General features: G+C 44.5%; 33 protein-coding genes, 2 tRNA genes and 7 pseudogenes (1 of these 42 running past the window's edge). 22 read left to right on the top strand and 20 right to left on the bottom strand.

The window, feature by feature from the left end; translation table 11 throughout:
* Both pyrG and eno read left to right on the top strand, forming a co-directional pair.
* On the top strand, window positions 1-779 hold the 3' portion of the coding sequence (pyrG, locus tag A4A68_RS00655; protein ID WP_067565410.1) for a glutamine hydrolyzing CTP synthase. 859 nt of this gene lie to the left of the window's left edge; the window shows 779 of its 1,638 coding nt (coding positions 860-1,638); its start codon lies beyond the left edge, outside the window; it ends in the stop codon at window positions 777-779.
* A 78-nt stretch (window positions 780-857) separates the two neighbouring features.
* Window positions 858-2,177, top strand: a complete 1,320-nt coding sequence (gene eno, locus A4A68_RS00660) for a phosphopyruvate hydratase (protein ID WP_067565413.1) — start codon at window positions 858-860, stop codon at window positions 2,175-2,177.
* A 776-nt stretch (window positions 2,178-2,953) separates the two neighbouring features.
* On the opposite strand, the gene pmbA is transcribed toward eno, so the two are convergent.
* A complete protein-coding gene (pmbA, locus tag A4A68_RS00665; protein WP_067565415.1) occupies window positions 2,954-4,294 on the bottom strand; it encodes a metalloprotease PmbA in 1,341 nt (446 codons plus the stop codon).
* A gap of 1,101 nt (window positions 4,295-5,395) precedes the next feature.
* Between pmbA and A4A68_RS00670 the strand changes: the two genes are divergently transcribed.
* The 5 genes from A4A68_RS00670 (at window position 5,396) to secF (ending at window position 11,889) form a co-directional block, all read left to right on the top strand.
* Window positions 5,396-6,793: a sugar porter family MFS transporter gene (locus tag A4A68_RS00670; protein ID WP_067565418.1), complete on the top strand. Its 1,398-nt coding sequence runs from the start codon at window positions 5,396-5,398 to the stop codon at window positions 6,791-6,793.
* Between the two features lie 780 nt (window positions 6,794-7,573).
* Window positions 7,574-8,698, top strand: coding sequence for a tRNA guanosine(34) transglycosylase Tgt (gene tgt, locus A4A68_RS00675; protein WP_067565421.1), 1,125 nt, complete (start codon window positions 7,574-7,576; stop codon window positions 8,696-8,698).
* 25 nt (window positions 8,699-8,723) lie between these two features.
* Complete coding sequence (gene yajC, locus A4A68_RS00680) at window positions 8,724-9,056, top strand: preprotein translocase subunit YajC (protein ID WP_067565424.1); 333 nt, start codon at window positions 8,724-8,726, stop codon at window positions 9,054-9,056.
* A 25-nt stretch (window positions 9,057-9,081) separates the two neighbouring features.
* A complete protein-coding gene (gene secD, locus A4A68_RS00685; protein WP_082800139.1) occupies window positions 9,082-10,929 on the top strand; it encodes a protein translocase subunit SecD in 1,848 nt (615 codons plus the stop codon).
* 69 nt (window positions 10,930-10,998) lie between these two features.
* On the top strand, window positions 10,999-11,889 hold the full coding sequence (secF, locus tag A4A68_RS00690; RefSeq protein WP_082800161.1) for a protein translocase subunit SecF: 891 nt from the start codon (window positions 10,999-11,001) through the stop codon (window positions 11,887-11,889).
* Window positions 11,890-12,147: 258 nt separating this feature from the next.
* Here secF and rpmE read toward each other — a convergent pair whose 3' ends face one another.
* Window positions 12,148-12,363 (bottom strand): 50S ribosomal protein L31, encoded by a 216-nt coding sequence (rpmE, locus tag A4A68_RS00695; RefSeq protein WP_067565430.1) that lies wholly within the window; start codon window positions 12,361-12,363, stop codon window positions 12,148-12,150.
* 131 nt (window positions 12,364-12,494) lie between these two features.
* On the opposite strand from rpmE, the gene priA reads away from it, so the two are divergent.
* Window positions 12,495-14,690, top strand: coding sequence for a primosomal protein N' (gene priA / locus A4A68_RS00700; protein ID WP_067565433.1), 2,196 nt, complete (start codon window positions 12,495-12,497; stop codon window positions 14,688-14,690).
* Between the two features lie 339 nt (window positions 14,691-15,029).
* On the opposite strand, the gene rsmA is transcribed toward priA, so the two are convergent.
* The 4 genes and pseudogenes from rsmA to lptD form a co-directional block, all read right to left on the bottom strand.
* The gene (gene rsmA / locus A4A68_RS00705) at window positions 15,030-15,848 is read right to left on the bottom strand and encodes a 16S rRNA (adenine(1518)-N(6)/adenine(1519)-N(6))-dimethyltransferase RsmA (RefSeq protein WP_067565436.1); all 819 of its coding nucleotides are present in this window, start codon (window positions 15,846-15,848) and stop codon (window positions 15,030-15,032) included.
* Window positions 15,841-16,810, bottom strand: a pseudogene (gene pdxA, locus A4A68_RS00710) (4-hydroxythreonine-4-phosphate dehydrogenase PdxA). Before pdxA ends, rsmA begins: the two are co-directional and overlap by 8 nt.
* Before the next feature lie 8 nt (window positions 16,811-16,818).
* Complete coding sequence (surA, locus tag A4A68_RS00715) at window positions 16,819-18,114, bottom strand: peptidylprolyl isomerase SurA (protein WP_067565440.1); 1,296 nt, start codon at window positions 18,112-18,114, stop codon at window positions 16,819-16,821.
* 65 nt (window positions 18,115-18,179) lie between these two features.
* Window positions 18,180-20,528 (bottom strand): LPS assembly protein LptD, encoded by a 2,349-nt coding sequence (gene lptD, locus A4A68_RS00720; protein ID WP_408605379.1) that lies wholly within the window; start codon window positions 20,526-20,528, stop codon window positions 18,180-18,182.
* 153 nt (window positions 20,529-20,681) lie between these two features.
* Here lptD and djlA point away from each other — a divergent pair.
* Together djlA and glyA are read left to right on the top strand one after the other, a co-directional pair.
* Window positions 20,682-21,487, top strand: a pseudogene (gene djlA / locus A4A68_RS00725) (co-chaperone DjlA).
* A 400-nt stretch (window positions 21,488-21,887) separates the two neighbouring features.
* Window positions 21,888-23,141, top strand: a complete 1,254-nt coding sequence (gene glyA / locus A4A68_RS00730; protein WP_067565445.1) for a serine hydroxymethyltransferase — start codon at window positions 21,888-21,890, stop codon at window positions 23,139-23,141.
* Window positions 23,142-25,506: 2,365 nt separating this feature from the next.
* Here the strand turns inward: glyA and A4A68_RS00735 are convergent.
* The 4 genes and pseudogenes from A4A68_RS00735 to def form a co-directional block, all read right to left on the bottom strand.
* Window positions 25,507-26,664: an IscS subfamily cysteine desulfurase gene (locus tag A4A68_RS00735; protein ID WP_067565449.1), complete on the bottom strand. Its 1,158-nt coding sequence runs from the start codon at window positions 26,662-26,664 to the stop codon at window positions 25,507-25,509.
* Between the two features lie 185 nt (window positions 26,665-26,849).
* Window positions 26,850-27,083: pseudogene (locus A4A68_RS03140) on the bottom strand (Rrf2 family transcriptional regulator); the annotation flags it as partial.
* A gap of 533 nt (window positions 27,084-27,616) precedes the next feature.
* Entirely contained in the window at window positions 27,617-28,567 is a 951-nt protein-coding gene (gene fmt, locus A4A68_RS00745) for a methionyl-tRNA formyltransferase (RefSeq protein WP_067566510.1), read from the bottom strand.
* A 22-nt stretch (window positions 28,568-28,589) separates the two neighbouring features.
* Window positions 28,590-29,105 (bottom strand): peptide deformylase, encoded by a 516-nt coding sequence (def, locus tag A4A68_RS00750; protein WP_067565452.1) that lies wholly within the window; start codon window positions 29,103-29,105, stop codon window positions 28,590-28,592.
* Window positions 29,106-29,922: 817 nt separating this feature from the next.
* Between def and greA the strand changes: the two genes are divergently transcribed.
* The gene (greA, locus tag A4A68_RS00755) at window positions 29,923-30,399 is read left to right on the top strand and encodes a transcription elongation factor GreA (protein WP_067565454.1); all 477 of its coding nucleotides are present in this window, start codon (window positions 29,923-29,925) and stop codon (window positions 30,397-30,399) included.
* A 182-nt stretch (window positions 30,400-30,581) separates the two neighbouring features.
* Here greA and A4A68_RS03650 read toward each other — a convergent pair.
* Window positions 30,582-30,710, bottom strand: a pseudogene (locus A4A68_RS03650) (YhbY family RNA-binding protein); the annotation flags it as partial.
* A gap of 174 nt (window positions 30,711-30,884) precedes the next feature.
* Here A4A68_RS03650 and rlmE point away from each other — a divergent pair.
* The 9 genes and pseudogenes from rlmE to A4A68_RS00795 all read left to right on the top strand — a co-directional run.
* Window positions 30,885-31,529 (top strand): 23S rRNA (uridine(2552)-2'-O)-methyltransferase RlmE, encoded by a 645-nt coding sequence (gene rlmE / locus A4A68_RS00760; RefSeq protein WP_067565457.1) that lies wholly within the window; start codon window positions 30,885-30,887, stop codon window positions 31,527-31,529.
* Window positions 31,530-31,564: 35 nt separating this feature from the next.
* On the top strand, window positions 31,565-33,481 hold the full coding sequence (ftsH, locus tag A4A68_RS00765) for an ATP-dependent zinc metalloprotease FtsH (RefSeq protein ID WP_067565459.1): 1,917 nt from the start codon (window positions 31,565-31,567) through the stop codon (window positions 33,479-33,481).
* A 131-nt stretch (window positions 33,482-33,612) separates the two neighbouring features.
* Window positions 33,613-34,333 (top strand): annotated as a pseudogene (locus A4A68_RS03835) (dihydropteroate synthase).
* A gap of 178 nt (window positions 34,334-34,511) precedes the next feature.
* Window positions 34,512-34,744: pseudogene (gene glmM, locus A4A68_RS03840) on the top strand (phosphoglucosamine mutase); the annotation flags it as partial.
* A gap of 1,510 nt (window positions 34,745-36,254) precedes the next feature.
* Window positions 36,255-36,707 carry a type II 3-dehydroquinate dehydratase gene (gene aroQ / locus A4A68_RS00775; RefSeq protein WP_067565465.1) on the top strand — a complete coding sequence of 151 codons (453 nt, stop codon included), beginning with the start codon at window positions 36,255-36,257 and terminating at the stop codon, window positions 36,705-36,707.
* 20 nt (window positions 36,708-36,727) lie between these two features.
* The gene (gene accB, locus A4A68_RS00780) at window positions 36,728-37,186 is read left to right on the top strand and encodes an acetyl-CoA carboxylase biotin carboxyl carrier protein (protein ID WP_067565468.1); all 459 of its coding nucleotides are present in this window, start codon (window positions 36,728-36,730) and stop codon (window positions 37,184-37,186) included.
* A 478-nt stretch (window positions 37,187-37,664) separates the two neighbouring features.
* Window positions 37,665-38,288, top strand: coding sequence for a guanylate kinase (gene gmk, locus A4A68_RS00785; RefSeq protein ID WP_067565471.1), 624 nt, complete (start codon window positions 37,665-37,667; stop codon window positions 38,286-38,288).
* Window positions 38,289-38,336: 48 nt separating this feature from the next.
* Window positions 38,337-38,612 (top strand): DNA-directed RNA polymerase subunit omega, encoded by a 276-nt coding sequence (gene rpoZ / locus A4A68_RS00790; protein WP_067565474.1) that lies wholly within the window; start codon window positions 38,337-38,339, stop codon window positions 38,610-38,612.
* Between the two features lie 20 nt (window positions 38,613-38,632).
* Window positions 38,633-39,993: pseudogene (locus A4A68_RS00795) on the top strand (RelA/SpoT family protein); the annotation flags it as partial.
* A gap of 686 nt (window positions 39,994-40,679) precedes the next feature.
* On the opposite strand, the gene A4A68_RS00800 reads toward A4A68_RS00795, so the two are convergent.
* From A4A68_RS00800 to A4A68_RS03435, 8 genes are all read right to left on the bottom strand, one after another.
* Window positions 40,680-40,753: transfer RNA gene (locus A4A68_RS00800), tRNA-Arg, on the bottom strand.
* 11 nt (window positions 40,754-40,764) lie between these two features.
* Window positions 40,765-40,853: transfer RNA gene (locus A4A68_RS00805), tRNA-Ser, on the bottom strand.
* 226 nt (window positions 40,854-41,079) lie between these two features.
* Window positions 41,080-41,214, bottom strand: a complete 135-nt coding sequence (locus A4A68_RS03155) for a carbon storage regulator (protein WP_082800142.1) — start codon at window positions 41,212-41,214, stop codon at window positions 41,080-41,082.
* Between the two features lie 201 nt (window positions 41,215-41,415).
* On the bottom strand, window positions 41,416-44,052 hold the full coding sequence (alaS, locus tag A4A68_RS00810; RefSeq protein WP_067565476.1) for an alanine--tRNA ligase: 2,637 nt from the start codon (window positions 44,050-44,052) through the stop codon (window positions 41,416-41,418).
* Window positions 44,053-44,469: 417 nt separating this feature from the next.
* Window positions 44,470-45,990, bottom strand: coding sequence for a lysine--tRNA ligase (gene lysS / locus A4A68_RS00815; protein WP_067566513.1), 1,521 nt, complete (start codon window positions 45,988-45,990; stop codon window positions 44,470-44,472).
* Complete coding sequence (prfB, locus tag A4A68_RS00820) at window positions 45,990-47,087, bottom strand: peptide chain release factor 2 (RefSeq protein ID WP_067565479.1); 1,098 nt, start codon at window positions 47,085-47,087, stop codon at window positions 45,990-45,992. Before prfB ends, lysS begins: the two co-directional genes overlap by 1 nt.
* Window positions 47,088-47,204: 117 nt before the next feature.
* The gene (gene recJ, locus A4A68_RS00825) at window positions 47,205-48,947 is read right to left on the bottom strand and encodes a single-stranded-DNA-specific exonuclease RecJ (RefSeq protein ID WP_067565482.1); all 1,743 of its coding nucleotides are present in this window, start codon (window positions 48,945-48,947) and stop codon (window positions 47,205-47,207) included.
* 555 nt (window positions 48,948-49,502) lie between these two features.
* A complete protein-coding gene (locus A4A68_RS03435; RefSeq protein WP_158648168.1) occupies window positions 49,503-49,646 on the bottom strand; it encodes a hypothetical protein in 144 nt (47 codons plus the stop codon).
* Between the two features lie 950 nt (window positions 49,647-50,596).
* Between A4A68_RS03435 and fldA the strand changes: the two genes are divergently transcribed.
* A complete protein-coding gene (gene fldA / locus A4A68_RS00830; RefSeq protein ID WP_067565485.1) occupies window positions 50,597-51,112 on the top strand; it encodes a flavodoxin FldA in 516 nt (171 codons plus the stop codon).
* 208 nt (window positions 51,113-51,320) lie between these two features.
* The gene (gene sppA, locus A4A68_RS00835; RefSeq protein WP_067566516.1) at window positions 51,321-53,174 is read left to right on the top strand and encodes a signal peptide peptidase SppA; all 1,854 of its coding nucleotides are present in this window, start codon (window positions 51,321-51,323) and stop codon (window positions 53,172-53,174) included.
* Window positions 53,175-54,512: 1,338 nt separating this feature from the next.
* Here the strand turns inward: sppA and tkt are convergent.
* On the bottom strand, window positions 54,513-56,507 hold the full coding sequence (gene tkt, locus A4A68_RS00840) for a transketolase (protein WP_067565488.1): 1,995 nt from the start codon (window positions 56,505-56,507) through the stop codon (window positions 54,513-54,515).
* Between the last annotated feature and the right edge of the window lie 1,164 nt (window positions 56,508-57,671).

A 57,671-nucleotide genomic window follows, 5' to 3' on the forward strand; every position in this document is an offset into this window, starting at 1 on the left:
TCGGCGAAGTGACTATCGGCATGGTCGGAAAATATACTACTTCACCAGACGCCTATAAGTCGATCATTGAAGCCCTAAAACACGCCGGTTTAAAACATCGTTTAACGATAAAGATCCGTTTGATTGATTCTCAGGATGTTGAAACCCGTGGCGTCGAAATACTGAAAGATTCAGACGCTATCTTGATTCCCGGTGGCTTCGGCTATCGCGGCGTGGAAGGTAAAATCCTCACTGCGCAATGCGCGCGTGAGCAGAAAATCCCCTATTTGGGTATTTGTTTAGGGATGCAGGTAGCGTTAATCGAATTCGCCCGTCACGTGGCTGGGTTACAAGATAGCAACTCTACTGAATTTGCGCCAGATTGCAAATATCCGGTGGTAGCGCTTATCACCGAATGGCGCGATGAAGACGGCAATGTAAAAATGCGTAGCGAGAAAAGCGATCTAGGCAGCACTATGCGCCTTGGCAGCCAAACCTGCTATTTAGCAGACGATAGCTTAGCTCGGTCGCTGTATGGCGAGTCCACTATTTTAGAACGCCACCGTCATCGCTATGAAGTCAATAATATGCTGCTGAAGCACTTAGAATTCGCCGGCCTACGAGTTTCAGGTTGGTCAGGAGACAACAAGTTGGTAGAAATTATTGAATACCCAAACCATCCATGGTTCGTCGCCAGTCAGTTCCACCCGGAGTTCACCTCAACGCCACGCGATGGTCATCCGTTATTTGGTGGATTTGTTAAAGCCGCAGGTGATTATCAAAAACGGGCGCAAAGATAAAAACACGGGAAACTAGAGCACAAGCGACGTCTGAAGCCTGTTAAAAACAGTATTTAAACTTATACTGAGGAAATACAAATGTCCAAAATTGTAAAAATCATTGGCCGTGAAATCATTGATTCCCGCGGAAACCCAACTGTAGAAGCAGAAGTACATCTGCAAGGTGGTTTCGTTGGTCTAGCTGCTGTACCGTCGGGCGCTTCAACCGGTTCGCGTGAAGCGCTGGAGCTGAGAGACGGCGATAAATCCCGTTTTTTGGGCAAAGGCGTCACTAAAGCGGTTAATGCGGTAAATAATCCTATCGCTCAGATCTTGATCGGTAAAGACGCCAAAGATCAGGCCGCTCTAGATAAAACAATGATCGATTTAGACGGCACTGAAAAAAAATCTAAATTCGGCGCTAACGCTATTTTGGCCGTTTCCCTGGCTGCCGCTAAAGCCGCTGCTGCTTCAAAAGGTATGCCGCTGTATGAATACGTTGCTGAGATAAACGGTACGGCGGGTAAATTTTCTATGCCGCTGCCGATGATGAACATCCTTAACGGAGGTGAACACGCTGACAATAATATCGATATTCAAGAATTCATGATTCAGCCGGTCGGCGCGAAAAGCTTTAAAGAAGCAATTCGCATGGGTTCTGAAGTCTTCCATAATCTAGCGAAAGTGCTAAAAAGCAAAGGCATGAGCACTGCCGTGGGCGACGAAGGCGGCTATGCGCCAAATCTAGAATCTAATGCTGCGGCGTTAACCGCTATCAAGGAAGCGGTCGAGAAAACTGATTATATGTTGGGTAAAGATATTACCATTGCCATTGACTGCGCGGCCTCAAAATTTTTTGAAGAAGCTACCGGCAACTACAACCTAGAAGGCGAAGGCAGGATCTTCAATTTTCAAGAATTTACCCATTACCTGGAAGATCTGAGCAAACAGTATCCGATCGCGTCTATCGAAGACGGCCTGAATGAATTTGACTGGGACGGTTTTGCTTATCAGACCAAAGTGCTGGGCGATAAAATCCAATTAGTTGGTGATGATTTATTTGTCACTAACACAAAAATTCTAAAAGAAGGTATCGAGAAAGGTATTGCCAATTCCATTCTCATAAAATTCAACCAGATCGGTTCGTTAACTGAAACGTTGTCAGCCATTAAAATGGCTAAAGATGCGGGCTATGGTACCATTATTTCGCACCGCTCCGGAGAAACCGAGGACGCTACTATTGCCGATCTGGCGGTAGGCACTTCTGCAGGCCAGATTAAGACTGGCTCCATGAGCCGTTCCGATCGCGTAGCAAAATATAACCAGCTTCTTCGTATTGAAGAAGCGCTGGGAAACCGCGCGCCATTTAACGGTCTTCGTGAAGTGAAAGGCTATAAATATAACAACAGCTCTGTTTAGTGGCTAGATTTTTTCTCTATGGCTTTTCCCGAAACCGGAAAATAAGTTGTCAGAAGGTGATTGTTCTTTGAGGTAATAAGGCCGATAAGATGGATAGGACAAATCACTTGTAAGTGATGATAACCGGAAGTGAGCCTCTAGTTTGTATGAACTGTACCCTTAATTCATACGCTGGAGTAGCAAGAGTCAATAAAATTAGCTAAATCCAGGAAATACATTGCATACCATAAGTAAGAAGCTTAGCATTTAAATTATTGATAAAATTTACTTAGAACCGTACTAACATGATGAATAATGTCGTCAAAACTTTGTCTGTTTCAGACTTGTGACGATAACCTTTAACGCAAAGGCATACTTTACTGTGAAGTAGACGCTTAATGTTTTGTGTAAGCAATAAGGATAATCTTAACTAACCTATTTTATGTTTATATTACAAAATCTGAGTTACAACCTAATATACTGTTAACCAGTGTTTGATGTCGGCGCATTAAGCGAGAGTTAATCCCGATAATAAGATAAATTAAAATCATTAAATTAATAAAAGATTTGTGTTAGGCATGATTGCGATGCGGAAGAAGTAGATTGCCGCTATGGATACTCTGACCATTGCAGATGCAGACCACCGCTTTATGGAAAGCGGGAAATGGATACTGCTTCACAAGCCTGTGGCATCGTCTGCCTAATACGCGACACCACTGACCGAGTCTACCTAGGCAAAACGGACAAAAGCGGCAGCAGCACGACATATCGGTGGCGAAGTATTCGCAACATCTGTGTTATTGACCAGCGATTTGCATTGATGACAGAAGCACTGAACCGCATTGGATATTGCTGCGAGTCTCGGTATCGCAGCCAATGCTGACAATATTACGCCACATTTCTTTCAGGTTGCCGGAGATAGTTATCTCGCTAACTGGATATTGAATTTCGCCGTTTTCCACCCAAAAACCAGCGGCGCCGCGGGAGTAGTCGCCTGTCATGGCGTTGACGCCTTGACCCATTAGCTCCGTCACGACTAATCCGCGCCACATCTTTTGCAACAGGCCGGCGAAATCGATTGCGTGATGTGATATCCGCCAATTGTATATTCCGCCGGCGTGTCCCGTACTCTTCATGCCAAGCCTGCGCGCCGAATAACTGCCGAGCAACCAGGTATTGAGTACGCCGTCTTTCACAATGGTGCGATTACTAGTTTTTACCCCTTCACTGTCAAACGGTGACGAAGCCAAGCCTTTACGCAAATGAGGGTGCTCTTGAATAGAGAGCCAATCTGGAAAAATGGCCGTACCAAGCGAATCGAGCAGGAATGTTGACTTGCGATACACATTATTACCGCTAATAGCCTCGACGAGATGGTCAAACAATCCGATAGCAACTTCGGAAGCAAACAGCACTGGAGCCTCTATAGTCGATAGTTTACATGAATTCAGGTGCGCTAATACGCGTCGAGCGCACTCTTCGCCCACCCACTGTGGCGAACGCAAATCACTAAATGCACGGCCAAGAGTATAGCCATAATTACACTCCATATCACCGCCGCTTTCGGCGATAACGCTACAAGAAAGAGAATACCGGCTACCGCTATAGCTTTGAAGCATGCCGTGACTATTACCAAACACGCGAGTGCTAACATGACTATTAAATCTACCCCCTTCGGTATAAATAATGCGCTTATCGCTTTTAAGAGCCGTCTGTTCGGCCTCAGCTGCCAGGGCAATCCCGCGTTCGGCATCCAGCTCGGTGGGATAAAATAAATCCAGATCCTGCGCCTTAAACGCCAATAGCGCTTTTTCAGCTATCCCAGAAGCCGGATCGGGTGAAGTGTAACGGGCAATGTCTAGCGCAGCTGAAACAGTGTGGAAAATAGCATCCCGACTAAGATTAGTGGAAGAAGCGCTACCTTTGCGCTGCTGATAATAAACGGTAATTCCAAGAGCACCATCGCTATGGCATTCGACTTTCTCTAGTTCACCATAGCGAGTACTAATGCTAAGACCGGTTGTTTTAGTTACTTTCACTTCCGCTTCATCTGAACCAACGCATGCTAACTTAAGAGCCTGAGCGACCACATTTTCTAAATGTATACGTTGCTGAGTAATCTGAGTGACTAAATTCATAATTTTGCTATTTCATAAAGCGTTATTCGCTAGAGAAGATTTCGCCGAAAGCCCGGCAAAGTTAAATTATGTAATCAAGTAATCTGATACCGCTTACATAATGCTTTCAGTCTAACACTCCGTAACGCATTTGCTGTACGCACGAAAAAAGAACAGAAATACAGAGATTACCATCAAGCATTCTGAATATACAGATTAAGCTTGCGCTTTCCGTACATCTTTCACGTTTCGCACGGTATTTTAGACGCTAGTCATACCCATTATGGTAAAAGAAAAATGAAACGATGTCGAAGAGGATAACAAACAGCGTATTGGATTTTAAAAAACTTTTCTAAAATGCGATTCACATCAAAGTCAAACTTTTTCACTGCTGTTAACTCCTTTACTATATTACACTCCAATCTCTAGTACTACCCTGTTAAGGGATCGGGTTATCTGCTAAACGATTCCTGCGTTCGTTGCGTATGTCTGTTTGTAAATCGTTGTAGTCAGTGCGATAAATCTAATCTTCCTAGTGCACTATGGCAGATGCTTTACAAAAGTGTTATATATTGATACTGAAAACAGCAGCATGGTAATGCTGGATCCATACAGTAAGCATCTCGGCCTCTCAAGATAAGGTTGCCAGTCCGCTAAACCTTACGAAGGTATTCGAACAATGAACCACTAAAGCGGAAATTGGCTTTTAGAGGCCGTTGCAGGCAAGGTTTTAACTTAAACCAACATCGGCGATTGTGCTGCATTGTTTTCCGTTGATCAAGGTGATCGATTCTAGAACTTATGGGGCACTTTGACAAACTATAACAGCTGGCCAGTTACTACTGGAGTTGTTATTTGAACAAGAATAAGTATGTCAAATCTGACGCTGTCGTTGGCCAAAAGAGCCGTCTGATCTGGAGCAAGAACCGAGGCTAACTGGTGCGCCTAATTTGCATGCAGTGACTTATACTTATTAATAGTTAGTACGCGATGGATAGATATGCTGATGAAAGGTTATAAGCATGTATAATCGATTATATACTTGTGATAAAATTCACACTTTGTCAGTGTAAATTTACATAATATTCATAATTATTAATTTACGTAGTACACGGAGGCATTATGAGTACTGCCACACGTCAACCCGGTAGGTCACATGCTCGTTTGACTTTTTTTGTTTGTTTTATGGCCGCGTTGGCTGGCCTATTATTTGGATTGGATATTGGCGTTATTGCCGGCGCATTACCTTTTTTATCTTCGGATTTGCAAAGCGATAATCGCCAACAAGAATGGATAGTCAGCTCTATGATGTTTGGCGCCGCAGTGGGCGCAGTCGCCGCAGGCTGGATGTCAGCTAAGCGGGGGAGGAAATTCAGCTTACTTATTAGTAGCGTTTTATTTATTATCGGCTCGTTATGGTCAGCGTTATCCCCCAATGTGGAATCCATTATCATCGCACGTATTTTATTGGGTCTAGCAGTCGGGATTGCCTCTTACACTGCGCCGCTTTATTTATCGGAAATTGCATCGGAAAGCATCCGCGGCTCGATGATTTCTATGTATCAGTTAATGATCACTATTGGAATTTTAGCGGCTTATTTGTCTGATACCGCTTTCAGCTATAGCGGATCTTGGCGATGGATGCTAGGAGTCATTACTATCCCAGCAGTGCTGATGTTTATCGGTGTCCTGTTTTTGCCGGGAAGTCCACGCTGGCTTGCGGCACGAGGACGTTACCATGAAGCACAGAAAGTACTGAATATGTTGCGAAGCTCCAGCGAGCAAGTACGTAAGGAGCTTGATGAAATCCACGAAAGTTTGAAAATTAAACAAAGTGGTTGGGCATTATTTAAAAATAACCCTAATTTCCGCCGCGCGGTATTCCTCGGCGTTTTATTACAGGTGATGCAGCAATTTACTGGTATAAATGTAATTATGTATTATGCGCCAAAAATTTTTGGTATTGCTGGCTTTGCCAGTACCACCAACCAGATGTGGGGAACGGTGATTGTCGGATTGGTCAACGTACTTGCGACGTTTATAGCTATCGGGTTGGTAGATCGCTGGGGCCGAAAACCGACGCTGAAGCTCGGTTTTCTTGTAATGGCGCTCGGTATGGGCGTGTTAGGTACACTTCTCCATCTAGGCGTCGACACCGACTTTCGAAAATATTTTTCGATTGTCATGTTAATGTTATTTATCGTTGGTTTTGCCATGAGCGCCGGCCCGCTGATTTGGGTATTGTGTTCCGAAATACAGCCACTGAAAGGACGCGATTTTGGTATAACCGTTTCTACCGCTACTAATTGGATTGCTAATATGATAGTCGGTGCTACTTTTTTGACCATGTTAGAAACACTAGGCAATGCCAGCACTTTCTGGATCTATGGCGCATTGAATGTTCTGTTCATCGTATTGACTATTATGCTGATTCCAGAAACCAAAAACGTTTCTCTTGAACATATTGAACGTAACCTGATGACAGGCAAACTGCTACGCGAAATCGGCGCGCGGGACTAAGCTTTACGTCTATTGAAAAAACGCCGCTAATCGGCTGAATAGCGGCGTTTCAGATATGAAGTTACCATGCGGTCTTAAAGACAAGACTTGGTTATTCTTTTATCTGATTCAATTATTTATTAACCTGTGACGATATTCTCTATAAGAGCCAGCTATACCTAAGCACAATGCTTGTTGTTATTTCTCACTTCTCGATAAGAACACTAACGCATCATGACTTACCAATGTGCTCGAGAAATGGTGCAAGGGATTGTCTGGTCTTTAATCGCTAGTCTACATTTAGACGCTCTTAACAACATTATCCGATAAACTCGAAGTGTCGCGGGGAGACAACTGATACGGTACTGGCTACAAAACGTACATAAACTAGGTTGTGGTTGTTAACAAGACCCCTTCATTCGCTTTACACATATTTTTTATTTACTCTGGCTATTAGCGTTTTGTAGTGGATGAGCTAATAACTAATTTCATCTTACTGAGTTCGCTATAATCATCGGAATCAAGTAACACTGGTCTAGCTTTTCAGCTATGAAGGCGATATTTATAACCCGACAGCCTACAGCAGCCGCGGAGCGAGTAGGAAAGTTATTACCCGTCCGGCCTTAAAATAATCTTTATTTGATCTTCATCTGGCGATGATCCAAGAAGGGGAATGCATTTATTAACAACACCATTGTTAAATATAATACGCGAACTAACTTATATAGCGGCTTAAGAAGTTGTTAAAAATGCGCTCTTTTTTGTCAAACATCAGATATTGTTTCTGTTGTTGGAGGATGTATGGAATATCAACTATTGAAAACTGATGGTCAGGCTCGACGTGGACGGCTTGTTTTTGAGCGGGGTGTGGTGGAAACACCGGCGTTTATGCCGGTTGGGACATACGGTACCGTTAAGGGCATAACTCCTGAAGAAGCAAAAGAGACTGGGGCACAAATCTTGCTAGGAAACACTTTTCATTTATGGCTGAGACCAGGGCAGACTGTGATAAAGCTGCACGGCGATTTACACGATTTTATGCAATGGCATGGCCCAATACTCACTGATTCTGGCGGTTTCCAAGTATTCAGCCTGAAAGGCATTCACAAAATCGCTGAAGAAGGTGTGCATTTTCGTCATCCAATTAACGGTAGTAGGATTTTCCTTAGTCCGGAAAAGTCGATGGAAATCCAGTACGATCTAGGTTCCGATATCGTAATGATTTTTGACGAATGTACGCCTTATCCGTTGGATTGGAGTTATGCTAAACAATCGATGGAAATGTCGCTGCGCTGGGCGGCACGAAGCCGCCAACGCTTTGACGAGCTAGATAATCCTAATATGCTATTCGGCATTATTCACGGTGGTGTTTACGAAGATCTAAGAGATGTATCGGTAAAAAAATTGGTAGAGATTGGATTTGACGGTTACGCTGTGGGTGGCTTGGCCGTAGGGGAACCTAAGGCAGACATGCACAGGATCTTATCGCATCTCTGCCCGCAAATTCCGGCTGATAAACCGCGATACTTAATGGGGGTCGGTAAGCCAGAAGATTTAGTAGAAGGCGTGTGTCGCGGTATCGATATGTTTGACTGTGTTATACCGACCCGTAATGCTCGTAATGGGCATCTGTTTGTCACTGATGGTGTAGTAAAAATACGTAATATTCGGTATAAAGATGACGTCGCACTGCTGGATGCGGAATGTGATTGTTACACCTGTCGTAATTATAGCCGCGCATACTTGCATCATCTTGATCATTGCAACGAAATATTGGGCGCTCGTTTAAATACTATCCATAACCTACGTTATTACCAACGTTTAATGGCGGATTTACGACAGACTATCGATGAGGGTACATTAGGATACTTTGTAGATGCGTTTTATCGTCGGATAAATAAGCCAAATTTTATCTTTAACTGTTGAGTTATATAATCACAAGGAAATTTAAATGAATTTTTTCGTTTCTGAGGCCATTGCATCTGCTGATACGTCGTCCCAATCTAGTCCTTACTCTCTAATGGTGATGATAGTTCTCTTCGGTCTAATTTTTTATTTTATGATCCTACGCCCGCAGCAAAAACGCGCTAAAGTGCATAAAAAACTGATGAGTTCCATTTCTAAAGGAGATGAAGTCTTGACGACCGGCGGACTAGTGGGTCGCGTAGTGAAAATCACGGATAGCGGTTATATTGCCATCGCACTCAACGACGTCTACGAAGTAGTCATCAAGCGTGATTTTGTGACTGCTATTTTACCGAAAGGTACAATAAAAGCATTGTGATAGCTTTTTCTGAAGAGAACCGGCTGTGTTAAACCATTATTCCTTGTGGAAGTATATTATGCTGGTGCTTACACTGGTCGTCGGCTTGTTATATGCATTGCCCAACCTCTATGGTGAAGACATGGCTATACAGATCACTGGCGCGCGAGGGGGCGCCGCCAGTGAGTCGACGCTGGTCCAGACCCGCAACATATTAGAGCAAGAGCATATTGCCAGCAAATCTATCGCATTAGAAAATGGCGCTATTGTAGCTCGTTTCGCTAGCTCCTATCTGCAGTTGCGCGCTCGAGAAGCATTAACGGCTGTGCTTGGTAACAATTATGTTGTAGCACTTAACTTGTCGCCGGCTACGCCCGCCTGGTTATCTATGCTCGGGGCCGCGCCGTTGAAGTTGGGCTTAGACTTGCGCGGCGGCATCCACTTCCTAATGGAAGTAGATATAGATACCGCGCTCAATAAGCTACAGGAAAAAACGATAGATACTGTGTGCGGCGATTTACATGATAAAGGGATTCCCTATACGACTGTACACAAAATAGCGAATTACGGCAACGAAATTCGCTTCCAGGATGCCGCAACCCGAGATCATGGGATCTTTTGGCTAACACCTCGGCACCGTGATTTAGTGATTGATCGTTACGGTAGTAATGCCCTGCGCGTGACGCTACCAAGCAATCTCTTGCGCAAGGCCCGGGAACGTGCAGTACAGCAGAATATCACCGTCTTGCGAAAACGCGTCAATCAACTGGGAGTTGCCGAGCCTCTTGTACAACGACAAGGCTCCGATCGTATTGTGGTTGAACTTCCTGGTATTCAGGATATGGCTCACGCTAAGGAAATCCTCGGGGCGACAGCGACGCTTGAGTTTCATCTAGTCAATAGTACATTGGATCAAACTGCGAGCATCAATAGTCGCGTGTTAGAGGATTCTGAAATGAAAACCGTCCGCGACGGTCAACCGGTTGTTTTGTATAAACGAGTGATCTTGACCGGGGATCACATTACCGATTCCACCTTTAGCACCGATGAATATAACCGCCCACAGGTGAATATTTCTCTCGACAGCGATGGCGGTAAAACGATGTCTGATTTCACTAAAGACAACATTGGCAAACTGATGGCTACCTTGTTTGTTGAGTATAAGAATAGTGGCAAGAAAGACGCCAGCAATCGTTTTATTTTAGTGAAGCAAGAAGAGGTTATCAATGTTGCTACTATTCAGTCGCGACTTGGTAACAGCTTCCGTATCACCGGTTTCAACAATTATAACGAAGCACGTCAGTTATCGATGTTGCTTCGAGCGGGGGCACTCATTGCACCAATCCAGATTGTGGAAGAGTGTATTATAGGTCCGACCTTGGGGTTACAGAACATTGCCCAAGGGCTGAGAGCCTGTTTATGGGGGCTGGTGGCATCAATTCTATTTATTGTGGTGTGGTATCGCCAATTTGGTCTTATCGCAGCCACCGCGCTCATCGTTAATCTGGTGTTAATTATCGGCATTATGTCTCTATTGCCAGGCGCAACACTGACCATGCAAGGAATTGCTGGTGTTGTATTGACACTAGCGGTAGCAGTGGATGCTAATGTGCTCATCAATGAGCGCATTAAAGAGGAGTTGCGCAACGGTCGCACGGTACAGCAGGCTATTCATGAGGGTTATCGGGGCGCTTTCTCCAGTATTATTGACGCTAACGTTACCACGTTAATTACCGCCGTGATCCTGTATACCATGGGGACAGGATCCATCAAGGGCTTTGCTGTCACTACCGTCATCGGAGTCGCTACCTCTATGTTTACGGCAATCATCGGTACACGTGCTATAGTTAACCTGCTTTACGGCGGCAAACGCATCTATAAGCTATCTATCTAGGAGCAGCTTGTGATTCAGCAACAACGAAATGTGGGAAACTTGAATTACGGTTGTAAAATCTATGATTTTATGCGCTGGGATTATGTCGCATTTAGCCTATCGGCTGTCCTGCTTATCGTTTCCATAGCCATCATGGCGCTAAAGGGTTTTAACTGGGGGCTAGATTTTACGGGCGGGATGTTGATTGAACTTAAATTGGAACAACCTACGGGTCTTGAGCAATTACGTGATGCGCTTAAGAAGGTAGGTATGACCGATCCACTAGTGCAGAATTTCGGTAGTAGCCGAGACGTAATGGTCCGTATATCACCGATGCAAGAAAGTCTTAGCCAAGAATTAGGAAATAAAGTTCTTGATATAATTAATCAAGCTACGGGTCAGAATGCTGCTGTAAAACGGATCGAGTTCGTCGGTCCAAGCGTTGGTATCGATCTTGCACAAGATGGTAGCATGGCGCTACTGATTGCGTTGATCTGTATTTTAATTTATGTCAGTTTCCGTTTTGAATGGCGGATGGCGGTTGGAGCGGTGTTAGCGTTAGCGCATAATGTTATAATCACGCTCGGTTTTTTATCTCTGCTGTACATCCAAGTCGATCTAACGATTATCTCATCCTTGATGTCTGTAATCGGCTATTCGCTGAATGACAGCATTGTGGTATCGGACCGTATTCGTGAGAACTTCCATAAGATATGCCGAGGTAGCACTTACGATATTTTCAACGTCTCGCTAACGCAGACTCTAAATCGAACTATCATGACTTCGGCTACTGTGTTGATGGTGGCACTAATACTGTTCATTTTTGGCGGGACGATCCTGCATGGATTTTCAATCACGCTGTTCATCGGCGTATTTATCGGCACTATTAGTTCGATCTATGTGGCATCAGCGCTGACCCTGCGGCTTGGTATAAAGCGTGAGCATCTGCTGCGGCAGGTAGAGAAACAAGAGACCGACTAACCATCACTATTGCCTTGATGGAGACGCCGAACGCTGCAAGCACGCAGCAATCTTACTGCTGTAGTCAACTTATCTAGTTACATCCGGTCAAACGTGTGAAAAGGTATTGCTTGCTGTTTGCACTTTTCCAAACGCCAGATCTTATACGCAGTGACGACCTGAAATGCCACTACCTTGTATCTAAAAAACAACTAGCGCTTTTCTTTTACTCGTATTAAAAGGCGCTAAAGGCGCCTTTTCTCTTCACAAATAGAGTAATTATTTTTTGAAAACCGGGATGCTAAAACGTTTATTAAATCGATCAACACGACCACCGGTATCAACTACACGTTGTTTACCGGTGTAAAACGGATGACAAGCACTGCAAACATCAAGATTCAGATCATGACTCATGGTAGAGCGGGTCTTAATGACATTGCCGCAAGAACAAGCAGCGGTAATTTCTTGATAATTTGGGTGAATATTTTTTTTCATAGCAAACCTCTTCTTATACTGCGAACTATGAGGTGAAAGTCATACCGAATGTCGTCAATCTTTGCAAATAAAATCCGCATATCAAAACGACGCAGTGTACATTATCAGTGCTTTCAATTCAGGATGGATACATGTCCTTTGTAAATGTTACATTACAGGTGCCTTTTGCTCGAATATTTAGTTACCTTTTGCCCGATAACGCGACGCCGACAATTGGGGGGCGGGTCAGGGTTCCATTTGGCCAACGTCAAGCTATTGGCATCGTTACTGCCATTCACAATCACAGCGATGTAGCCCTGGACAAGTTACGACCAATCAGCGATGTCCTCGACAGTCAATCATTGTTTTCGGACAGCCTCTGGCGCATCCTACATTGGGCCATCGGATATTACCATTATCCAGCCGGCGCAGTACTGTTCCACGCTTTACCTGTTCTGCTGCGCCAAGGAAAACCCGCTACGATAGCACCGTTGTGGCAGTGGTTCGCTACGGAACAGGGCCTCAGTACGCTCCCAAAGAATTTGAAGCGAGCACCTAAACAGCAACAAGCACTGGCGTCGCTACTGCGTGGTCCGGTATATCGCCATCAAGTGAGCGAACTGCAGTTAGCCAATACCGCGCTGCAGGCACTACGAGCCAAAGGGTTATGTGATTTGCGGCTTCGGACGGCAGATACACACGACTGGCGTCCCGAGTTTCGGGTTAACGACAAACGGCAGAGGCTAAATACCGAACAAGCTGCTGCTGTTGGGGCTATTCGCAACGAAGATAACCGGTTTGCTGCCTGGTTGTTAGCCGGCGTGACAGGTTCCGGCAAAACCGAAGTATATCTGACAGTACTAGAAAATATTCTTACCAAAGGCCAACAGGCGCTGGTACTTGTACCAGAAATCAGCTTGATGCCGCAAACCATTGCCCGCTTTCGCGAGCGTTTCAATGCTCCGGTTGAGGTTTTACACTCGGGGCTCAACGATAACGAACGTCTAGCTGTTTGGATGAAAGCGCGACGCGGTGAATGCGCTATTGTCATTGGTACTCGATCGGCGCTGTTCACCCCTTTCGCCAGGCTGGGTATTATTGTCATCGATGAAGAACATGATAGTTCTTATAAACAGCATGAAGGCTGGCGCTATCACGCACGCGATCTTGCTGTTTTTCGCGCGCGAGAAGAAAAGATACCGATTGTTCTTGGTACCGCTACGCCTGCTCTTGAAACCATTTATAATGTGCAGAAGAAAAAATATCGTCAACTCACGTTGGATAAACGTGCTAGCAGCGATAAACCCACAGGTCAAAAATTGTTGGATATAAAAGGGCTTGCGCTAACCAACGGCCTCTCGACGCCTCTTTTGGACAAAATGCGCATACATTTACAGGCTGATAATCAGGTCATGCTGTTTTTAAATCGGCGTGGTTTCGCACCAGCGTTACTGTGCCACGAATGTGGCTGGATTGCTGAATGCCAACGCTGCGATCACTATTATACACTGCATCAATATCAGCGTCAGTTACGCTGTCACTACTGTGACAGCCAACGTCCGCTGCCATATCAATGCCTGCAGTGTGGTTCTACCCAGCTGGTCACTTTCGGGTTAGGCACCGAGCAATTGGAAGCAGCACTTACACCTTTATTTCCAAGCGTACCAATAACACGCATCGATCGCGATACTACAGCGCGTAAAGGAGCTCTGGAAAATTATTTAAATCAAGTGCAGCTTGGCGGCAAGCGCATTTTAATTGGCACTCAAATGCTCGCTAAAGGGCACCATTTTCCAAATGTTACGCTGGTATCGTTACTGGATGTGGATGGCGCAATATTTTCCGGAGATTTTCGCGCCGCCGAACGTTTCGCCCAGTTATATACGCAAGTCGCCGGCCGGGCTGGCCGCGCTGACAAGCAAGGAGAAGTATTATTACAGACCTGTCATCCAGAGCATCCACTTCTGCAAACGTTACTTCATCGCGGTTATATGGAGTTTGCGCGGCAAACTTTACAAGAACGTCACCAGGCAGGGTTGCCGCCTTTTACTAGTCACATTGTGTTTCGGGCTGACGATCATGATAATCACCAGGCGGGATTATTTCTTGAACAATTACGTCAATTGCTGGACGACAGCCCGCTGCGTGACAATGCATTATGGCTAATAGGACCGATCCCAGCGCTAGCGCCCAAGCGCAGTGGGCGTTTCCGCTGGCAATTGTTGCTATTCCACCCTTCTCGTCTACAGTTACAACGCCTGGTTACCGCCAGTTTGCCGCTAGTGAGCACACTGTTACAGTCACGCAAAGTGAAATGGTCGTTGGACGTAGACCCCCTTGACAATTGAAGACAGTTTCTGCAATCCCGTTTCAGAAATGACCGTAAGAGTTTCAGCAGTCTCCTGGTCGTTTCCCGCCGACGCGGAATCTGATAAAAAGAAGGAGGTGCTGTTATAAGAAGCAAGGCGAAGAAGCTGTGCTTATCCTCAGGATATAAAAGAGCAATTGAGCGTTACTACTTTACTACCTTAATCACCTCCGTATACACTCACACGTTTTATAGTCTATAGTATAGGTGAGGCTTTCAACGCTTTTGTATTATTGTTACAATATAAAACAGTGATAGCAATCCATTCCTTAAACAAGCAGAAGAACAAAAATAGGACTTGTAATGCCTGGCGTTCCTGTTAATTTTGTGAAATAGAGCGTTTCGCTAGTACGTTGGCTAAGCAGCAATAATGCTCAACGCTCACATTTTCCGCACGCAGTGTTGCGTCGATGCCTTGCTCTTCCATTTGTTGCGCACTAAAAAGATTATCTAGGCTATTACGCAACGTCTTACGGCGTTGATTAAACGCCAGTCTGGTCAACATGGCGAGTTTACTCAGATCTTTCACTGGGAATGGCAACGTGGTATAAGGAACCAGCCGTACCACTGCTGATTTTATTTTTGGTACCGGTCGAAATGAAATAGGCGGGACTTCCAGTACCGGGATGATCTGGCAGTAATACTGGGCCATGACGCTTAACCTGCCGTAGGTCTTGCTATTTGGACCGGCCACTAATCGGTTGACCACCTCCTTCTGCAGCATGAAATGCATATCGTGTATGGCATTAGTATACCTGAAAAGGTGAAACATGAGCGATGTAGAGATGTTATATGGCAAATTACCAAAGATCCGCAATAGCTGTCTCCGTTCAGCAGACAGAGCTGCAAAATCGACCATCATTGCATCCTTTTGCATAATATTTACCTTAGACTGTAAAAAAGGATGTCTGCTTAGACGGAAGGCTAGATCGCGATCTAGTTCGATAACAGTTATTTCACCAACGCGTTCCACTACCGGCTGAGTTAGAGCGCCGAGACCCGGCCCGATTTCTACTATTGCTTGACCTGGCTTCGGATATATAGCGGCAACAACAGCCTCAATGATTGAGCTGTCATGTAGAAAGTTCTGGCCGAAACGTTTTCGTGCTAAATATCCTTGGTATACGAGGTTATTCATTATAATGCTTTATCATATCAATGGAAAAATTAAGTGCCGCTTTAATACTCCCTGCTCCCGCCTGACCTGATCCGGTTAAGCCCAGCGCGGTACCATGATCGACAGAAATACGAATACAGGGAGAACCCAAGAATAAAATTAACCGCCCGGTCGAATTCTTGATACTTTAACCGAAAGACCCTGATCGTGATACATCGCTAGCACCACGTCTGCCTTCTGCAAAGATTTCGATTGAATAAGATATCAGCGAGCAGAGAACCAACGAGATTATAACCTTTAGCGCGTAGCGTATCCATGGCTGGCGATATCACCTCAATTTCTTCACGGCCCATATGTCCACCCTCGCCAGCATGGGGATTCAACCCACAAACGTAAATGCACAGCTGCGCGATGCCGAATAGCTGCTGCAGATTCTGGACCAGAATCGTTATAACGTCATCGAGGGACCGTCGAGCGACCGTTTTAGGAGCTGCTAGTAGCGGTAAGTGGGTGGTGGCGTGCATGACACGCAGTCAGTGACCAACGTCATGACGACGCGATTACTTCCGTTGCGCCGAGCGAAATATTCAGTAGTATTACCGCTATGCCGTTGTCGTTAATGACGACCTTATGCGCTGAACCTGTGAGTAATGCTGAAAATGCAGCGTGAAGGCAGTCCATCATAAAAGCTCGGGCTAGCGTTTCGATCACGTAATAACTATTGGTGTTATTCAGCTGCCGCGACGACTGGTGCAGAGGTCACAATAGCTAGCACCGTTAGTTCGCCGGATCGCTGCGTGGTGACCGGTTGTTCAGGCCGATAGAGGTTACAGTTTCAACGGCAGCAAGCTGTTTTGCCCGCATCGTCAACAACGCGGGATCACAGCACAAATAACTAATTCTGCTGGCTACGTCTGTTGGCTAGTTCAGCGACCGACAAGATCCGGACCACTCCCGGCGAATTCGCCGGGAGTGATAACAATGCGTTGATTTACTGTCCATGGCTATCAAATATTTTCACGTAAGCGGAGGCGCGCTGTTCCTGCATCCAAGTTTCCGCCTCTTCAGAGAACTTGCGGTTAAATAACAGTCGGTAGGCGCGATCTTTTTGGACTTTGTCGGTATAGTCCGCTTGGCGGGTGTCGATAAGCTGAATTAGATGCCAGCCGAAAGAAGAGTGCACTGGCGTACTAATCTCCCCTTTCTTCAGGTGTATTAGCGCGTCGCGGAACGCTGGATCGAAGGCATTATTCGAAATCCAACCAAGATCGCCGCCCTGATTTGCCGAGTCAGAATCTTCGGACAGCTGTTTGGCGGCGGCAGCGAAGCTGATATCTCCTTTCTTAATTTGTGTAGCGATATCTTCTAACTTAGCATATGTTTGCTGGTTATTCATCATGACCGAAGTACGTAGTAAAATATGGCGTGCATGAACTTCCTTGACTATCACTTTCTGATCGCCTCCGCGGACGTCGTTAACTTTTAGAATATGAAAGCCAACTCCGGAACGAATTGGGCCGATAATCTTACCTTTCAGAGTACTCTGTAGGCATGTTGCAAACAGAGATGGCAGTTCTTTCAATTTTCTCCATCCCATTTCCCCGCCTTTCAACGCCTGAGTATCACCGGAATAAGTCATTACCAACCTGCTGAAGTCGGCGCCGTTTTTGCTTTGCGCAATAATTGAGGTGGCTAGCGTTTCCGCTTTGTCCAGCTGATCCTGCGTCGAGTGTTCTGGTAACGGAATGAAGATATGGCTGAGATTAAATTCTGCGCCGTTGCTGGCCTGGATAGTAATCTGTTGCGCAAGAGACTTGATTTCCTGTGGCAAAATAGTAATGCGGCGGCTGACTTCTCTGTTACGTACTTCGGCAATCAACATCTCTTTTCGGATTTGTGCTCGATAGGCATGATCATCCATACCATCATAGGCCAAGCGGTTGCGAAGCTGATCGAATGGCATATGGTTTTGGTCGACGATATTATCGATGACCTGATCCAGCTGCTCGTCGCTGATAGTAATGTTATCTTGCTCAGCCAGTTGCAAAATAATGCTATCCATAATTAGCAGATTGAGGATCTGTCGGCGTAGTGTCGCGCTGTCCGGCAACTGTTGGTTAGCTTTTTGAGCGCTGTGTCTCACAATAGACAACATATTGTTCACTTCGCTTTCCAAAACAATGGAATTGTTCACCACGGCGGCAATTTTGTCCACAATCTGCGGTGCCGCGAGCACGCCCTTAGCGCACAGGACGATGCCAAGGATACATGCTCTCCAATTTTTCATAATGATTCCAGATATATCAACTGTATATGAGGGTTAAGTTCAATGTTTACGTCGAGACTGTAACTCTAAAATATCCGCTGATAGGGCAATATACTGGAGGCTAGCATCATCTTGTTCGCACCCAAATTATAATTGTTGCTCAAACCGCGTAACTCAATATTAAGCGACACTTTATTGTTGTACTGGCTTAAGTTGCCCGTTTTGTTCCAGTCGGTCATCTTCCGTTCATAGCCCACGTTGATAGACCAGCAGCAAGTGTTATATTGTAAAGCGACAAGTTGGTCTCTCGGCTGATTTGCTTTCGTGTCATAATGATACGCCCCAATCAGCGACCAACGGTCTGCAAACGACCAACTTCCGATTACTCCCACTTGCGAAATACCATGCTGAAAGCTGCGACGGTTTTTTATATCAAATAACATCTGCGTAATATATGACTGACTTGCGTAACGGTAATTTAATTGTAAAATGTGGTTTTCATCTCTTTTGTACTCAAGTACCGTATTACACAACGCAACGCTGCTAAGCCTAGATTCATATTGCAGGCTGCCGCGAATCCTCCACTGATTGCTGATACGCCAGTCGCTATCCCCTGCCAATACCACGATGCCAGTATTATTATAATCATTCCAGTCGCCTGTAATATCACCGGTACGGGGCCGCAAAAAGTAGTAGATTTGACCCACGGAAGCGTTAAATCGTTCTACGTGTTGATCATCATAAATACGGGTAGTGATACCTCCCGCTAATTGGTTAGAAGAGGAGATGCGGTCCAGACCACTGTAAATTCGATCGCGGAATAAAGCAGTATAGTCAGTTTGCAAGACGGTGGAGTCATAAACGCCGATATCGTTTTGGTTTCGATAAGGCACAAATAGATACTGCAGGCGCGGTTCCAGTGTCTGCGTGTAGTTCGGTGCATAATCTATATCACGCTCGAACAACATCTTGCCTTCAGTCTTGAACTGCGGCAATACGCGGTTTACCGCGCTTTTCAGATAACGGCGTGTATCTGTGCTGACATTGTTCCTGTCAATATTTTTTTGCTGATAATACGTTGCCATTAGTTTAGTTTCAGTATTGAAACTACTCCAACGGTTCACTAGCGGAAAGTAAAGCGTAGGTTCGATGTGTAATCGGATCGCTTCAGGGGAACTGTTGTGAATATTGGTAAATTTAGCCGCTTGACTGAATATTTTGAAATTAAACGGACCAACATCGTTTTTATAGTAAGTTACATCAAGTTGAGGAACAACACGATAAGCGTTACTACTATTAGTATTAAAGACCTGGAACTGTTTATACGACAAGGCGGCTTCCCAGTTCTTGTCGGCATAGCTGAAACAGAATTTCTGCGTAGCGTAACCGTCGGTGGTGTTACCGTATTTGGAATCTAAATCATTAAAGTAGTAAAAATCACTGACTTTAGTATAATCAAAGTTGAAACGCCACACCTTATTCAGGATTCCATTATGGCGCCAGTAGAACACCCAACGATCACGATCACCGTCGATCGCTTGTTTGTTTTTGTGCAACCGATCTTTAAGAAGCCAGTCAAATGCCACCAGTCCCTCCCCAGGAGTGGTGAGGTAGCGGAGCTCGGTCTGAATCTGGATACCGTGTTGACTCATGTAATTCGACGTGATCGTGGCGTCATAATTCGGCGCCAGATTTAGGTAATATGGCGCAATAAACTCGAATCCATTATTGCTACCGTATTTGGCATGAGGAATAAGAAAGCCGGCATGGCGTTTGTTGCCGACCGGAATTGTTAAATATGGGCTGTAAAATACCGGTACGTTGCTGATTTTAAAGTATGCGTTCCAAATTTCAGCGACTTCCTTTTTGCGGTCGTGAATAATCTCTGATCCCATAATACTCCAACTATCGTCCCCGGGTAAACACGACGTGAAACTGCCGTTTTCCAATACCGTATAACGGTTATTTCCGCGCTGTTTCATGTTATCGGCGTTGCCGCGGCCTTGCCGTCCAACCATCTGGTAATTACCCTGATAGACGTCAGTGTCTTTAGTATTAAGATTGGACCAGGCTTTTGGTCCCTGCAGCTTGATCGAATTACTGAAATAATTGACATGTCCTGTAGCAGTGACGGTACGCAGCGATGTGTTGTTCTGCGCCTGGAATTGCGTGAGCTGCACTTCATCTGCAGTGAGAGTGCTGTTGCCTTGTTTAATATCTACGTTGCCACTAAAGAACATATATTCGGGATAATTAGCTACAACTTTATCAGCCTGGATATGCACCGGAAATGAATTAGCATCGCCGATGATCAGAGGTTTAGTATAGGCCGGTACGCTCAATAGACATTGACCCACTAGATCGGGAAACGCTTGTCGGCTATAAAGAGCGGATCCAATAAGGCTGGTTAAAAATATGAGTAAACATTTTTTTATGAGCATTTTAGATGTCCAGTCATCCAAAGTTCGTCTCGGCAAACGGGCAGAAAGCATATCGCTTGCTAGCGTGCGCCAATGCTAAATTCTGCCGTTTCTTCTCGCGCCGTTAGGCTTAGCATGAAATGGTAAGTATGATGAATTGAGGAGTATATGCGTTATTGGGGTAAGTTGTTAGGCGTTATTTTGGCTATCTTGGTGAGCGGCGGTTTGTTGAGCGTGATTCTAGGGCTATTAATAGGCCATATAGTAGACAAAGCACGGGTCGCCCCGTGACAGGTTCTAGTTATTTTTTAGGTCAACAAACCAGGAAAAACGTTTTTTCCGTACCACATTGCAGGTGATGGGTCATTTAATTAAATCTAAAGGACGGGTTACTGCGGTAGATATCGTGAGCGCCAACAGGCTGATGACACAGATGCAGCTTAGTGATGCGCTAACAAGCGCCGCGCAGGAGCGCATTTCGCACAGGTAAAGAACGCGATTTTTCACTACGCAATCGGTTGCGTGAGTTTCGAAAGATCTGCTTTGGTCGTTTCGACCTTATTCGTATGTTTTTAGAAATTCAGATCCAGACCGTTTTCATCGATGGATTTCTGCATCCTAACGAACGGCAGGTGTTATACATTATCGCTGAAGAGTTAAGCATCAGCCGTAAGCCAGTTCAAACAGTTTCTCAGCATGATAGAGGGATACGCGTTGTTTGCCGGACAGCAGGAATCTTATCATAGCGGATATCGTCAGACCGACTTTAGAAGACGCTTGCAAAGTGCTCGGCGTTAGCCCACAGGGCGATGGCCCTACGGTGAAGCGCACCTATCGCAAACTGATAAGCGAGCATCATCCCGACAAACTAGTAGCAACAGGCTTACCACCAGAGACGATGGAGATTGCCAAGCAGAGAGCTCAGGCGATTCAGCAAGCCTTGATTTGCTGAGCGAGAGAAAGGATTTCGCTAAGTAGCGTACATGCTGGCAAATAGTTAACCGTAGATGCAGACATTGTAGTTTTGCGCGGCTTGTGCTTGCGAAACTTTCACTACAGCTTTAAATCCGCCTTAATATTGACCACCATAACGTACGTATCCTGAAAGATATAAGGGTATATAGACAGGAGAATTATGAGGGATGAGCAAGAAGTCTTTCATGGTGTCAACGCAGCACATAGCCTGTGATGCTGATTCCAGCTAGAAGATACGCCGGCAGCGTGCATTGTCGTTGTCTATATCATCCAATGACTATATTTACTTATTACATGATGAGTCCAACAAAACTTTATTTGGAAGTCAGGCAAAAAGATTATACTTGATATTCCTCTTTTTTAGATCGTCGAGTTAGTTAGCTGAGTTAGGAGAAGCGGATGTTAAAACGTGATATGAATATTGCGGATTATGATGCCGAATTGTGGCAAGCAATGGAGCAAGAAGTAGTACGCCAAGAAGAGCATATTGAACTAATTGCATCTGAAAACTACACTAGTCCGCGTGTTATGCAAGCGCAGGGTTCACAACTAACGAATAAGTATGCTGAAGGCTACCCTGGTAAGCGCTACTACGGCGGATGCAGATATGTCGATATAGTAGAGCAATTAGCTATCGATCGTGCCAAAACTCTGTTTGGCGCCGATTATGTCAACGTCCAACCTCACTCTGGCTCCCAGGCCAACTTCGCAGTTTATACTACATTATTACAGCCGGGCGATGTGATATTGGGTATGCACTTGACACACGGCGGCCATTTAACTCATGGTTCTTCAGTTAACTTCTCTGGCAAACTGTATAATGTTATTTCTTACGGCGTTGATGAGAGCGGTTATCTTGATTATGACCAGTTAGCTGAGATAGCGAAAACTCATAAGCCAAAAATGATCATCGGCGGTTCTTCAGCTTACGCTGGCATAGTGGACTGGGCAAGGATGCGACAAATTGCCGATAGCATCAGTGCTTATCTGTTTGTAGATATGGCACACGTGGCAGGTCTTATTGCTGTTGGCGTGCATCCAAATCCGATTCCTCATGCCCATGTTGTGACTACAACCACCCACAAAACACTGGCCGGACCACGCGGTGGCTTAATCTTGGCCAAAGGCGGTAGCGAAAAACTATATAAAAAACTGAATTCTGCCGTATTCCCAGGCACTCAAGGTGGCCCATTGATGCATGTGATTGCCGCTAAGGCAGTTGCGCTAAAAGAAGCGATGGAGCCAGCATTTAAAACCTATCAGAAGCAGGTAACTAAAAACGCTAAAGCCATGGTAGAGGTTTTTTTGTCACGCGGTTTTAAAGTCATCTCTAGAGCTACCGAAAATCACCTCTTCCTGCTGGATTTGGTGGATAAGAATTTGACCGGAAAAGAAGCAGATGTGGCTCTTGGCCGTGCTAATATTACCGTTAATAAAAACAGCATTCCTAATGATCCGAATAGCCCATTCGTCACCTCCGGAGTGCGTATCGGTACACCGGCGGTGACGCGTCGCGGGTTTATCGAGGCTGATGTGCGAGATTTAGCGGGCTGGATGTGCGACATATTAGACAATATTCATGACGATGCCATGATCGAGCGTACGAAGAAAAAAGTTCTGGATATCTGTATCCAGTATCCTGTCTACACGTAATGATCAAGCAGGGCCAGTTTTTTTGGCTGGATCTCTACTCTGTCAATTGGCGCGGCGGTAAGAGCCAGTAGCATTTGATATTTAGCGTCAACGGCATTAACTTTTATTTTAGTTTGCGCTGCCTTGTCGAGACATTAGATAAGTGATAACAGCATCTGATTGAGTCTGATGCGTCGGTGTAGTCAGGATCGGCAAAATGAGGATACCGTGATTTCCTACACATGCTTTTAAAAGTGACCCAGATTACTGATAGTAGTGTATGATCTAATAATTTTCTCATGCACCATTGCAATGGTTATTCGACATCGGGAGCTCAACATTGCATCTTCAAACTGTATTTGAAACATTACAATGTTATTTTCGCTTATGCATAAAACTACCATTAATGTGGTAATCCATAATTTTAGATGCAGAGGACAATGCACGAATATCAAGCACTAACATAAGCTTCTTACTCGTAAAACTATTTTCTTTTTAGAATTAAAACGATGGATGACAAAATCATTGGATTATACATGTTTACCAGTAATTTGAGTCACGATGGAGCTTAATCGCTGATGTTGCTTTGTCAATAAACAGCACGTACTGACGTTATGTATCAGTAATATAGATGATCTTTGTGTACTTGCCAGAGATGGCGCTCTTATTGCTCACTTCAATAAAAACACGTCACAGCGAGTTGATTCGACAAAACCCTAAGGTTAGCAGGAACATTACACAACGTTAGAAAACAGTGTCGTTCATCAAAGGTGCACCGTACTTCAGTATCATCATCTGTCTGGAGAGTGAGGAAGAACGACTGGCGAGTCATTACTACTATCATTGCATTTCCCCTGAGCAAAACAATATCTTCTCGGCTTTAGTAACTGGATCTCCTGGAGTTACAAATGCGACAATACGCTGAGATTTGACAAGAAATTACGTTGGCAACGGGAAACATCCTTTACCATCTGCAACTGGATTAATATATTGTATCGCGCTGCTGCTTTTCAGCACCTGCTAGAAGCAATGACTGAAGCATGGAATGTATATGAAAACTATGCGACTATCTTTTCTATTTTTGTTTGCCTAAAAAAAGAATAACCAATGCCATCTTTAATTTCTAACGATAATCTATTGTATTTTTAGTTCATCTCGGCCGGTCTAAAAATCCCACGCCACTAGCAGCCACGAGAACAACTACATCCGCACCCTATCATAATGCTAGTAGTCACATTAGCCATCATTAAGTTTCAGGCAACCCGTCTTTGCTTAAGGAGAAAGGCTCGATCTTGGATTTCCATGTGCCCGTTTCACGATTTACCCAAAATACTATTTTGGGTAGTATAGCCCCTTATGCTCGATTTTTCATGGCATCATCGGTAATGATAGCAGCTGGTCCGCTTCTGATAAAAGTGCAGCATTTGCTGTGGAGGTGGCGTCCACTAGAAGTGGCAATCATGACCTTATTGCTATTATTGCTATTTATTCTGCTAGTATCGATTCAGATAAGCACGATTATTGATAATAGTGCTTTCTAGTTACCTGGGCTACATAGACTTAGCGGCTAACTTTGCCAGATCTTATCTGTCTGCAGGATGTAGACTAAAAACTTTATCTCCTATAATAATCGCTGATTTCCGGCGATAGCACATTTGTAAAATGAACACAGTCCAACCCTCTGCCAACTGGTTTGTTTGATTAGATAGTTAACTTAAGCAATCTCTCTACACCGCGGATTAATGATTTTATTCAGTTTCTTACTATATTTGCAATCTTGGGATGACAATGCGGCATTTTGCCATATGTTTAAGCACAGAACGTGGCGACGCATTGGTTCTGCTGGCAGTGCAAGCTATTCTGACGGTCGCGTTGTGCAGTACTGACCAAGATTGTGCAATCTGTGTTGGGTGAAATCAGTCTAGCGATCACCGACATTCTATTGGCGACTGCCTGATCGTAATCATGTTTATATTATGTTCATCTATTTAGGATGGATTTTATTGGTATGGTGTGTGTAAATAATATTATCCTACGAGCAATATTCATCTATATAGTGGTCAATGTGCCGATGCTATTAGTGTTGTTTGGCGTATTAGGGGCTTACCAGCTTTCAGAAAGACCGTCTTTACCTCCCGGTACTATAAAAGCAGATACTTTCAACTATGATTTTCTTTAAAACTAATAATAAAAAATGAGAAATCAGCCTTACAAGATCTTAGTCGCGCGTGAATAATAACGACAACGCTCACGATGACTAAAATAGCAAACTCGGAGTAGAAGTGTCGAAGAGCTAGGGCTACTGGCGTAAACTTATAGCGCAGCAGATCTACGATGCCGGCATTATAAGTTTATTATGTACCTAGTTCGCTATACTGTTGGCGTATTAAGGTGCAATTTTACGCAGATGCGTAATAGCCATTCGAGTTTTCTTGATAGCATATTCTATTTCTTCAGAAGTGGTAAAACGTCCTAAAGAGAAACGGATAGAGCTGTGGTTAAGCTCTTCATCCAGCCCCATCGCGCGCAGTACATAGGACGGCTCAAGGCTGGCAGAAGTACAAGCAGATCCTGTTGACACCGCCAGATCTTTCAGGGTCATAATAAGCGATTCGCCGTTAACATCGCGAAAGCTAACGTTCAGCATCGTCGCTACGCTCTGTTCCAGACAGCCATTCACAGTCACCCCACTGATCCGTTGTAGTCCTTCCCACAAACGATCACGCAAAGCTCGCAAACGCGGAATTTCTTTTGCTATCGTCTTCGCCGCAAGATGATAAGCTTCTCCCATCCCGACAATTTGATGTACCGGCAGCGTCCCGGAACGCATACCTCGCTCATGGCCGCCACCATGAATTTGTGCTTCGATTCGCACACGCGGCGTACGTCGAACGAACAGGCCACCAATGCCCTTTGGTCCGTATACTTTATGTCCGCTAAATGACATCAGATCAACCGGCAATGTTTTAAGATTGATAGGTAATTTCCCGACGCTTTGAGTAGCGTCTACATGGAACAGCACCCCACGGGTACGACACAGAGCACCGAATGCCTCGATATCTTGAATCACGCCGGTTTCATTATTGACATGCATTAACGACACTAGAATCGTATCATCACGAATTGCAGCATCCAATTGCTGTGAAGTGAAAACGCCGTTCGCCGCCGGTATTAGCCTTGTAACCGTGAAACCTTCTTGTTCTAATTGCAAACAGGTATCTAATATTGCTTTATGCTCAGTCACGGCGGTGATAATATGGCGACCTTTGGCTCGATTAGCATGAGCCGCCCCTTTAATAGCCAGATTATCGGACTCGGTGGCGCCAGAAGTGAAAATAATTTCTCGATGGTCAGCGCCCACCAGAGCAGCGATATAATTACGGGCAATATCGACGGCTTCCTCTGCTTGCCAACCATAACGATGAGATCGAGAAGATGGATTACCGAAAATACCATCGATTCTAAGATGATGCATCATCTTGTCTGCTACTTGTGGATCGACCGGCGTAGTAGAAGAGTAATCAAGATAAATCGGTAATTTCATGCAGCGTTAACTCCCATTATGCTTAAGCGCATAGGTTGATGTTTAATCATTTCCTTTTTCCAGCTGTTAGCAAGATGACGACGGGTATTGTTGTCTTGGCGATCGGCGATCGTTACGGATCTCTCTTATTGCTAACTAGTTCTGCGAGAATATTCTCGAAAAACTCGCTAATGTTGCATGTAACTTTCTTTATCTTGGCAGCGTGTGGTGTCCACAGATTCATCCACAGCTGTAAGAATCGCGCCGACGAAAATCAGCAGTTCATGTTTGCGCAGATGGGAAAACAGTTGTTTTAAATAGGCAAGCGAAATACCTTGGTGCTCGAAAATTTCAGCGAATAGAACAAGTCTCTTACCAAAATGGAGAGCGACATTTAGCATTGCGCTAACTATGTAGCGGCCTTTAGAAGTTAGTCTCATAATCAAAACACCGGTAAAATGACGCAGTCAAAAGTCTACCATCATTCCTGATTAAAATAATAACTATTTAACTAAGTAATTGACTCAATGATTACACGCAGAGGCACCAATCCCTCACAGAGTCGTAGCCATCAACTAATCGATCATAAATACTAATTATTGGTTTCAGAGTAATTGCAAGATATTGATTTTAACTGAGATCTACTGATAACAATATATAGTTATATACTAATGATTTATCATACTAATTTAAATAATTTTACAAATAAAACATTTGATGTGAGTACACAAATTCAAGTATTAGTCAAAAGACTAGCGTTAGGAGCTGTAACAGCTGGCTGATACACTACCATATCAGCGGCCGTTGTATTGGCGTTAATGATCTTGCACATATAGCGCCTGCTAGACAGACTGGATTCATTTTTCAAATAGGATGACTCCGCAATGCTTTTGCTTTGGTAGTTGATCGAACTATGGGTGTTTTTGCTTTGCATCGATAGTAGAGACAGATCACTCATCTCTACAGGTAAGGATTAATCCAAAATGGTACCGGGAATAAACCATTCACGGCGTGAATTGAGCAAGCTTTGAATCGACATTGCTTTTTTACCCGCAGGCTGCAACTGTGTCAGCGTCAATACGCCATCGCCGGTAGCAACGTGAATACCAGCTCTGTCCACAGTTAATATCGTGCCAGGCGCATGTGAAGACATCTGTCCTTCATCGGCGCTCCCGGCCCAGATTTTTATCGATTGTCCTGCTAATGAGAAATAACTTATAGGCCACGGATTGAAAGCACGGATACAGCGCTCAAGCTGAGCTGCGGGCAACTGCCAATCGAGTCGAGCTTCTTCTTTGCTGAGCTTTTTGGCATAGGTCGCAAGGGCATCGTCTTGCTGTTCTGTGACGACGCGACCTGCAGCGATCTGCGTGAGCGTAAATAAAAGAGCCTCAGACCCAATTTTCGCCAGTTTGGCATACAGCGAAGCACTGGTATCGTTAGGCTGAATTGTGCAGACGACTTTATGCAGCACATCGCCAGTGTCAAGTCCAGCATCCATCTGCATAATCGTTACACCTGTGCGATCGTCGCCGGCCAATACTGCTCGCTGAATGGGTGCTGCTCCACGCCAACGTGGCAATAACGACCCGTGCACATTGATACAACCGAGCCTAGGCAGCGCCAACACGGCCTGAGGAAGAATCATACTGTAAGCCACTACCACCATGATATCTGCATTTAGCTCCGCTACGCTCCATTCCCCCGCAGCTGTGCATAATGAAGCTGGCTGAAATACAGGCAAGTTATGCCACTTAGCCAATTTTTTTACCGGGCTAGGTGTCAAGTGGTTGCCACGACCTGCGGGCCGATCCGGCTGGGTGAAAACCCCGACTACCTGCTGTTTGGCACGCATCAACGCATCCAAATGATGCGCTGCAAAATCCGGCGTACCAGCGAAGATGATACGTAAAGAATCGTACATGATATTTCCTAATAGCATTGGCTTACTTTCTTGTCCTCAAGTTTATACGAGCCAGTTTTTCCATTTTTTGATGAATGTGATAACGTTTCATCGGCGAAAGATAATCAATAAACAGTTTACCCAATAGGTGATCCATCTCGTGTTGGATGCAGATCGCCAGCAAATTGTTTGCTTCTAGCTCGACATTATTACCGTCGCGATCCAGCGCCCGTACTTTTACGTTTTCGGCCCGCGGTACGAAGCCACGTTGATCAGGAATTGACAAACATCCTTCATTAATACCTGTTTCACCGCTTTTCTCCAATAATTCTGGGTTAATTAACACCAGACGCTGATCGCGGCTTTTCGAGATATCGATTACAATGATTTGCTGATGGATATCGACTTGAGTAGCAACTAAACCAATACCCTCTTCGGTGTACATAGTCTCAAACATATCATCTACAATGCGGCGGATGATGTCATTAACACTGACGACGGGTTTAGCGACTTTGCGGAGTCGCTTATCAGGATAATGAAGTATCTTCAATAATGACATAGTTATTTAAATCTGAATCTAAGTATTAATTCGACATTCAGCCTTATTCTAGACGTTTTCAGCACTGATTAACAGCATTGGACAAAAAATGTCCGGACGTTGCTACAGAAAAAGGTGCTCAATCGTTGTTAAAGACAGTCTTAACTCCGCGGTAGCATCAGCGCTATCAATATATTATCTGCCAGACTTAGTAATAATCATGTCGACGACGTTACAGAAATTAGGCCTTGTTGGACTCCACTAGTCTGTAGTAATTAAATATACTTATCGGATAGAAAAGCATAACTTTAAATTATTACCTAAAAAGAGATGACAGGTATGATTCAGTCAATCATCATCAAATTTTTCCAGTGGCAACGTGCTTTGGAATTCAAAATACTGTACTAAGTAAACAATCTGTTATCTTTTCGACACCACTCCATTATTTTTTTTAGCAGGAAGCCAGGGCTTCGTGTTAACAGATATACTGATAAAATTATTTTTTATTTTAAAAGAATATTATACCCTTACGTCTTATGACAACCGCCATAAGTAGTAGGTAAAATTGAGATTTGCTAAAAAAGGACATTCTTTGTCAAACATTCAGGTTCTTTTCGCTGCGATCTAGGATGCAATCTTGTGACAACAGCAGATATGCAAACAGATATCAAGCAAACGATGATCCATTCTGCACGCTGCGATAGAATACATATTACAATATAGCTTCTGTCCTGAAAACGATTCGAGATTCTTTGCTTTGCAATTGGTGAGCAGTGAAACGTGTGTCGCGTCAAGATGACTATTATTTAGCAAAAAGAATTTATTTAGAGGTATAATCATGAATCAGATTCCTATGACATTACGCGGCGCTAAAAAATTGCGGGAAGAGTTTGAATATCTTAAAAACGTCCGCCGACCCGCAATTATACAGTCTATCACTGAAGCCCGTGAACACGGTGATTTAAAAGAAAACGCTGAGTATTGTGCCGCCCGAGAACAACAAGGGTTCTGTGAAGGCCGCATTCAGGCAATCGAAGCTAAACTATCCAATGCTCAGGTAATTGATGTGACCAAACTGGTTCCAGGCGGTCGCGTCATTTTCGGCGCAACAGTCAGTGTAAAAAACTTAGATAGTGAAGAAACACAAACCTATCATATAGTTGGCGATGATGAAGCTAATTTCAAAAAAAACCTAATTTCTATTAATTCGCCGATTGCCCGCGGCCTAGTAGGCAAAGAAAAAGGGGATAGCGTGGTCATCAAAACACCAGGTGGCAAGGTAGAATACGAAATTCTCAAAGTTGAGTATCTATAAGCCTCCAATCAACATTTTAGCCGATCACCGTCCGTTTTTACTTACAAAAGATACCGTCGGTTTTGTAAAGAAAGGCCTCGGTTAACCATTTGTCTGTGGATCGGAGAGCCTGATGTTATCAGGACAACATCATTTTCCGCTCTGCAGTCATCCGGTACAACGCTAAATTCAGCGTTTTAATCTCATGTGCTTTTTTCAGAAATTATCACCTTGATAAGCTCATGATGTTGCAGCACCTGTTCAATGTTTACTAATACACCTTTAGTCAGGCCTTTATTGCCTAGCATGGCAACACGCTTCATCGAATCAGCCTGCCTTTTAAGGCATCATTTTTATTTATTATTCAAATTTATGTGTGTTTTTACTTAGGTTAGGATTAAAATCGGTATATTCTATCACCATCTCGTAGATGGTGCCAAAGTGGTATTTGCGATTTGGTGCGTTGGAGGCCAGTTCTTTTTACCGCTATAGAGGATTATTGCAAGATGGCGAAAAAGCGTTCCGCAAGCTCTAGTCATTGGCTACAGGAACATTTGAACGATAAATACGTTCAGCAGGCACAAAAAAAAAGACTGCGTTCCCGTGCCTGGTTTAAACTTGATGAAATACAGCAGAGCGACAAGCTATTCTATCCCGGGATGACTGTGGTAGATCTGGGCGCAGCGCCAGGCGGTTGGTCGCAGTACGTCGCTGCATACATCGGCGGAAAAGGGCGTATCATCGCCTGTGATATCCTGCCGATGAACCCGATGGTAGGTGTTGAGTTTCTCCAAGGAGATTTTCGTGACCCCTTGACGCTTCAAGTTCTGCTTGAGCGCATAGGCCAGAAAAAGGTGCAAGTAGTATTGTCCGATATGGCGCCAAATATGAGCGGAACACCAGCAGTCGACGTTCCAAAATCTATGTATCTCGTCAAGCTGGCATTGGATATGTGCCGGGATATCCTAGCACCAGGCGGAAGTTTCCTAGTTAAAGTTTTTCAGGGAGAAGGTTTTGACAAATACCTGCGAGAACTTCGCTCTCTATTTATGAAAGTAAAGATCCGCAAGCCAAACGCTTCTCGGGCTCGTTCTCGCGAAGTGTATATTGTGGCGACAGGGCGCAAATTTATACCCTACGCTAATTGTTAACACTGTTGTAATATGAGGTTAATCCTTTGAGTGACATGGCGAAGAATTTGCTTCTCTGGTTAGTTATTGCAATCGTACTGATGTCGGTATTCCAAAGCTTCGGGCTCAGGGAGTCCAATGGACGTAAAGTAGATTATTCTACTTTTATGTCTGAGGTAACGCATGATCAGGTTAGGGCAGCGCATATTAACGGTCGTGAAATCAGCGTTACAAAAAAAGATAGTAACCGCTATACTACCTATATTCCGGTTAACGACCCTAAGCTACTCGATATTCTTTTGACTAAAAACGTCAAAGTCGTGGGTGAGCCACCAAAGGAACCCAGCCTACTGGCTTCTATCTTTATCTCCTGGTTTCCGATGCTGTTGTTGATTGGGATCTGGATATTCTTTATGCGTCAGATGCAAGGTGGTGGAGGAAAAGGCGCGATGTCGTTTGGCAAAAGCAAGGCGCGGATGTTGACGGAAGATCAGATTAAGACAACGTTCGCCGATGTTGCCGGTTGTGATGAAGCCAAAGAAGAAGTTAGTGAACTAATAGATTATCTGCGCGAACCGAGCCGTTTTCAAAAACTGGGCGGAAAGATCCCGAAAGGTGTGCTAATGGTAGGGCCTCCTGGAACCGGTAAAACGCTGCTGGCAAAAGCGATTGCTGGGGAAGCTAAAGTACCCTTCTTTACTATTTCCGGCTCTGACTTCGTAGAAATGTTCGTCGGCGTCGGCGCCTCTCGCGTGCGCGACATGTTTGAGCAAGCAAAAAAAGCGGCGCCTTGCATTATTTTTATCGATGAAATTGATGCCGTCGGGCGTCAGCGCGGCGCAGGCCTCGGTGGCGGTCATGACGAGCGCGAACAAACTTTAAATCAAATGCTAGTGGAAATGGATGGGTTTGAGGGCAACGAGGGCGTTATCGTCATTGCCGCGACCAACCGTCCCGACGTACTTGACCCAGCGCTATTACGTCCTGGCCGATTTGACCGTCAAGTCGTGGTCGGTCTACCCGATGTTCGCGGCCGCGAACAGATTCTGACAGTGCACATGCGTCGTGTACCGCTGGCGGCCAATATGGATGCGTCGGTGATTGCACGCGGGACCCCCGGGTTCTCCGGGGCCGATTTGGCTAATCTAGTGAATGAAGCAGCGTTGTTCGCCGCCCGCAGCAGCAAGCGTGAAGTTTCTATGGTGGAATTTGAGAAGGCTAAGGACAAAATTATGATGGGCGCAGAACGCCGTTCGATGGTGATGACTGAGTCACAGAAAGAGTCTACCGCTTACCACGAGGCCGGTCATGCAATTATCGGCCGCTTATTGCCGGAGCATGATCCTGTACATAAAGTGACGATTATCCCACGCGGTCGTGCTTTAGGGGTAACTTTCTTCCTGCCGGAAGATGATGCCATTAGCGTCAGCCGCCAGAAATTAGAAAGCCAAATATCCACTCTGTATGGTGGCCGACTGGCCGAGGAAATCATCTATGGTCCGGAAAAAGTGTCTACCGGAGCGTCTAACGATATCAAAGTAGCTACTTCTATTGCCCGCAACATGGTAACCCAGTGGGGGTTTTCCGAAAAGCTCGGTCCTCTTCTGTACACGGAAACAGAGGGAGAGGTGTTCCTTGGTCGTTCAATGGCCAGGCCAAAGCATATGTCCGATGAAACGGCACGTATTATCGATCAGGAAGTGAAATCCCTAATTGAACGCAACTATCTCCGTGCTCGCGCGTTGCTGACGGAAAATATAGATATCTTGCATGCCATGAAGGATGCGTTGATGCAATATGAAACTATCGATGCGCTGCAGATCGACGATCTGATGAGTCGCAAAGCGGTTTGTCCACCAGTAGACTGGAACAATACCATTTCCGGGAATAACGACGACGACAGGACGCCTCGAGCGCCGACTTACATAGAGGAACCGAGCACTCCAAATCCAAGTGATACCATATCGAAATAATACGATAACTTCTAATGGTTTCCTGGATTAAGAATTTGGCGGACACTCCCCTCGCTAGACAACACGTTGGGCTTTTCTCGCTTAAATGCTAAAATAGCTGCAAGCTGTGTGTACAGAATTAAGGTAGCGCCATAACGCAACTTATTGCGCAAAAGCGCACCCTTTGCCTATGGGTATCGCGCGTCATTATTGGGATCCGAAATGTAATCCCAGATTCATTTTCCGACGATGGTGACGTTTGTCCGACGCTATCGATCATGCCGCCGAGATTCTAGCAGCCGGTGCGGATTTGATCGATATTGTTGATGCCTCTCTGAACGCTTAGAGCCGGTAATAACGACGTTAGCGGACCGCTTTTATAGTTTTACTGCAGACGCTTCCAAGGCGCTAGTGATGTGTGAAAATGCAACGGCCGAGACCCATTTGATCAATAATATCCGCTCGCTTAGTTAGCCGGGTGCCTTGAACGCCGTAGCCGCCAGCCAGCTTTCCATTTGTCTAATGCATATGCAAGGTGAAAATCCGCATTATTAGAATGTGCTGTTAGAGGTAAAGGTTTTTCATACATCAAATGTCACGCTGTGAAACTGCCGGAATCACCAAAATTGACTGTTGCTTGACCCATGGCTTTGATTTCAGAAAAACTTTGGTACATAATGCCACTTCCTGTTCAGGTTGGGTGATTTGCATCATCTTGGCCTGCCGCTGTTAGTGGGGATGTCGCGTAAATCAATGAGAATTATTAGGTCTTCCAGAAAAACAGCGGGTTTCAGGCAGTGTCGCATGTGCGGTTATCGCCGTGCTACAGGGGCGCAGATTCTTCGGGTGCATGACGTTAGTCAAACTATATAAGCAATGCGCATGGTGGAAGCCACGTTTGCAGAGAAGGGGATTTATTTAAAATAAATAATCATTATCTGCACCGAAAGCGATAGACTTATCACACTGGATTGTATACTTAAGCGCGTCTGAGCTACCGAAAGGTACTGGCTCGCCACGGCTTGCATAGGTAACCGTGATTTTCGTTGTGTTTACCGGCTCGATGCCGACTCTCTAGCTATTGCTTATTGAACCCGTACTTTTCGCGCCGAGGCCGGTATTATGATCTCCGCTTCATATAATTCGTTTTATGATAACGGCATTACGTTCTTTCTATCGACAGCACGAAACTACCCAAAAGCTATTGAAGCAGGGCTTTCGCTGACCTGTGCTGAATCAGCGGATCTAGGAAAAGTTAGCTGCATAGTCGATGTAGTCTCTCGGATACCATCCGAGACGAAATGCATATCAATCAGGAATGAGATACTCTCGCCTGCTGCAAGGTAGAGTCCTGGCATGTCGCTACTTGTGACGGTAATCGGAGTTATATCGATCATTTAGATCAGAAAGTAAATAATGATCAGATTCCGCATGTTATCGCACGTGGAGCCCTGTACAAGGGCCAGCCGTTTGGCGGCATAGTTAGCACGCTAATGAAGCATTATGGGGTTAACGCTAATACTGAAGCAATTAAAGGTGCCTTTTATACGCGTTCTTTTCGGCGACCGCGATGTGCTGGATGCAAGAACAAGCTGTGCATTAATACTAAAGACTTTTGGCACATTATCTTGCTTGACAAGATGATCACAGGAGACGGTATTATTTCCAGGCTATAAGTATTATCAGCGATAGTCGATAATCATATGAATCTGCATGATCTGTGCAATGGTGTGCATCTGTTACCACAGATCCTAATTCAATGTATGTTTTTCTGGCAACAGATTCTCTATTGGCGTCGACTGTAAACAGTCTAGCAACGCAATTAAACAGAAACTCGCCAGATGCGGCTGAGTTCTTCTTTATAAATTAGGCACTGAACCTCTCTTGTCCGAGTCAAGGTAGAAGGAGAAAACACCGAGCATGTTAGCCGACTAGCGCATTATATCGCTGATGCAGTGAAAGCTGTGAGCTGAGATGCGAACATGTGCTAACTCTATGGTAATTGTGGTCAGCGCAATTCATATGATGGCTGCAAGTATGGCGTGCATGATTATATCATCATTCTATGGCTTATACATCACTTGTCAGTGTATGGGGATAACAAGATCGGAGCCATACATCGATCGTGTAAAAAACTATGTTAAATTTACTGAGCAATGTTGTATTGCTCCAAAAATAAACAAAGGCTCATGTTCTTATGAGATTTTAAACATACAACAGCTACTAATGAGTGGCCTTGTGGCGTACATTAAATCATTTTCACAACAGATAATAACTGTAACGTTAAATGTTATTGGCAATCTGCTTTGGTGTTATGTTTCAAAATGCGCTATCACAGTATTGAGGATAATTTCTAATACTTGTACCGTATCTCTACATCTGGCACTATGCATTGCAGCTGGTATACCGTCTGATTAAGCGCCTTGATTCGACTGCGTTAAAATGAAAGGCACGATCCTCTATATATATTAAAATAGGAAATTAAGCAGTGGCAGAGCCGATTTGCCAAAAGAGAATCTTTCTTTTTAGCAAGCACTTGGATTCGATTTATTGTGATCTAGACGCCATCTTGTAACACTAACACAGTTAGTTGTATTCTCTTGCTCCCACCCAATAACAGTCGTTAAAAGATCTCTTTATAGATACACACTAATTTGCTGCGAAAATGTACGATATCATTATAATGCCTGACCCCAATGGCAAATCAGCACCGAAATGTCAGCAAAAGATAACTAATTGAGTTATCTACTTAATAATGTAAATTAAATGTAAATTAAATGGAGGTTGTCGCACAATGGCCAATAAGTTCCATATTTTGCTTCTCAACGGGCCGAACCTGAATTTGCTCGGCGTCCGTGAACCGGACAAGTATGGTCATACAATGCTTGCCGATATTATTGCAGATCTAAGCGAGCTAGCTAGTAGCTTGGGAGCAGAACTCAGCCATTATCAGTCCAATGCAGAGCATATGCTGATTGACCGGATTCATCAGACCAGGGGCAATACTGATTTTATTGTTATTAACCCAGCGGCGCTTACGCATACCAGCGTCGCCCTGCGTGACGCCCTGTTAGGGGTAAATATACCGTTCATCGAGATTCACCTTTCCAATGTACATGCGCGGGAACCTTTCCGTCATCACTCTTACCTTTCCGATATTGCGGTTGGTGTGATATGCGGTTTCGGCGCCGATGGGTATCACTTTGCTGTACAGACAGCGATCAAACGCCTGTCTACATCCAATTAATTAGAGTATAGAATCCACTAATGGATATTCGTAAGATCAAGAAACTAATTGAACTGGTTGAAACATCCGGTATTTCTGAGTTGGAAATTTCTAAAGGTGAAGAAACGGTTCGTATTAATCGTGCTACAACGCAACAGGCTTATCCGATGATGCAAGCTTATATTCCTGCGGTGCAGCAACACGCAGTACCGGACGCTACCGCGCCAGTTGCAAAGGAAACCGCTGCCGTGTCCGCGACCATGCGTGGACACCTTGTACGTTCACCGATAGTGGGAACGTTTTACTGCACCCCAAGCCCAGATGCGAAACCTTGCGTTGAGGTCGGTCAAAAGGTTAACGTTGGTGACACTCTTTGTATCGTTGAAGCGATGAAAATCATGAATCAAATTGAATCGGACAAAGCCGGCGTAGTGAAAGCTATCCTGCTAGACGACGGTCAACCTGTTGAATTCGACGAGCCGTTGGTTGTCATTGAATAACAAAACACTAAATACTAAAGGCCGTCGTCGCGATTTCAAACCAGACATTGGTTATTCTTTTTGTAGAAATAACTATATTTTGTAGATTAGATTAAATTACTTATTATGCTCAATATAAGATATTCTCTATCTTGTGATGACTGGCTCTATGACTACAAGTCTTGTGAGAGTTAACTAACCATGTAGTAAGCAAAATATATTCACTGGATAGTGCAGTATAACTTTAATTACGTGCTTACATTAGATATCTTGCTTGCAAAACTATGCACTTTCAAAATCAACACGATACATGGCAAAATCATTATGTGATGTACGCCATACGCTACTTTCATAAAATCAGAGTCACTCCTTTCACCAAAGCTCTTGTCAACATACTAGGCTGACTTTATCGCTAAGTTAGCAGATGCAGCACCCTCTAATGCTGTGTACAATAAAAACTGCCATCTTGCTCTTTTAACTTCAGTTGACTTATTTTAAAATGACTCAAGGTATGCTTTATATCGTTTCCGCTCCAAGCGGTACAGGAAAATCAAGCCTGATTCAGGCATTGCTAAAAACTAAGCCGTTTCATGACACTCGTTTGTCGATTTCTCACACCACTCGTGCCATGCGTCCCGGAGAAGTAAACGGTCAGCATTATTTTTTCATACCGCTAGCGGAATTTAAGCACATGATTGCTAAGGACGCCTTGCTCGAATACGCTCGCGTATTTGACAATTATTATGGCACCTCACGCGAAGCTATTCAGCGGGTTCTAGTTACCGGTGTCGATGTTTTTCTTGACATCGATTGGCAAGGGGCACAGCAAATCCGAGCTAAAATGTCAGACACGCGCAGCATCTTTATTTTACCGCCCTCTATGGAAGAGCTGAATCGCAGAATACGTAATCGCTGTCAAGACAGCGAAGAAGTGATCGGTCGGAGAATGGCGCAGGCGGTAGCTGAAATGACCCGCTTTTCGGAGTATGATTATTTAATCATCAATAACGACTTCAATCAGGCCTTGCTTGATCTGCAAGCTATCATCCGGGCTGAACGGTTGCGCCTTAAGCGTCAGAAATTAAGGCATGACGCATTGATCAATAAATTATTAGCAGACTGATGCAACTTTCGTTATGATGTTCAGTCATTTATGTGGAGTAGCTTATATATGGCACGTGTAACCGTACAAGACGCCGTCGAGAAAATAGGTAACCGTTTTGACCTTGTACTAGTCGCTGCGCGTCGCGCGCGTCAAATGCAGGTTGACGATAGAGATCCACTAGTAACGGAAGAAAACGATAAATACACTGTCATCGCTCTGCGTGAAATAGAGGAGGGCCTAGTTACCAGCCTGATCCTAGACTTACAGGATCGTCAAGAACAGCGAGAGCTGGAAGTCAATGAAATTCAAATGGCGACCTCGATCGCTGAAAGCCATCGCTAACAACAGGTTATTACCCTACCTTGTCTCTGTTTGAAAGTCTAAACCTATTGATTCAGCGTTCTCTGCCCGAGGATCAGATAAAACTCCTTCGACAAGCTTATCTTGTCGCTCGTGATGCCCACGAGGGGCAGACTCGTTCCAGTGGTGAGCCTTACATCACTCATCCGGTGGCGGTTGCCTGCATTTTAGCCGAAATGCGTCTCGATCACGAAACGCTAATGGCGGCGCTGTTGCATGACGTTATCGAAGATACCCCAGCTACTTATCAGGACATGAAACAGCTGTTCGGCACAAGCGTCGCCGGGCTAGTGGAAGGAGTATCTAAGCTGGACAAGTTTCAATTCCTCGACAAGCAAGAAGCCCAAGCGGAAAACTTCCGTAAAATGCTCATGGCGATGGTGCAAGATATCCGCGTTGTGCTGATAAAGCTTGCCGACCGTACTCACAATATGCGTACACTAGGTGCCCTACGACCAGATAAACGCCGCCGTATCGCGCGAGAAACGCTTGAAATCTACAGCCTATTAGCCCATAGGCTAGGGATTCATCACCTGAAGATCGAACTAGAAGAACTGGGATTTAAAGCTCTGTATCCTAATCGATACCGTGTCATTAAAGAAGTAGTCAAAACGGTCCGCGGTAACCGCAAGGAAATGATCCAGAAAATACTCACTGAAATAGAGGATTGTTTAACTGAAGTGGGCATTTCCTGTCGCGTCAGCGGACGAGAAAAACATCTTTACTCTATTTATTGCGAAATGCATTTAAAAGAACAGCGTTTGCGCTCTATCATGGATATTTACGCTTTTCAGGTGATCGTTAGCGATGTGGATACCTGTTACCGAGTGCTGGGGAAAATACATAGCTTATATAAACCTCGTCCAGGACGAGTCAAGGATTATATTGCAATTCCCAAAGCTAACGGTTATCAATCGTTACACACCTCAATGATAGGTCCACACGGCGTGCCGATTAAAGTGCAGATTCGTACCGAGAACATGGACCAAATAGCGGAAATAGGGATAACAGCCCATCTGACGTATAAAGAGCATGGCTTAATCGGTACTACGGTGCAAATTTGCGCTCAGCGCTGGATGCAAAATCTTCTTGAGCTTCAGAAGAATGCCGTTAGCTCGTTTGAATTTATTGAAAGCGTTAAGTCTGATCTCTTTCTCGACGAAATTTACGTTTTTACCCCGAACAGCTCTACCCGATTTCTCAATCGCTCATCAAAGGCTAGGCTGTAGAAATCATTATCGCTCCGGCGTACAGACAGCCTAACTCCACATGGTTGAATTTTGTTGTAAGCTCTAAGGCACGCGTCAAAATTTGCCAGATGTTGAAAACTCTCAAGCCAGAAGAGCTCATCAGTTTCAACCGGTATTGATAACGTCATTAAACCAACTTCACCTCTACAACCTGCGCGCACTGTTAATCGAAATCAAAATGGCCTGACCGTACAAAACGCCCAATAACACTGATATTTAGTCATCAGTATCTTATATATTAATCGTGGTGCCTGTTATTATCTTCAAACGGCTATATTGAGTAACAGTCGTTACGATTGAAAAACAAGCATTGGTTGTTCTTTTTGAAGATAGCAGTTCAACAACATGGCGTTATAGCGTTTTATAAAGATTACTAACAAACTTTCGCCGATACACTCTGTGTTTTCAGAGTGGAAATAAGTTACGTCGCTTATTCTTCGACTTATTTGTTGCATATTGTACGTATGAAAGCTAGGTACTATTTGCTATCAAACACCCTTTTGTAACTCTAATTTTATTGTTTCACTTACAACTCCTGTACTATATTGTCTCTGTAAAATTCAGGGTACATTATTTTAAAACTACGCTGTCGTTGCCAGATTATAAGCATTTCATCCATCATGGTCTAAGAACTCGATAATATAAAAGGTATCCTGCGGTAGGCATTGCCGGTAACTTGTTCACTTCACAGCAGAACAGTGAATCTCCATAGAACAAATAGAGGAGAAGGCAATAATGTAGTAGGCAGACCGCTAAAGCAATACAGACACAACTAGTAGTAATGCTAAGCTAGGAATGACGCATCCGAGAGGATTCGAACCTCCGACCGCTCGGTTCGTAGCCGAGTACTCTATCCAGCTGAGCTACGGATGCAGTATAAATGACGGCGAGGGAGGGATTCGAACCCTCGACACAGCTTTTACCGTATACTCCCTTAGCAGGGGAGCGCCTTTAGCCTCTCGGCCACCTCGCCTACGAGCTGTTGTCGAATCTTATCAATATTACGCTGCGTACGACGTACATGGTACTTTCTAGGTTTAATAAGTCAAATCCTTTTACATTCCGATAAGAAATTGTGCAATTCTCATGTAATTATCGCAGATAAGTAAAATAATAGGCCGCCTCTTTAAGATTAAGAGAAAATAAAATTAAGGAATGATAGAGTTTTGCCTTACCCAAAAGAAAGCACTGAACAAGGATCAGTAAGGAGTCTGTTTTGACTTCTTAGTTTGAATGCGCTGGTATATTTCTTCGCGGTGCATAGAAACTTCTTTAGGCACATTAACATCGACAATCATAAAAGTCTCACCAACTCGATGAGTCAGAATAAGTATTCTTCGCTTCTTGAAAAATTAAAAGAGTCAGACCTTTTAGTTTCCCACCATCATTCATAGCCATCCAGTAATACATGCGCAATATTTAGGCTCTGCCTGGTATAAGTTCAGTTGATATCAGCAGTTTCGCGCCTAACCCTTTCTAGGGAAACTACCCCATTGACTTAATAGCAAGTTGCATTATTAATTATTAAATTGCATTTATTCTACTCGGAACTTTGCGGTTAGCATCGAATCTACGCTTGCTAGCGCGGCCGGCAGAGCCGCAATATTGTTACCACCCGCTTGCGCTAGATCGGGTCGTCCGCCACCTTCTCCCCCTAATTGCTGTGCGAGATGAACAACGATATCACCCGCTTTAACCCGATTGGTTAAATCCTGAGTTACACCAGCTATCAGGCTGACTTTCCCATTCATTACCACGGCGAGAATAATAACCGCCGATTTTAATTGATTCTTCAGATCGTTTACCATGATGCGCAGCGTTTTCAGTTCAACGCAGTCTAACTGACTTACTAGAACCTTGACTCCATTGATATCGCGCACCTTGTGAGCGAGTGAGGCGCTTTCTTGTACTGCCATTTTGTTTTTTAATTGCTGAAGGTTTTTTTCTAGCTGTCTGGAACGTTCCTTCAGCGTCCGTACTTTGTCAACCAGCGTTTGATGATTACCTTTTACCAACTGAGCTATATGCTGAACCAGGTCGCTTTGCTGATGTAACGACGCTATCGCCTCTTCACCAGTGACCGCTTCAATGCGGCGGATTCCGGCGGAAATACTGGATTCGGCAATGATACGAAACAGACCGATATCGCCAGTACGGACAGCGTGGGTGCCACCACACAATTCGGTAGAGAAATCCCCTATCCTCAGGACCCTAACTTGCGCATCGTATTTCTCACCGAATAGCGCTATAGCTCCTTTTTTTCGGGCGTCTTTCAGCGACATGATGTCGGTTTGGATAGACAAATTACGCCGAATCTGCTCATTGAGAATTTTTTCTATCCTACGCAGCTGTTCGAGTTTCATAGCTTGACTATGAGAGAAATCGAAACGCAGGTATCGATCGTTTACCAGCGATCCTTTCTGTCTGATATGTTCACCAAACATCTGACGCAACGTCGCATGCAGCAAATGGGTAGCGGAATGATTCAGACAAATGCGTTCACGGCGTGCACTATCTACCTGTGCGGTAACCTGCGAGTGCAGTTTTAGTTCACCATAGCTAAGCTTGCCCTTATGCCCGAAGGCCTTGCCGTATTTTTGCGTATCCGACACTTCGAACACTCCAGAGGCCGATTTCAATACACCACGATCACCTACCTGACCACCTGATTCACTATAAAACGGCGTCTCGTCGAGCACGACTACTGCCTCTTCTTTTGAGCGAATAACGTCGACAGGTTGGTTATTACGGAACAGGGCGGTTACCCATCCTTGATGCTCAAGATGTTTATAACCGAAGAAACGGGTAACTTCATCCACACGCAGCAAACTATTATAGTCAGTGTTAAAACAGCTCGATTCACGAGCACGTTTACGCTGCGCATCCATAGCACATTCAAAACCTGCCTTATCGACGCGCAAGTTGCGTTCGCGACAAATGTCGGCGGTCAAATCCAACGGGAAACCGTAAGTATCGTAAAGACGGAAAGCAGTTTCACCGTCAAGCGTTTCTCCAGTCAGTTTGAGCAGCTTATCATTCAGCAGTGCCAGACCGCATTCTAACGTTTTGACGAACTTTTCTTCTTCGGCGCGCAACACTTGTTCTACCATTGTCTTCTGTAGCTGCAGCCCGCTAGCGGCGTTACCCATCACGTCGATGAGCGGCGCGACTAGCTTGTAGAAAAAGGTGTCTTTAGCGCCTACCATATGACCATGGCGAATCGCACGACGGATAATACGTCGCAGAACATATCCCCTGCCCTCGTTAGAGGGCAGGACGCCATCACTAATCAGGAAAGCACAAGAACGTATATGATCAGCGATAACCCGTAGCGATTTGCTATCGGGATTACTGGCGCCCGTTGCTTCTATCGCAGAAGCGATAAGGGTCTTGAATAAGTCGATATCGTAGTTTGAGTTGACATGTTGTAATATCGCCGAAATACGCTCCAGCCCCATACCAGTATCTATTGAGGGTTTCGGAAGAGGTAGCAGGGTGCCGTCAGCCTGGCGGTTAAACTGCATAAACACCAGGTTCCAGATTTCAATATAGCGATCACCATTTTCTTTCGAGCTTCCCGGAGCCCCCCCCCAAATATGTTCACCGTGGTCGTAAAAGATTTCCGAGCACGGACCACAGGGTCCAGTATCGCCCATTTGCCAGAAGTTATCGGAAGCATAGGCGCTGCCTTTATTATCGCCGATTCGGATAATGCGCTCGGCAGGGACTCCAACTTCGTTAGCCCAAATGTTGTAGGCCTCATCATCGGTGGTATACACTGTAACCCAAAGCTTTTCTTTAGGCAGGTTAAACCAGTTTTGCCCGATCAACAATTCCCAGGCAAACCAAATAGCGTCATGTTTAAAATAGTCGCCAAAGCTGAAATTCCCAAGCATTTCAAAGAAGGTATGGTGACGCCCCGTGTAACCTACATTTTTTAAATCATTATGTTTCCCGCCTGCGCGTACACAGCGTTGTGACGTGGCGGCAGACCAATGGGAACGGTTATCCAAACCTAGGAATACATCCTTGAACTGGTTCATGCCGGCGTTAGTAAACAGCAACGTTGGATCATCATCAGGCACCAACGAACTACTCGCTACCACTTGATGTCCCTTGCTATAGAAAAAATCGAGAAACGCTTGACGGATCTCAGCGGTGCTTTTGTTCATAGTTGTCCCGGAATTATGCAAAAGATTGAATTTTGCACAGAATAGCGTAATTGTAAGATCTTTTAGTAGCGTTCAGGATCATAAAAGATAGCATTTTCTTTGGTGCGCAGTAGTAAGGGCTATTTATCAATTTGTATAAATAGAACGGATTTTTATTATCAGTCATTTTTCTGATAAACAGTGTATAGTTATGAGACATAATGTTTAGATGGTTTAGAACAAAAAATTCACCGAGGCTATAGAAATGTCAACATTGTCAGGCAAATCCAAACATGACTAATGAGTAGATAGAGCGCATAGCTTGGACATACCACATTAAACGTCCAAAAATATGACTTAAACCTGCTTTTCCTAAAAGCAGAACGTTCCGCTATGGTGTACCATGATAGATAAACGGATACGCTCTTCTTATTAAGGCTATTTTTCAGGGCGCAATGCCGGGAACAGAATTACGTCGCGTATAGTATGCTTATTAGTTAATAGCATTATCAGGCGATCAATACCAATTCCCAATCCAGCAGTTGGCGGCAAGCCGTGCTCAAGTGCAGTGATATAGTCATTGTCATAGAACATCGCTTCATTGTCGCCGCCGTCTTTGGCTTCAGCTTGCTCGACAAAGCGCGCTGCCTGATCTTCAGCATCGTTAAGTTCTGAAAAACCGTTTCCGATTTCACACCCGCCGATAAAAAATTCAAAACGATCGGTAAAAAATGGATTATCATCATTGCGGCGCGCCATCGGCGATACTTCCGCCGGGTAAGCGGTGATGAAAGTAGGTTGAATGAGATAATTTTCCGTTGTCTCTTCAAAAATCTCGGCCTGAACTCGTCCAAGTCCCCAGTTTTTGTCAACCTTGATGCCCAATGACGAGGCCATAAAAGTGGCGGAAGCTATATCGTCCAGCATTTCCGGATGGGTTCCTGGACAATAATAGCAGATAGCTTCTTTCATAGTCATTTTAGTAAACGGCTTGCCGAAATCAAAAATTTGATCGCCATAACGTACTATACTGCTGCCGAGTACCCGTTGCGTCAAGGTTCGTAATAACAGTTCCACTAGAAGAATTAAATCACAGTAGTCCGCATAAGCCATATAAAGTTCCATCATAGTGAACTCGGGATTATGATGTGGTGATAAGCCTTCATTGCGAAAATTGCGATTGATTTCAAATACCCGTTCAAATCCTCCTACTACCAGCCGTTTCAAATGCAGCTCCGGCGCGATACGCAGATACATGTCGATATTCAGAGCATTATGATGAGTGATAAACGGACGCGCGGCAGCAGCACCAGGGATAGTCTGCATCATCGGTGTTTCCACTTCCATAAAATCGTTAGCCATCATAAAACGGCGAATCTCCGTTATAATGCGCGAACGTGCTTTAAATGTTTGGCGTGATTCATCATTGGTGATTAAATCAAGATAACGCTGGCGATAGCGGGTTTCCTGATCGGCCAAGCCGTGAAATTTATCCGGCAGAGGACGGATCGCTTTAGTCAATAGACGAATTTCGCTACAGTGGACCGACAACTCGCCGGTATGGGTTTTAAATAATTTTCCGCGTGCGCCTAGAATGTCGCCGAGATCCCATTTTTTAAACTGCTCGTTATATTGCGTTTCTGGCAAAGCGTCTCGGGTAACATACAACTGGATCTTCCCACCCACGTCCTGTAAAGTAACAAAGGAGGCTTTACCCATAATACGGCGGGTCATCATACGACCGGCAATGCGGACCTCACTGTTCAGCGATTCTAGTTCTTCATTGCTTTTCTCTCCGTAGCGAGCGTGCAACTGATCGCACACAGCATCCCGTCGGAAATCGTTGGGGAAAGCAATACCCTGCTGACGCAATTGGCAAAGTTTTTCCCGACGAGAGCGCAGTTCGTTATTCATATGCAGCGTCTGAGAAGTACTGTCCTGTAAGTATAATTCCAACATCATAGCCCTGCTTTAAGACTAGCTTCAATAAATTTGTCCAGATTACCATCTAGCATTGATTGGGTGTTACGCGTTTCCATACCAGTACGCAGATCCTTGATGCGAGAATCGTCTAACACGTATGATCGGATCTGATTTCCCCAGACAATATCGGATTTAGTATCTTCTAGCGCTTGCTTTTCTGCGTTCTTTTTCTGCAGCTCAAATTCATATAGCTTAGCTTTTAGCTGTTTTATAGCCTGATCTTTATTTTTATGCTGCGAGCGATCGTTCTGACATTGTGTGACGATATTAGTCGGCAAATGGGTAATCCGCACTGCGGATTCAGTTCGATTAACGTGCTGGCCGCCGGCGCCAGAGGCGCGATAAACATCAATGCGCAGATCCGATGGATTGATATCAATATCGATATCATCGCTTACTGCCGGGTAAACGAAAGCAGAGCTAAACGAAGTGTGACGCCGGCCGCCAGAGTTAAAGGGACTCTTTCGTACCAGGCGATGTACTCCTGTTTCAGTTCGTAGCCAGCCATAAGCATAGTCGCCGGTGACCTTGATAGTCACCGATTTGATGCCGGCTACTTCCCCTGCGGACTCTTCGATAATTTCAGTTTTGAAACCGCGCGATTCCGCCCAGCGCAAATACATTCTGAGCAGTATGCTGGCCCAATCCTGCGCTTCAGTACCACCGGATCCGGCCTGGATATCAACATAGCAATCGGCGCTGTCGTATTCACCGGAGAACATACGGCGAAACTCGAGATGATTCAGCTTATCTTCCAGGCTGTTTAAATCTGCCTGAGTTTCGAGGAAAGTCTCTTCGTCGTCCTCTTCTACCGCTAGTTCTAACAAGCCGGTAATATCTTCCAAGCGCTGGGTTAGCTGATCGATGATTTTAACAATCGCTTCCAGCGACGAGCGCTCTTTTCCTAGCACCTGCGCGCGTTCAGGTTCATGCCAGAGGTCGTGCTGTTCCAGCTCAGCGTTTACTTCTTCAAGACGTTCTTTTTTAATATCGTAGCCAAAATATCCCCTCAGAACGACTATCCTTTCCGACAGGTCTTGAATACGGTTTTTAACCGGATTAATTTCAAACATGGATTCATGTGCTCATTGACAAGAAGAAATACGTGCTAGTCCCTATTGGATTGCAATGGACCCTCGCTACAGAAAGTAGTAACTCATTACCATCGGATTGACAACGGAAACATTCGGTTACAGCGGACAAATATACTGTATTAAAAGCTGCAGGGAACGATGAGCGTGAAATTCTTTTACTTCCAGCTTATAGGCTAGCTCAACGGTATGTACGCTATTGTCAGGCCACAGACGTGAATCGATATTGAAAGCGACACCATCTAGCATAGGACCTCCTGTTACAGGTTTAAGTAACAGTTTCAGGTGTTTCTTGCCTACCAAATGCTGCTCGAGCACGCGAAACCGTCCATCAAATAGCGGATCCGGAAACCCCTGCCCCCAGGGACCGCCGTCACGCAGTAGCTCAGCAGTGGTCAGTGATAACTCCTGACCGGTCAGCTCACCGTCTGACAAAATTACTCCTTCGAGCATTTCTGGATAGACCCACTCACTTACTAATCTAGCGAAACGCTTTCGAAAATGATCAAACTGCGCCAGTTCAAGCGTCAAGCCTGCCGCCATAGCGTGGCCACCAAATTTCTGTATCATACCGGGATACAAGGTGTCTAGGCGATCAAGCAGATCCCGCATGTGTAAACCGGCCACCGATCGTCCCGATCCTTTCAGGATGCCATTACCTGCAGGTGCAAAGGCAATAACTGGACGGTGAAACCGTTCTTTGATCCGCGATGCTAGAATGCCTATTACTCCCTGATGCCATTGTTCATGATAGATAGCTAACCCGAAAGGCATCGCGTGCTTATCAGATACCATTGACTGGCATAATGCTACCGCTGCCGTTTCCATTTCTTGTTCAATTTCACGCCGGGTTTGATTGAGGACATCAAGCTTCGCTGCCAGCTTGCGTGCTTGAGGAAAATTATCGCTCAGTAATAATGCAACTCCAACCGACATATCGTCCAATCGACCAGCAGCGTTGAGTCGCGGTCCAAACGTAAAACCCAAGTCGCTGGCGCACAACCTAGTAATATCTCGGTTCGCCACCTCCGCCAAGGCGCGAATACCGGGACGGCAATGGCCAGAGCGAATACGACTTAATCCTTGATGCACCAAAATACGGTTATTAGCGTCTAACGGCACCATGTCTGCTACCGTACCCAACGCCACCAAATCTAGGAGTTCAGCTAGTTTTGGAGCTTTTATGCCCCGTTGTATGAACCAACTACTCCTGCTAAGCCGAGCGCGCAGCGCCAGCAGTAGATAAAACACTACTCCTACGCCAGCCAAGGACTTCGAAGCGAAGGTGCAATTACGCAAATTTGGATTAACAATAGCGTCAGCCGCCGGTAAGATATCGCCAGGCAAATGATGATCGGTGATAAGCACCTGGATACCTTTTTCGTGTGCTAAGGTAACAGCAGCATGGGAAGAGATGCCATTATCTACAGTTAAGATAAGCTGCGCATCACGCGCCGCCGCCTGCTCCACTATCTTTTGGCTAAGTCCGTAGCCATTCTCAAAACGATTCGGTACCAAGAATTCTATCTTCTGCGCGCCCATTTTTCGCAACGCCACCATCGTAAGCGCGGTGCTGGTCGCGCCGTCTGCGTCGAAGTCGCCGATTACAATTATTCTACGTTGATCTTCTAAAGCGCGGACCAGCAGATCCACCGCTTTTTCAATGCCTGCCAGAGAATGATAAGTCAGCAACCCGCGCGTGCCCCGTTCTAGTTCACCGACCTCACAGACGCCGCGTTGCACATACAATCGTTTCAACAATGGCTTGAGATTTGCCTTAACCAGCACAGCACTATCGCCAAGTGGGCGTCGACGCAATGCTGTTGTTGTATTCGATTCCATATTAACAGACCGTTGCCTGACCTAATCCTGTCTGATCTAAGATGATGGCCAGTCCTTTTGGTGTTGATAGTCAGGTATGAGAGTGATGTCGTTTAATAACAACGATTGCGTACTCTGGATGAAAAATCAAGTGTATAGTGTTTGTCTGATATTAATATCGTAGTCAGCAACCGAAACGTTGCAACCTTTTATCTCCCTGTTAAAGGCATCCTTGAGATTGATGCTGCGCTACACCGAGCGATACCATTCTTCTCCGTTTGGGAGTTCAGTCTTTGACACAAGAACTTCAAATAGCAAGTACTGATCTCTAGTATGTTGTACAACTTGTGGTGACAACTACGGCGATAAATATCAACGTTGCGTGGGTAAAAAACGGTTTCAACCTGGTGACCGGAATCGACTACATGTCGATTCCGTACGCGATGAGGCAAAATAGGGAAGACTTGATGTTGTGATTGAGAACCAGCACTATACAGGATAGCAAGTCATAGTTCACATTTTAATCCTTTGTTTAAACACCTTGTCAGAGTCAAACACATACATTTGAAAGTCAACTTAATCCCCGTCAAGTGCGGGGATGATACTTTTGATAATCACCTTTAATTCAACAACGCGATATAAATCTACGGTAGTAAGAGCATGCTGTATTCCAGGCATGATTACATTACGCTCGGATTCAGAAATAGCTTCGTAAAACATGGGAAGAGAGCCGTTCGCCGTTAGTACCTTAGAATGGCATAATATTTAATGCGATGCAAGAATATCTCTTAGTAAGACTTTCAATAGACCAATCCAGTTAACTCAGATATCTGTAGATGGAGCACTTCTAATTGTTATTTTGTCGTGCAGTTCGACAAAGTATTGAGACAGATGCTACGATGATATTTCTGTCGACACGATATTATTTCTAAATCGAGCATTTTCAGGTATCCGCCGCATTGAAGTGATTACCGGTGAAAACGCTTCTCATTGTTGCTAGAATCTCCTTTCCTGCTAGGAAAGGTCGCTTGTCAGTCATCTCAGACTTGCTCTAGATGATTCATAGTCAAATCGCTAATTTTTTAGAAATAAAACGACAAAATAACTACCGATTTTACTACAAAAATACAAGAAATACTATCACAACTTCGATCGTGAAGCAAATTTAATAATTAAAGTATATCGCTGTTTACCATTTGATAATTTATTATGCATTATTTCATGAGAAACAGCCGTTTCTTATAGGATCATAAGTAAAATTAGCGAGAATTGTTCTTATTACGTATATAAACCATTACTTGTTTGCTTAGAAAAAGATATCGATCTCAGCATTAGGACTTATGCTATCGGAAGCTTGATTTAGCATAATTTTTATCGACGATAGTCTTGTATGTGTAGCGTCTCGATAAAAAATTATTTTAAATGTAACGTGAACTCCTAATGCCGAATGATTACTATATCAAACACCATAAACTTCGTTATAACGACAATCTTTGCCATATGTCTTTAAAAGATGTATGCAATTACTCTCGATCATTTCAGCATAATTAACGTATTTCTCGCACGGAGAAGATTTAATGCAGATATCTCCTTAGGACACGGTCCGTCATTATTATCAGCATTAGTTTAATGTTAACAACTTAAATTAATATTTATGAGGTTTTATATTTATGGCGCGTATAGGCATTTTTTTTGGTAGTGACACCGGTAATACCGAAAATCTTGCTAAGATGATCCAGAAGCAGCTGGGCACTGATATTGCTGATGTTTTTGACATCGCCAAAAGTAATAAAGAAGATCTGGAACAGTACAACCGTCTTCTACTGGGTAGTCCAACGTGGTATTACGGAGAAGCACAGTGCGACTGGGATGATTTTTCCCCCACGCTAAAAGCCATTGATTTTAACGAAAAAATAGTTGCACTGTTTGGTTGTGGTGACCAGGAGGACTACGCGGAATATTTCTGCGACGCAATGGGTTTCTTGCGAGATATTATAGCACTTAACGGCGCTACGCTGGTTGGTTGTTGGCCTACTACTGGTTATTATTTCGAAGCGTCGAAAGGACTTGCCGACGACGATCACTTTATTGGTCTAGCTATTGATGAAGACCGGCAACCAGAGCTGACTGCCAGTCGCGTTGATAGGTGGGTCAAACAAATTAGCGCAGAAATGAATCTGAGTTAGCAATTCTCTGTTGAATCATTTATGACCATATCGATAATATCCTCGTATGCTTAAGTGCCTCGGTTTGCTTTTAAAATCAGAGAAAATGAATGATAAAATCATTATCACTATCAGTAAAGCTGGGTCACAACAGCAAACTGAAACGTTCTTAGAGCGCATCCAAAGAATATATTATGATTTTGGACTGCGTTGTTTTATTGGAGATCTCATGTGCATATTGTGGCGAATTACTTCCATACCATTCAAATGGTGTTGGCGTTTATTAAATTTTATCCGTGAATTTATCCTTAACGTATTTTTACTAGTCCTTATTAGTATTATCGTCGGGATTTATTTACAAATGCGTCACACGTCTCCAATGTTAGCAAAAGGCGCGTTAGTGATAGATCTGACTGGCACGGTGGTAGATAAGCCGGCTATGAATCATAAATTCCGTCAGTTTGGACGCGAATTGCTCTGGGCTTCTAGCAACCGGTTGCAAGAAAATTCGCTGTTTAAGATAGTAGATACCTTTCGCCAAGCGAAAGGCGACGCTAATATCACCGGTCTAGTTTTGTCTTTGAAAAATTTTGCCGGTGCCGACCAAGCTTCTCTTGAGTATATTGGCAAAGCGCTGCGTGAATTCCGTGATAGCGGTAAACCTATTTATGCAATCGGAGATAAATATAGTCAGGCACAATATTATCTTGCTAGCTATGCTAACAAGATCTATCTCACCCCGCAGGGTGGAGTGGATTTGCACGGCATAGCAACGAACAACTTCTATTATAAGAGCTTACTCGACAAACTAAAAGTTAACAGCCACATCTTCCGTGTCGGGAACTATAAATCCGCTGTCGAACCTTTTTTGCTCAATAATATGTCCGACGATGCCCGCAAAGCCGATAGCAGGTGGGTAGGTCAACTTTGGCAATATTATTTGATGACAGTGGCAAGTAATCGAAAAACCACGCCGGAGAAATTGTTTCCAGGCGCCCAGAAAATCCTGGAGGGCTTACGCGTGGTTAATGGCAATACTGCACAATTCGCGCTTAATAACAAATGGGTGGATGAAGTCGCGTCTCGTGCGGAGATTGACGCAGCCATGACTAAGGCGTTTGGCTGGAACAAGCACGAAAAGGCATTTAATGGCATTAGTATATATAATTATCAGCCCGTAACGCTGAAGCAGCATGGCGGTCAAATCGCCGTTATTTTAGCTAATGGATCCATTATCGACGGTCTGGAAACACCGGGGTCAGTTGGAGGCGACACCACTGCTGACCAAATCCGCGACGCGCGCATAGATCCCGACATCAAAGCTATTGTGTTCAGGGTGAACAGCCCTGGCGGAAGCGTTACTGCTTCCGAGGTCATTCGTTCCGAGTTGGCTTCCGCGCGCGCCGCAGGTAAGCCGGTAGTAATTTCCATGGGTGGAATGGCAGCGTCGGGCGGTTATTGGGTGTCCACTCCTGCGAATTATATTATCGCTAGCGCCAGCACTTTGACTGGGTCTATCGGTATTTTCGGGGTGGTTAACACCGTAGAGAACTCTCTCGACAGCATCGGCGTGCATACCGATGGCGTCGCCACTTCACCGCTGGCAGATGTTTCGTTCAGCAAAATGATGCCGACGGAATTCTCGCAGATGATGCAACTTAGAGTAGAAAGCGGTTATGGTAACTTTATCACATTGGTCGCACAATCTCGTCACAAGGCTCCAGAGGAAATAGATAAAATCGGTCAAGGTCACGTTTGGATTGGTAACGATGCAGTTCAAAACGGGCTGGTCGATCAGGTGGGTGATTTCGACGACGCCGTCAGGAAAGCTGCTGAACTGGCGCAGTTAAAGGAATACCAATTAAAATGGTATCTAAATGAACCGAGCCTATGGGCTTTATTACATACGCAGACCAGCTCCTTGATATATGCTTTGCTTCCTCAGTTTATTCGATCCTGGCTGCCTGCGCCGGTCACCCAGGTAGTAGAAAGGTTAAAGATAGATGTCGGTTTGGACTTTCACTGGAACGATCCGCAAAATTGTTATGCCTTTTGCTTGTCCTGCAAGCAAATCTTGCGCTAAAAGTTAGCATCACAAAATAAAAAATCGAGAAATGTTTAGTTGCAAATTATGATCGCAATTCACCTAAAATCACATATCAGGCATGTATCTACTTGCCCCTTGTTTTTACCTTACAACAATCCCTCAAACGTTTATCCATAACCGATCTAATATTTCGATGTGGTCGTGACTTAGAATATGTATAATTTTGATTTTGAAAACAAATGGTTATGTAATTTAAGTTATGTCGCTCTATCCGGTGAATATATTTTGCGTACAATATAACTAGTTAAGTCTAACAAGACCCTATAAACGAGCCATTCGTTAGTCACGTCGTTTTCTTAAGCATAAAACAGCCAACAGAACTATCTTTATTACACGCATCAAACCATTATTCGTCTTCTCATAGTACATAATAATTGCGTTATCAAGCGTTATGTTATCTGTAAGTCGACTTAAAACGCACCGCTTACATCCAAAACCATTTATTTCGATAATGGTATGATGTATGTTTGGTTGAACGTTGCGATAACGGAAATAAAGCTGAAATATTTTAAATGCAGCTTACTGATAATATAGGGTCAAGTCCTCATAGTTTTCCCCTAGCTGAAAAGACTTGCTACCTGATGACGGTTATTATTATGGTTAATGAAACTCATGTAGAAATTTATTTTTCTAGCACCGAAGCTGAGTTAGAACACATAGCACTCAGAGCAATTTAAACATTTGATACTGTTGATGACTTCAGACTAGCTAAAGCGCTTCACTTTAGATGATTTTCTAGACAAAATCCAAACTATGCCAAGCCCTTCCTGTCTAGCATTCATTTTCTTAAGCTGGTAACGCTCCGTACACCACTCACGAACGGCATTTCCAAGCTAGTGTAAAATCAAACTGCAAATTATTGGATGATGACGTTTCATTCAGGAGGCAGTATGGAAAAATCAACGCTGTTGTTATTAGTATTCTGGTTACAATATTTGCTGTGATTGAGTAAAACAATGCGCACAATTTGATGCGCGTCTAGAGTGGCGTTATGGCGCAAAAAACAAAAATGCGCACAACGACAAGTTGTTTCAGAACATCGGACAAGCAGCTATCGAAGAACGTTCACGTAATGAGATTGGCATAAGCCAGGTGGAAGCTCTTTTGTTATCTGGTATTAGAAGAGGCGAAGCGACAAGCCGGTAGCGCAGCAACACCAAATAACTACAGTCGGCCGGTATCATTAGTCGCATATAAACCATCCCTCTAAAATAATATCTCACCATTATCTAACACGTTATTGACACGCTACTGTACTTGCGCCCCTGAAGCTATATAGTTCAGAAAATCGTCGACTTAAGGAGAGACGCAGCCTTATTTTAACAATAAACGCGCTTTTTTTAGTACATTCTCTTTAGTAAAGCCTAAGAGTTGAAATAATTCTTCTGCGGGTGCCGATTTACCAAAGGTAGTCATACCGATGATCTGTCCATCAAGGCCAACGTATTTATACCAGTAATCAGCTATGCCCGCTTCGATAGCAACTCGAGCCGTCACCGCTTTCGGCAGCACTGATTCGCGGTAAGTATCGTCCTGCGCATCAAAAACGTCGACAGAGGGTAGGGATACGACACGTACTTTATGGCCTTCAGCCTGCAAGTCCTCATAAGCGGCTATCGCCAACTCCACTTCCGAACCGGTTGCTATGAAAATCAGTTCTGGCTGACCTGCACAATCTTTCAACACATATCCGCCACGGGCGATGTCTTTTATCTGCTTCGCCGTGCGATCTAGTTGCACTAAATTTTGACGCGATAAAATAAGCGCAGTAGGACCATCATAGCGCTCGATGGCTGCTTTCCAGGCAACCGCTGTTTCTACCTGATCGCAGGGACGCCAATTGCTCATATTTGGTGTCATACGCAGGCTGGCCAACTGCTCGACCGGCTGATGAGTTGGGCCGTCTTCACCCAGACCAATAGAATCGTGGGTATACAGCATAATATGGCGCGCTTTCATAAGCGCCGCCATACGCACCGCGTTACGCGCATATTCGACAAACACCAGAAAGGTCGCGGTATAGGGGACAAAACCACCGTGATGGGCAATGCCGTTACCGATAGCCGTCATGCCAAATTCGCGTACGCCGTAATGGATATAATTACCGGCTGGATCGTCAGTAACGGACGTTGATTTCGACCAGATTGTCAAATTACTAGGCGTTAGGTCCGCCGAGCCTCCTAAGAACTCCGGCATCATAGGACCAAAAGCGTCCAACACGTTCTGCGAGGCTTTACGACTGGCAATCTCCTCCGGCTTGGCCTGGAACAATTCAATAATTTTCTGGCTTTCCACTTGCCAATTCATCGGTAGCTCACCGTTCATACGGCGCTTGAACTCGCACGCTAGTTCTGGGAACGCTTGTTTATAGGCGGTGAATTTATCATCCCAGGCCGATTCTTTCTGATTCCCTGCCTCTTTTGCATCCCAATCTTGGTAAACTTCTGTTGGGATAACGAAAGGTGGTTCGTTCCAGCCAAGAATTTTTCGTGTAGCGGAAATTTCATCATTACCTAAAGGCGCGCCGTGAGCGGCTTGGGTGCCGGCTTTGGTCGGCGCACCGAACGCGATAACAGTTTTACAGATCAGAAGAGACGGTTTATCGATTACGGCGCGAGCTTTGTCGATAGCAGATTTAACAGAATCGCTATCGTGGCCTTCTACGCCACGTACAACGTGCCAACCATAGGCTTCAAAACGGGAAGCGGTATCATCGGTGAACCAACCCTCAACGTTGCCATCAATGGAGATGCCGTTATCGTCGTAAAACGCCACCAGTTTGCCTAACTTCATCGTGCCGGCTAGCGAGCAAACTTCGTGGGAAATACCTTCCATCATGCATCCGTCGCCGAGGAACACATAGGTATAGTGATTAACAATTTCATAGCTAGGACGGTTAAACTGCGCCGCTAACGTACGCTCGCCAATCGCTAGACCAACAGCGTTGGCTATTCCTTGGCCAAGCGGTCCAGTAGTGGTTTCCACACCTTCAGTGTGACCGAATTCCGGATGTCCAGGGGTTTTAGAATGCAGTTGCCGGAAGTTTTTCAATTCTTCTATCGGTAAATCATAACCAGTGAGATGCAACAAGCTGTAGAGTAGCATTGAGCCATGGCCGTTCGACAGAATAAATCGATCACGATCGACCCATTTTGGATTGGACGGATTATGATTCATGTAATCTCGCCACAGAACTTCAGCGATATCTGCCATGCCCATTGGCGCACCTGGATGTCCGGAATTGGCTTTTTGCACGGCATCCATGCTTAACACGCGTATAGCGTTGGCAAGTGATTTTCTTGATCTCATTTAATTCTCCAAAGATTACAGTATCCCACAAAAAATCTTCCAGACTTTGTTAGTCAGCCGAGCGAATTGGTGTGGTCAATTAGGTCACGGTCATCGCATCCTAGTTATTATTTTCTAGTATACTTAGTATAAAGTAACTAGTTTGCAGGCTTTGTCATACACATGCCGCGATTGAAGGAGAGGCGCTCTCCATTGGTAGAGGCGTTCCTTTTAAAGAATCACACAAAAGTAACGATTGTGTTGCATAAGATATAATAAAAATACTTTGTCTTCTTATGCGCCATTATGGCGTACTTGTAAATAGCTACACTTGGTGCAGGAATTTGCCACGCGCTTCGTTGCAATTAATCATCACTCAGAGCTTATAACAGAGGATAAACCATATCACTCGGTGTGGTACAACGCTTACGATATCAGTAGACTGCATCTTTGTGGAAATTATAAACAATGTATGACCGTCGCTAAACCACTATTGGTTTTAGCCCTGACTGTATGTTATCTATCTTTTTTTCAGCAGACGGCATTTGATGTCAACGTTATTAGAAGTAGTCCAGCTTGATTTGTGTTATCTAATGGTATAATTGCCATCGATATAGCAATGAATATTTATGGAGACTATCGATTTACTTTTAAAAAAGAACAACCAATGCCAGTCTTTGACTCGTGATGGCGAGTCTTAGGCTTTATTCTGAAGTTATTAAGGCACTTATGCGCGTCACAAGGGTATTTATTTCTGGCTGTTTAATGATTATGCTTACATAAGAAAGCAAGTTTTTACTCATGTTTTTGTAGCGAGACATGTATAGATGCTACAGTACTCTTTTGATCAAAAGGGAATCTTTGTCAAGCAATCAATCATATAATAAGTACGACACATCGAATAGAACAACATCACCTGAATTTACGTCACTATAGAAAACGTTTATTTATACAACCAAAGCTTGATATCGATCCATTACAAGATCATAAAGATTAAATATGATCATAAATTATTATCATAAAGTATGAGTTGCACCGGCACAAACTATTATCAGGTGCTAACGCACTCAGAAAGGCCAGTCGTCGCTATCCGATATTTAATTTAATCACTATAGCCTTCTGCCCTTCTTTCATCAGAAGATCTATTCGCAAGTAATAAGGTCATCCTATTGGTGATATCCCGCC

It is taken from the genome of Candidatus Doolittlea endobia, from assembly GCF_900039485.1.
Taxonomy (GTDB): Bacteria; Pseudomonadota; Gammaproteobacteria; order Enterobacterales; family Enterobacteriaceae; genus Doolittlea; species Doolittlea endobia.

Excerpts from the sequence above, each read along its gene's own strand:
- eno (WP_067565413.1), top strand. The coding sequence starts at position 858 with ATGTCCAAAATTGTAAAAATCATTGGCCGTGAAATCATTGATTCCCGC.
- pmbA (WP_067565415.1), bottom strand. The coding sequence starts at position 4,294 with ATGAATTTAGTCACTCAGATTACTCAGCAACGTATACATTTAGAAAAT.
- A4A68_RS00670 (WP_067565418.1), top strand. The coding sequence starts at position 5,396 with ATGAGTACTGCCACACGTCAACCCGGTAGGTCACATGCTCGTTTGACT.
- tgt (WP_067565421.1), top strand. The coding sequence starts at position 7,574 with ATGGAATATCAACTATTGAAAACTGATGGTCAGGCTCGACGTGGACGG.
- yajC (WP_067565424.1), top strand. The coding sequence starts at position 8,724 with ATGAATTTTTTCGTTTCTGAGGCCATTGCATCTGCTGATACGTCGTCC.
- secF (WP_082800161.1), top strand. The coding sequence starts at position 10,999 with ATGCGCTGGGATTATGTCGCATTTAGCCTATCGGCTGTCCTGCTTATC.
- rpmE (WP_067565430.1), bottom strand. The coding sequence starts at position 12,363 with ATGAAAAAAAATATTCACCCAAATTATCAAGAAATTACCGCTGCTTGT.
- priA (WP_067565433.1), top strand. The coding sequence starts at position 12,495 with ATGTCCTTTGTAAATGTTACATTACAGGTGCCTTTTGCTCGAATATTT.
- rsmA (WP_067565436.1), bottom strand. The coding sequence starts at position 15,848 with ATGAATAACCTCGTATACCAAGGATATTTAGCACGAAAACGTTTCGGC.
- surA (WP_067565440.1), bottom strand. The coding sequence starts at position 18,114 with ATGAAAAATTGGAGAGCATGTATCCTTGGCATCGTCCTGTGCGCTAAG.
- glyA (WP_067565445.1), top strand. The coding sequence starts at position 21,888 with ATGTTAAAACGTGATATGAATATTGCGGATTATGATGCCGAATTGTGG.
- A4A68_RS00735 (WP_067565449.1), bottom strand. The coding sequence starts at position 26,664 with ATGAAATTACCGATTTATCTTGATTACTCTTCTACTACGCCGGTCGAT.
- fmt (WP_067566510.1), bottom strand. The coding sequence starts at position 28,567 with ATGTACGATTCTTTACGTATCATCTTCGCTGGTACGCCGGATTTTGCA.
- def (WP_067565452.1), bottom strand. The coding sequence starts at position 29,105 with ATGTCATTATTGAAGATACTTCATTATCCTGATAAGCGACTCCGCAAA.
- greA (WP_067565454.1), top strand. The coding sequence starts at position 29,923 with ATGAATCAGATTCCTATGACATTACGCGGCGCTAAAAAATTGCGGGAA.
- rlmE (WP_067565457.1), top strand. The coding sequence starts at position 30,885 with ATGGCGAAAAAGCGTTCCGCAAGCTCTAGTCATTGGCTACAGGAACAT.
- ftsH (WP_067565459.1), top strand. The coding sequence starts at position 31,565 with ATGGCGAAGAATTTGCTTCTCTGGTTAGTTATTGCAATCGTACTGATG.
- aroQ (WP_067565465.1), top strand. The coding sequence starts at position 36,255 with ATGGCCAATAAGTTCCATATTTTGCTTCTCAACGGGCCGAACCTGAAT.
- accB (WP_067565468.1), top strand. The coding sequence starts at position 36,728 with ATGGATATTCGTAAGATCAAGAAACTAATTGAACTGGTTGAAACATCC.
- gmk (WP_067565471.1), top strand. The coding sequence starts at position 37,665 with ATGACTCAAGGTATGCTTTATATCGTTTCCGCTCCAAGCGGTACAGGA.
- rpoZ (WP_067565474.1), top strand. The coding sequence starts at position 38,337 with ATGGCACGTGTAACCGTACAAGACGCCGTCGAGAAAATAGGTAACCGT.
- alaS (WP_067565476.1), bottom strand. The coding sequence starts at position 44,052 with ATGAACAAAAGCACCGCTGAGATCCGTCAAGCGTTTCTCGATTTTTTC.
- lysS (WP_067566513.1), bottom strand. The coding sequence starts at position 45,990 with ATGTTGGAATTATACTTACAGGACAGTACTTCTCAGACGCTGCATATG.
- prfB (WP_067565479.1), bottom strand. The coding sequence starts at position 47,087 with ATGTTTGAAATTAATCCGGTTAAAAACCGTATTCAAGACCTGTCGGAA.
- recJ (WP_067565482.1), bottom strand. The coding sequence starts at position 48,947 with ATGGAATCGAATACAACAACAGCATTGCGTCGACGCCCACTTGGCGAT.
- A4A68_RS03435 (WP_158648168.1), bottom strand. The coding sequence starts at position 49,646 with ATGTTTTACGAAGCTATTTCTGAATCCGAGCGTAATGTAATCATGCCT.
- fldA (WP_067565485.1), top strand. The coding sequence starts at position 50,597 with ATGGCGCGTATAGGCATTTTTTTTGGTAGTGACACCGGTAATACCGAA.
- sppA (WP_067566516.1), top strand. The coding sequence starts at position 51,321 with ATGTGCATATTGTGGCGAATTACTTCCATACCATTCAAATGGTGTTGG.
- tkt (WP_067565488.1), bottom strand. The coding sequence starts at position 56,507 with ATGAGATCAAGAAAATCACTTGCCAACGCTATACGCGTGTTAAGCATG.